The sequence below is a fragment of the Deefgea salmonis genome, from assembly GCF_020531905.1.
Taxonomy (GTDB): Bacteria; Pseudomonadota; Gammaproteobacteria; order Burkholderiales; family Chitinibacteraceae; genus Deefgea; species Deefgea salmonis.
Genome location: NZ_JAJAWG010000016.1, coordinates 1 through 44,288 on the forward strand (window position 1 = coordinate 1; position 44,288 = coordinate 44,288).

At 50.2% G+C, this 44,288-nt stretch carries 39 protein-coding genes; 21 read left to right on the plus strand and 18 right to left on the minus strand.

Annotated features, from left to right (window positions below; translation table 11 throughout):
- Positions 1 to 1,664: retention module-containing protein (locus tag LG219_RS14660; RefSeq protein ID WP_226765195.1), on the minus strand; the 1,664-nt coding region annotated here is incomplete at its 3' end.
- 283 nt (positions 1,665 to 1,947) lie between these two features.
- On the opposite strand from LG219_RS14660, the gene LG219_RS14665 reads away from it, so the two are divergent.
- The 3 genes from LG219_RS14665 to LG219_RS14675 are packed head-to-tail and all read left to right on the plus strand — an operon-like array spanning position 1,948 to position 5,310.
- Positions 1,948 to 2,577 carry a helix-turn-helix transcriptional regulator gene (locus tag LG219_RS14665; RefSeq protein ID WP_226765196.1) on the plus strand — a complete coding sequence of 210 codons (630 nt, stop codon included), beginning with the start codon at positions 1,948 to 1,950 and terminating at the stop codon, positions 2,575 to 2,577.
- A gap of 1 nt (position 2,578) precedes the next feature.
- Positions 2,579 to 3,322 (plus strand): transglutaminase-like cysteine peptidase, encoded by a 744-nt coding sequence (locus LG219_RS14670; protein ID WP_226765197.1) that lies wholly within the window; start codon positions 2,579 to 2,581, stop codon positions 3,320 to 3,322.
- Between the two features lie 29 nt (positions 3,323 to 3,351).
- A complete protein-coding gene (locus LG219_RS14675; protein ID WP_226765198.1) occupies positions 3,352 to 5,310 on the plus strand; it encodes an EAL domain-containing protein in 1,959 nt (652 codons plus the stop codon).
- Between the two features lie 136 nt (positions 5,311 to 5,446).
- Here the strand turns inward: LG219_RS14675 and LG219_RS14680 are convergent, their stop codons facing one another.
- The 4 genes from LG219_RS14680 to LG219_RS14695 are packed head-to-tail and all read right to left on the minus strand — an operon-like array spanning position 5,447 to position 7,919.
- Positions 5,447 to 5,950: a TPM domain-containing protein gene (locus LG219_RS14680; RefSeq protein WP_226765199.1), complete on the minus strand. Its 504-nt coding sequence runs from the start codon at positions 5,948 to 5,950 to the stop codon at positions 5,447 to 5,449.
- Complete coding sequence (locus LG219_RS14685; RefSeq protein ID WP_226765200.1) at positions 5,950 to 6,843, minus strand: TPM domain-containing protein; 894 nt, start codon at positions 6,841 to 6,843, stop codon at positions 5,950 to 5,952. The genes LG219_RS14680 and LG219_RS14685 overlap by 1 nt, the downstream gene beginning before the upstream one ends.
- Complete coding sequence (locus LG219_RS14690) at positions 6,843 to 7,436, minus strand: LemA family protein (RefSeq protein WP_226765201.1); 594 nt, start codon at positions 7,434 to 7,436, stop codon at positions 6,843 to 6,845. Before LG219_RS14690 ends, LG219_RS14685 begins: the two co-directional genes overlap by 1 nt.
- A gap of 18 nt (positions 7,437 to 7,454) precedes the next feature.
- The gene (locus LG219_RS14695; protein ID WP_226765202.1) at positions 7,455 to 7,919 is read right to left on the minus strand and encodes a NanQ anomerase/TabA/YiaL family protein; all 465 of its coding nucleotides are present in this window, start codon (positions 7,917 to 7,919) and stop codon (positions 7,455 to 7,457) included.
- 115 nt (positions 7,920 to 8,034) lie between these two features.
- On the opposite strand from LG219_RS14695, the gene LG219_RS14700 reads away from it, so the two are divergent.
- A complete protein-coding gene (locus LG219_RS14700; protein WP_226765203.1) occupies positions 8,035 to 8,463 on the plus strand; it encodes a hypothetical protein in 429 nt (142 codons plus the stop codon).
- A 71-nt stretch (positions 8,464 to 8,534) separates the two neighbouring features.
- Here the strand turns inward: LG219_RS14700 and LG219_RS14705 are convergent, their stop codons facing one another.
- On the minus strand, positions 8,535 to 11,354 hold the full coding sequence (locus LG219_RS14705; RefSeq protein WP_226765204.1) for a valine--tRNA ligase: 2,820 nt from the start codon (positions 11,352 to 11,354) through the stop codon (positions 8,535 to 8,537).
- Positions 11,355 to 11,635: 281 nt separating this feature from the next.
- Between LG219_RS14705 and LG219_RS14715 the strand changes: the two genes are divergently transcribed.
- Entirely contained in the window at positions 11,636 to 14,482 is a 2,847-nt protein-coding gene (locus LG219_RS14715; RefSeq protein ID WP_284691704.1) for a glycosyl hydrolase family 18 protein, read from the plus strand.
- Positions 14,483 to 14,624: 142 nt separating this feature from the next.
- Here LG219_RS14715 and LG219_RS14720 read toward each other — a convergent pair whose 3' ends face one another.
- Entirely contained in the window at positions 14,625 to 15,125 is a 501-nt protein-coding gene (locus LG219_RS14720; protein WP_226765205.1) for an HPP family protein, read from the minus strand.
- Between the two features lie 108 nt (positions 15,126 to 15,233).
- Here LG219_RS14720 and LG219_RS14725 point away from each other — a divergent pair, with 108 nt between their 5' ends.
- Complete coding sequence (locus LG219_RS14725) at positions 15,234 to 15,782, plus strand: TetR/AcrR family transcriptional regulator (RefSeq protein ID WP_226765206.1); 549 nt, start codon at positions 15,234 to 15,236, stop codon at positions 15,780 to 15,782.
- 160 nt (positions 15,783 to 15,942) lie between these two features.
- Here the strand turns inward: LG219_RS14725 and LG219_RS14730 are convergent, their stop codons facing one another.
- The 4 genes from LG219_RS14730 to LG219_RS14745 form a co-directional block, all read right to left on the minus strand.
- Positions 15,943 to 16,575, minus strand: a complete 633-nt coding sequence (locus LG219_RS14730) for a LysE family translocator (protein WP_226765207.1) — start codon at positions 16,573 to 16,575, stop codon at positions 15,943 to 15,945.
- A gap of 155 nt (positions 16,576 to 16,730) precedes the next feature.
- Positions 16,731 to 17,750 (minus strand): hypothetical protein, encoded by a 1,020-nt coding sequence (locus tag LG219_RS14735; RefSeq protein WP_226765208.1) that lies wholly within the window; start codon positions 17,748 to 17,750, stop codon positions 16,731 to 16,733.
- A complete protein-coding gene (locus tag LG219_RS14740) occupies positions 17,722 to 18,177 on the minus strand; it encodes a DNA polymerase III subunit chi (protein WP_226765209.1) in 456 nt (151 codons plus the stop codon). Before LG219_RS14740 ends, LG219_RS14735 begins: the two co-directional genes overlap by 29 nt.
- A 45-nt stretch (positions 18,178 to 18,222) precedes the next feature.
- Complete coding sequence (locus tag LG219_RS14745; protein WP_226765210.1) at positions 18,223 to 19,692, minus strand: leucyl aminopeptidase; 1,470 nt, start codon at positions 19,690 to 19,692, stop codon at positions 18,223 to 18,225.
- Positions 19,693 to 19,803: 111 nt separating this feature from the next.
- Here LG219_RS14745 and lptF point away from each other — a divergent pair, with 111 nt between their 5' ends.
- The 5 genes from lptF to LG219_RS14770 all read left to right on the plus strand — a co-directional run bounded on the left by lptF (position 19,804) and on the right by LG219_RS14770 (position 25,243).
- Positions 19,804 to 20,865 (plus strand): LPS export ABC transporter permease LptF, encoded by a 1,062-nt coding sequence (gene lptF / locus LG219_RS14750; RefSeq protein ID WP_226765211.1) that lies wholly within the window; start codon positions 19,804 to 19,806, stop codon positions 20,863 to 20,865.
- Positions 20,866 to 20,869: 4 nt separating this feature from the next.
- Positions 20,870 to 21,943 (plus strand): LPS export ABC transporter permease LptG, encoded by a 1,074-nt coding sequence (lptG, locus tag LG219_RS14755; protein WP_226765212.1) that lies wholly within the window; start codon positions 20,870 to 20,872, stop codon positions 21,941 to 21,943.
- 62 nt (positions 21,944 to 22,005) lie between these two features.
- The gene (gene galE, locus LG219_RS14760) at positions 22,006 to 23,019 is read left to right on the plus strand and encodes a UDP-glucose 4-epimerase GalE (RefSeq protein ID WP_226765213.1); all 1,014 of its coding nucleotides are present in this window, start codon (positions 22,006 to 22,008) and stop codon (positions 23,017 to 23,019) included.
- Positions 23,020 to 23,144: 125 nt separating this feature from the next.
- Positions 23,145 to 24,485, plus strand: coding sequence for a hypothetical protein (locus tag LG219_RS14765; RefSeq protein WP_226765214.1), 1,341 nt, complete (start codon positions 23,145 to 23,147; stop codon positions 24,483 to 24,485).
- Entirely contained in the window at positions 24,476 to 25,243 is a 768-nt protein-coding gene (locus LG219_RS14770; protein ID WP_226765215.1) for a type II secretion system protein, read from the plus strand. The genes LG219_RS14765 and LG219_RS14770 overlap by 10 nt, the downstream gene beginning before the upstream one ends.
- A gap of 8 nt (positions 25,244 to 25,251) precedes the next feature.
- On the opposite strand, the gene LG219_RS14775 is transcribed toward LG219_RS14770, so the two are convergent.
- The 5 genes from LG219_RS14775 to ispB form a co-directional block, all read right to left on the minus strand.
- Positions 25,252 to 26,124 carry an ABC transporter ATP-binding protein gene (locus LG219_RS14775; protein WP_226765216.1) on the minus strand — a complete coding sequence of 291 codons (873 nt, stop codon included), beginning with the start codon at positions 26,122 to 26,124 and terminating at the stop codon, positions 25,252 to 25,254.
- Positions 26,117 to 26,782 carry a molybdate ABC transporter permease subunit gene (modB, locus tag LG219_RS14780; protein WP_226765217.1) on the minus strand — a complete coding sequence of 222 codons (666 nt, stop codon included), beginning with the start codon at positions 26,780 to 26,782 and terminating at the stop codon, positions 26,117 to 26,119. The genes LG219_RS14775 and modB overlap by 8 nt, the downstream gene beginning before the upstream one ends.
- Complete coding sequence (locus LG219_RS14785) at positions 26,775 to 27,176, minus strand: TOBE domain-containing protein (RefSeq protein ID WP_226765218.1); 402 nt, start codon at positions 27,174 to 27,176, stop codon at positions 26,775 to 26,777. Before LG219_RS14785 ends, modB begins: the two co-directional genes overlap by 8 nt.
- Positions 27,173 to 27,925 (minus strand): molybdate ABC transporter substrate-binding protein, encoded by a 753-nt coding sequence (modA, locus tag LG219_RS14790; RefSeq protein ID WP_226765219.1) that lies wholly within the window; start codon positions 27,923 to 27,925, stop codon positions 27,173 to 27,175. Before modA ends, LG219_RS14785 begins: the two co-directional genes overlap by 4 nt.
- 135 nt (positions 27,926 to 28,060) lie before the next feature.
- Positions 28,061 to 29,023: an octaprenyl diphosphate synthase gene (ispB, locus tag LG219_RS14795; RefSeq protein ID WP_226765230.1), complete on the minus strand. Its 963-nt coding sequence runs from the start codon at positions 29,021 to 29,023 to the stop codon at positions 28,061 to 28,063.
- 403 nt (positions 29,024 to 29,426) lie between these two features.
- Here ispB and rplU point away from each other — a divergent pair, with 403 nt between their 5' ends.
- The 3 genes from rplU (at position 29,427) to obgE (ending at position 31,389) form a co-directional block, all read left to right on the plus strand.
- Positions 29,427 to 29,738 carry a 50S ribosomal protein L21 gene (gene rplU / locus LG219_RS14800; RefSeq protein ID WP_173533189.1) on the plus strand — a complete coding sequence of 104 codons (312 nt, stop codon included), beginning with the start codon at positions 29,427 to 29,429 and terminating at the stop codon, positions 29,736 to 29,738.
- 16 nt (positions 29,739 to 29,754) lie between these two features.
- Positions 29,755 to 30,036 (plus strand): 50S ribosomal protein L27, encoded by a 282-nt coding sequence (rpmA, locus tag LG219_RS14805; protein WP_173533190.1) that lies wholly within the window; start codon positions 29,755 to 29,757, stop codon positions 30,034 to 30,036.
- Between the two features lie 192 nt (positions 30,037 to 30,228).
- The gene (obgE, locus tag LG219_RS14810) at positions 30,229 to 31,389 is read left to right on the plus strand and encodes a GTPase ObgE (RefSeq protein ID WP_226765231.1); all 1,161 of its coding nucleotides are present in this window, start codon (positions 30,229 to 30,231) and stop codon (positions 31,387 to 31,389) included.
- A 141-nt stretch (positions 31,390 to 31,530) separates the two neighbouring features.
- Here obgE and LG219_RS14815 read toward each other — a convergent pair whose 3' ends face one another.
- Together LG219_RS14815 and LG219_RS14820 are read right to left on the minus strand one after the other, a co-directional pair.
- Positions 31,531 to 34,482, minus strand: coding sequence for a DEAD/DEAH box helicase family protein (locus LG219_RS14815; RefSeq protein WP_226765220.1), 2,952 nt, complete (start codon positions 34,480 to 34,482; stop codon positions 31,531 to 31,533).
- The gene (locus LG219_RS14820) at positions 34,479 to 36,593 is read right to left on the minus strand and encodes a site-specific DNA-methyltransferase (protein ID WP_226765221.1); all 2,115 of its coding nucleotides are present in this window, start codon (positions 36,591 to 36,593) and stop codon (positions 34,479 to 34,481) included. The genes LG219_RS14815 and LG219_RS14820 overlap by 4 nt, the downstream gene beginning before the upstream one ends.
- Before the next feature lie 109 nt (positions 36,594 to 36,702).
- On the opposite strand from LG219_RS14820, the gene LG219_RS14825 reads away from it, so the two are divergent.
- The 7 genes from LG219_RS14825 to LG219_RS14855 all read left to right on the plus strand — a co-directional run.
- Positions 36,703 to 37,095 (plus strand): hypothetical protein, encoded by a 393-nt coding sequence (locus LG219_RS14825; protein WP_226765222.1) that lies wholly within the window; start codon positions 36,703 to 36,705, stop codon positions 37,093 to 37,095.
- Between the two features lie 556 nt (positions 37,096 to 37,651).
- Positions 37,652 to 38,914, plus strand: coding sequence for a hypothetical protein (locus LG219_RS14830; protein ID WP_226765223.1), 1,263 nt, complete (start codon positions 37,652 to 37,654; stop codon positions 38,912 to 38,914).
- Positions 38,915 to 39,029: 115 nt separating this feature from the next.
- Positions 39,030 to 39,701, plus strand: a complete 672-nt coding sequence (locus LG219_RS14835; RefSeq protein ID WP_226765224.1) for a hypothetical protein — start codon at positions 39,030 to 39,032, stop codon at positions 39,699 to 39,701.
- Positions 39,688 to 39,945, plus strand: coding sequence for a hypothetical protein (locus LG219_RS14840; RefSeq protein WP_226765225.1), 258 nt, complete (start codon positions 39,688 to 39,690; stop codon positions 39,943 to 39,945). The genes LG219_RS14835 and LG219_RS14840 overlap by 14 nt, the downstream gene beginning before the upstream one ends.
- Positions 39,946 to 42,777 (plus strand): ATP-binding protein, encoded by a 2,832-nt coding sequence (locus tag LG219_RS14845; RefSeq protein ID WP_226765226.1) that lies wholly within the window; start codon positions 39,946 to 39,948, stop codon positions 42,775 to 42,777.
- 18 nt (positions 42,778 to 42,795) lie between these two features.
- Positions 42,796 to 43,959: a THUMP domain-containing class I SAM-dependent RNA methyltransferase gene (locus LG219_RS14850; protein WP_226765227.1), complete on the plus strand. Its 1,164-nt coding sequence runs from the start codon at positions 42,796 to 42,798 to the stop codon at positions 43,957 to 43,959.
- Positions 43,960 to 44,099: 140 nt separating this feature from the next.
- Positions 44,100 to 44,288, plus strand: a 189-nt coding sequence (locus tag LG219_RS14855) for a hypothetical protein (protein WP_226765228.1), incomplete at its 3' end; no start/stop codon positions are given.

Consider the following 44,288-nt stretch of genomic DNA (forward strand, 5'->3'; position numbering starts at 1 on the left):
CCATGATAATCAGCGGCAGGGGTAAAGACGATTTTGCCATCGACAATCGCCACAGTGCCATTCACCGCGTTTTGCACGCTGATGATGGTCAGCGTATCCCCATCGGGGTCGGTGTCATTGGCCAGTAGTAGCGCAGGGTTAATGGTGAGTGGCTGATCTTCTAGCGTGGTTAACGCGTCATCCGCTGCACCGCTGCTGTTGTCATCTTTGGGCGTTGGTGTGTCATTGACCGGCGTCACGCCGATATTCACTGTTGCGGTGGCGGTACCGCCGTGGCCATCGCTCACGGTGTAAGTAAAACTCGCGGGGCCGTTGTAATTGGGATTGGGCGTGAATACCACATTGCCATTCACTAATGCCACGGTGCCATTGACGGCATTTTGCACGCTGATAATCGTCAACGTATCACCATCGGGGTCGCTGTCATTGGCCAGTAGTAGCGCAGGGTTAATGGTGAGTGGCTGATCTTCTAGCGTGGTTAACGCGTCATCCGCCGCACCGCTGCTGTTGTCATCTTTGGGCGTTGGTGTGTCATTGACCGGCGTCACGCCGATATTGACGGTCGCAGTCGCGGTGCCACCGTGGCCATCGCTCACGGTGTAAGTAAAACTCGCGGGGCCGTTGTAATTGGGATTGGGCGTGAATACCACATTGCCATTCACTAATGCCACCGTGCCATTGACGGCATTTTGCACGCTGATAATCGTCAGCGTATCACCATCGGGGTCGGTGTCATTGGCCAGTAGTATCGCAGGGTTAATGGTAAGTGGCTGATCTTCTAGCGTGGTTAACGCATCGTCCGCCGCGCCGCTGCTGTTGTCATCTTTGGGCGTTGGCGTGTCATTGACCGGCGTCACGCCGATATTGACCGTTGCAGTGGCTGTGCCGCCGTGGCCATCGCTCACGGTGTAAGTAAAGCTCGCTGGCCCGTTGTAATTGGGATTGGGTGTGAATACCACATTGCCATTCACTAATGCCACGGTGCCATTGACGGCATTTTGCACGCTGATGATGGTGAGCGTATCGCCATCGGGGTCGCTGTCATTTTGCAATAAGCGGCTGCTTGGAATTTGTAAAACACTGTCTTCTGGAACAGTTAATCCATCATCAGCCGCATTTGAACCATTAATGCTTTGGCTTGTATCGTCTCGCGCCTGCGGAGCTCGATTGCCAATCACAGGATCAACATAGCTATTTTTGCCGTCAAGCAGAATGCCCTCAGTAGGAAATCCAGTTGGAATCAGTACCCGAGAGTGCGGGCCTTCGATCACCACAAAGCTATGGCCTGCATTTTCACCGCCAGCAGCGCCAGCAGCAGAAGCGGCTGCCACTTCAGTAGGATCGGCGCCTTGCTCGATTAAAGCTTGAATTTTCGCGGCATCATTGGCCGCGCTGACTGCGGGTTGATACAAGCTAGCGAGTAATTCGCTGGTAATGCTGAATGAATCAGAATGCCCCAAGCTAATTGGATTAGCCCCTGCAAATTGGAGTGCTATTGCGCCGGTAGCACCGGTTTGAATGGTGTCACCGGTATTGACCTTATCGCCAACTTGCAGCGTATGGATTTGCCCTGCGGCGGTGAGTACTTTGACTTCGCCCATCACCTGCGTCACGGTGCCTTGGCTGGCAATGGTATGAGTCGAGATATTTGCTTGCTTGGCCATGATGAGATTCTCGCTATAGGTAATGCGGCCTAATTGCTGTCATTGGTATTTCACAGGGCTTAGACCTAAACTATTGAAGAGGCTAAAGTCGATCAATGCTGCTCGGTACTCAAGTGCGATAATAAAAAGCGACAGCAGCTTTGATACCAAGCCATGATGCAATTGAGTTTTTGCGTCACGACTAACTCATGATCTTGATTCTATGGCCTTACAGTCACGATCGAATCGTCCTCAAGTACTAGGGTTAAACCCGTACTCTTGCCAATACTCAGCGGGATGAGTCATGTCTGAGACACATTGTGTCATTTCTAATCATGCTGAATTTCATGCGCTTTGGGCGCAGGTTTTGGCTGGCAAAGGACCGCTAACTCGGTACGCAGAGATGATGCCAGTGGCCGATCTTTTACTAAATCCACCACGCTCTTGTATTTTGGATATGCGGATTTTTTCGACCATGCCAGAACCACTGTCTTTGATGAATCTGGCTAAAGCGACATGTTTGCTATTGGCATTTGGTGAGTTATCCGTCGACGCCGAGCTGGCTTGGCTGGCTGTCGGCGTGAAGGCGTGCTGCACGCCTGATTTGCCGTTGGCACGCTTACAGGTGATTGTGGATGTTACCTCGCGCGATGGAATTTGGGTTTCAACTGGCGCATTGCCATTTTTATTAAAAGGACTGCAGCATTACACCGCGTCGCATTCAGTCAACGATACGAATAAAAATTTAAAGCAACTTACGCCTCAAGAACGAAAAATTGCCAATTTAGTGGCGCAAGGTCAGTCAAATAAACTCATTGCTCGTGAATTAAATATTTCAGATCGCACAGTAAAAACACATTTAAGTACGATATTTTCTAAATTAAATATTCCGGACCGAGTTCATTTGGCTTTATTTATGAATCGCCAGTTTTAATTTGTACTCATTTAGCATAAATACAATAGGTGTTTGTGTGCGGCAGATCAATAGATTATTTCTGGTTTTTGTTTGGCGGCAATGGCTGATTGTTGCGGTTTTACTATTTCCGCAAATTATTTTATTGCCTAATAGTCAAGGAGAAGATCCATTTCGACTCAGCACGCTGGTGCTAGATAAAGTCGAAAAAAAATATGGTGCAGCAAGTAAGCAAAGACTTGAGGCTTGGCAAGTATTGTTGTCGAGTGATAAAAATATCGATGATTTAAAAAAAATAAAATTAGTGAATGATTTTTTTAATCAACAAATTGTATTTGTCAGTGATGCCCAAAACTGGGGGGTAGAAGATTATTGGGCAACGCCGGTTGAAATGCTAGCCAAAGGGCGTGGTGATTGTGAAGACTTTGCGATTGCTAAGTATTTTTCTTTACTGGCTTTAGGGCTAGCAGAGAATAAACTCCGCATTACCTATGTACAAGCCAGTGGGTTTGGACCGAATAATTTAGCACATATGGTTTTAAGCTATTATCCTAAGCCGGCAGAAATGCCATTCATTCTAGATAATTTAATACCAGAAATTCGTCAAGCTGCTTTACGCACGGATTTAACGCCTGTTTATAGTTTTAATGGTCAAGGCTTATGGTTGGCTAAAGATCGAAGTAATGGCAATGCCAGCGCAAGAAAAAACAATATTGGTTTTTGGTCGAAATTAATGTCGCGTCGTGGTCATGAATTTGATGATTAAAATGATTTGCTGGTTTTAAGGAGAATGTGATGACACTGTTAAAACAGTTGATTCTAATGATTGTATTATTATTTAGCGTTTTATTCTGTGGTAGCATTTATTTAAGTGTTCAAAATTCACGCGATTTTTTGACTGCAGAATTAACCACAATTTCTCAAGATACAGCAACCTCATTGGGAATGCAGTTATCGCCTTTGATTTTAGATCCACAGCAGCAAGTTATCGTACAAAGTATGCTCGACGCGGTATTTGATAGTGGCTATTACCGAAAAATTCAAATTGTCGATGTGAATGGCATTGTTATTCTAGAAAGAGTCGCCCCTTTGCATATCAATCAGGTGCCCGATTGGTTTGTGCGATTATTTCCAATAGAAACGCCCAGCGGTGAGTCGTTGATGAGTCATGGTTGGCAGCAAGTAGGATCAATTCGAATTGCGGCTAATCCAGGGATTGCTTATTCCTCATTATGGGCAAATAGTGCGCATGCTTTTTATTGGTTTTTGGCCGCATTTATTTTGACATTAATCGCGGCAATTAGTCTTTTGCACGTGGTTTTACGGCCATTACGCGCGGTTGAAATGCAAGCCATGGCGATTTGTAATCGGGAATATCCAGCGCCAAGCCCATTGCCATGGACGTTAGATTTGCGTCGAGTGGTTGCGGCAATGAATCAAATGACGCAAAAGCTCAAAGAAATGTTTGTCGAGCAAATGGCCAGTATTGATCGATTGCGACAAGACGCCTATCTCGATCGGTTAACCGGTTTACCCAATCGGCGTTATTTTGATTTGCATTTTCGGCAGATCTTAGCCGCTGATGAAGCCTTGGCTTATCGTGCTTTATTGTTTTTAGAAGTGAGCCATTTAAATACACTGAATGAGCAACAAGGCTTTCAGTCGGTCGATGCATTATTGATGGCCGTGGCCGACATTTTAAAAACCAGTTTAGCCAATAACGCTGAAGACTCATTTATTGCGCGAATGAGTGGCAATACATTTGCTTGTTTAATTGCCGACGCCGAATCAGAGCAAGTGGCGCAAATTGCCAGCGATTTAATGCAGCAACTGACCATGCTCAACGAAAAAGGGATGACGCCGTATACGCAAATTGGCCATATTGGCGTAGTGATGTATCACGCGCAAACCGGTAGTGAATGGCTCTCAGAGGTGGATTTGGCTTTACGTACCGCCCAAGCGGCGGGGAGTAATGCGGTTTATTTGGATGAAGGCCAAGATAAACCGGCTTTGGTAACGCGTAATGCCACGCAATGGCGTGATTTGTTGCAAGCCACATTAAGCCAGCAAAATATTGAGCTCGATACGCAGCGGGTTAAAGCGCTCGATGGACAGAGTTTGCATCATGAGGTGTTTGCGCGAATTCGGGATATCGATGGTGAGTTGATCCCTGCCGCTTTATTTATACCGATGGCCAAGCGGCACGGTTTGTTGCCGCAGTTTGATCGTTTGGTGATTGAGCGCTGTTTAACGCAAATGGCCGCAACGCCGGCACCCACTCGGATGGCGATTAATTTATTTGGTATTTCTATCGCCGATCCTGAGTTTATGGCTTGGCTTACTGAACGCTTAAACGCCGCGCCGCATTTGGCGCAGCGGCTGTGTTTTGAACTGGCTGAGCAAGAAGCGATGAATCAATTGGCTGATGTAGCTGGCTTTATTGCCAAAATGACGCCATTGCAGGTGCAAGTTGGCTTAGATAATGTCGGTCGTGGCCTGAGCTCATTGGCATATTTAAACCGACTTAAAGTGCATTACCTCAAAATCGATGGCGCGTTTAGTCGGCACATTGATCGCGATCGAGATCACCAATTTTATATGGATGCGATGATTAAAATTGCTCATGGTTTGGATTTGTTGGTGATTGCCAAATCAGTCGAAACGGCGGTCGAGCAGACAACATTAGCCGCAATGCGAATCGATGGTATCCAAGGCTTTGCCGTTGAAGACGTCGTGAAGTGGAATGTTAATTGATGGGGTATCTATGTCTGGCCTATATTCAGTAAGCGATTTGTTGATATACCTGCTGAAATGTATCTATGGCAATGTCGGTTGCTGCTGCATCGTAGTCGAACGGCCTCAGCCAATGATGCCGGCTGAGGGTTTGGCTTTAAATCACAATCACGGGGTCATTACATAGCTCGTTAGGATTCTCGCTATCAACAGGCAACGGAAAGTGCTGCGCCAATAAGTCGCCCAATTGCTGGAGCGTTTGGCTTAAACCGGGTAGCACCTGATTGGCCGCCAGATCGCGCTCTAATTGCTGGCAAATGGCTTGCCACTGCGCGGGCGGTACTTTGTTGGCGATACCGCGATCAGCCACTAATTCCAGCTGGCGCTCAGCCAGTAACAGATACAGCACGATGCCGGTATTGCCCTCGGTATCCCAAACGCGCAGATCAGAAAACCAGTTCAGCGCACGCTCACGTGCGGTGGTGTTTTGCCAAATTAAACTCATCGGTAAGCGCGCTTCGATGACCAATCGAATCTCACCCCGATGCCCTTGCTCGGCAGTGGCGATCACTTGACCGAGTGTCGCTTGGCTCGCTGGATTAAAATACTGCAGAGCCCGATTGGGTTTTAAATGCTGCCAGAGGCGTTTTAATTTTTGCATTACCATCCTCCCGAGGCACCACCGCCTCCAAATCCACCGCCGCCGCCACGAAAACCGCCACCACCACCGCTGCTGCCACCAAATCCACCACCATACCCGCCGCCACCGCGCCCGCTTTGATGGCTTAAAACTAGGCCGATGAGTTCGATAAATAAACGGCTACTGACAATACTCAGTGTCAGTGCCATGCCCATGCCAAGCAGCAAAGCCTGCGCGATCGGGGTGCCGGTGCTGATGGCGGCAAAACCACTCACTGCCGCTACACCGCCACGCCCCAACCAGCGACCGCCGATTTGGCTCAAAATAAAACCAGCAAATAAAATCCCTGCCAGCGTGAATGGCTCTAAGCCAAGGATTTTAAAAGGCGCGGCAGCGTCCGGTGCCGTCGCTGCTGCTGGCGGCAGTGCTTCGCCGTCAATTACAGCGCTGATTTTGGCGACGCCAGCGTCGATACCGCCGACAAAATCACCTTGCCGGAACGCGGGCAAAATAAACTCACGAATAATTCGGCTACTCACCACATCCGGCAACGCACCTTCAAGACCTCGGCCGACTTCGATGCGCACTTTTTTATCGTCTTTGGCGACCAACAGCAGCACGCCATCATCCACACTTTTGCGGCCCAATTGCCATTGATCGACCACTTTAATCGCAAATTGCTCAATGCTGTCGTCGCCCGTACTTGGCACAATCAGCACTGCCAATTGGCTGCCTTTGCGCTGCTCTAAACTGGCTAACTGCTGATCTAGCGTTGCAGTTTGCTGGGCATTGAGCGTGTGCGTTAAATCGGTAACTCGGGAATTAAGCTGGGGTATTGCTATGCTAGCAGCGAATACAAAAGGGCATAGCAATATACCTAGGATATAGATCAATAATTGGCAGCGGCGCTGCATTATTTTTTCTCGCCACTAAAGTCCACCGTTGGCGCGCTTGAAATGGCTTTTTCGTTTTCAACGCTAAAGTTGGGCTTCACTTCAATACCAAACACTTTTGCGGTGAGGTTGTTCGGGAAGGTGCGCGCGGTGGTATTAAAGGCTTTCACGTCTTGGATATAGCGATTGCGCGCGACGGTAATTCGATTTTCGGTGCCTTCGAGTTGAGCCGATAAATCGCGGAAGTTTTCATTGGCTTTGAGGTCGGGATATTTTTCCGAAATTGCCATCAAACGCGACAATGCCGAGCCCATACCGGCTTGTGCTTCTTGAAAACGCTTGAGTGCGGCAGGGTCATTGGCTAATTCTGGGGTGACTTGGATGCTGCCCACTTTGGCGCGCGCCTCGGTGACACCAAGCAATACTTTTTCTTCATGCGCGGCATAGCCTTTCACCACATTGACTAAGTTGGGCACTAAATCGGCACGGCGCTGATATTGATTGAGCACTTCGGACCAAGCCGCTGCCACTGTTTCATCTTGGGCTTGCAATGCGTTATAGCCGCAACCGGTGAGTGACAAAGCCAATATCCCGCTAATGAATAATCGTTTCATACCGTGCTCCTAAAAAATTTAATTAAGGCAGTTTATATCAATTTTAATTACGACTTTCTTAATGCTTACCGGCGTGTTGAGCGCACGACATGGTTTATGCAATTCGCCGGGAAAAAAGATGGCATACATCCCCGCGCTTAACACTAGCCGTGATTCATTGTCTTGTGGGTGCACAAAGGCAATATCGCGTTCGACCAATTGATCGACACTCAGACTCAGCGCCCGATTGGGTGGTAAATAGCCAATCACTTCTTCACCTGCAACCAAGTATTGAATATCAATATAGCGTTGATGAAACTCAGGCATGCCGGTATCCCAAGGTTGGGTCATTGGCGTTTGCACAATGGCAATCATGCGCTCGCCATCGAGCGGATAGCGGCCAGCTGCCATGGTTGTAAAGTCGGTATGACGTAAATAATTGAGTGCAGTTTCGATGATGGCCGGTAAAGCGCCGTTGGAATGATTTAAATGGCCAAGTAGCATGGTGATGGAGTTCTATTTTGAAATAAACGTGTTTGTAATATTACAGTATCGTAATTATGTCGCTTGCCTTCTTATGACCCAAACTTGATGATCTTGCCCTTCAATTGAAGGGTCAATGATGAAACTCAAACTATGTTGTGCCTTGGTTTTGCTGTCGAGCACCGTGATTGCGGCCGATCCACGGATGCCAGAACAGATGTTACGTGGCAAAAATTCGCAGTATCAAGATGGTTTTCGCGATGGTTTTCGTGAGGCCGTGCGGATGATGAATGGCGGCGGTCATGGGAACAATGGCAATAAAAATCGTGAAATTCGCATTTCACGCGCAACGTATGGTGCATCGCGCGGCAGTTGTGATTTTACCCAGCGCTTGGCTCGCTCAGCCAATGGGCGCACGGCGTATGAATTTAAAGCCGGTAATCAGTGGTGTGGCGATCCGGCGGATGGTCGTAAAAAAACCGCGAAGATCGAATATTTTTGCCGTGGTGATTTGAAAAAAATCGAAGTCCGTGAAGGTCGTTCTGAAACCTTGCGCTGCCGATAATCTGCGCTCAATTGAGCGATGAATTAAAAAAGGCCACGCTTGCGAGTGGCCTTTGCTTTGCGATGGATGGTTTATTTCAATTTATCCACTTGCACATTTAAGCTGTGCAATTTGTCATGTAGCTCGATCACTTGCGCTTGGTCTTTGGCGACCAAATGCGCTGGCGCTTTCTCGGTGTAGCCGGGCTTTTCTAGCTTGGCGACGAGTTTTTCTAGCGCATCGCTGGTTTTGCCGATTTCTTTATTCAAGCGCGCAGTTTCGGCGGCTTTATCGATTTCGACTTTGAGCATCAAGCGCGTCGTCCCAGCAACGGCAACGGGTGCATCGCCTTCTGGTAACTTCGCAACGATATTCACTTCCGACAATTTCACCAATGGCAGCAAATACTTGGCGTATTTTTGCAGCTCGGGTCCGCCTTCAACAAACATCGGTACTTTTAGCGCTGGGCTCAGGCCCATTTCGCCGCGCAAATTCCGTGCGGCAAAGGCAATCGCTTTGAGCTCGGTAATCGCTGCCACGGCTTCGGGTTTGATTTTGCTTGCATCTGCAATCGGCCACGCTGCCATCATCAATGACTCGGTGTCTTTCTTGCCCGCGAGTGGTGCGACGGTTTGCCAGATTTCTTCCGAAATAAACGGCATGATCGGGTGAATCAAGCGCAAGATGGTTTCGAGTACGCGAATCAAAGTACGGCGCGCCGCACGTTGTTGTGGCTCGGTACCGTGCTGAGTTTGCACTTTCGCTAGCTCGATATACCAATCGCAGTATTCATTCCACGTGAATTCGTAGATCGCTTGCGCCGCCAAATCGAAACGGAAGGTATCGAGCGCGGTGGTCATGGTTTGCTCGGTTTCTTGCAGACGAGAAATAATCCATTCATCGGCAAAGCTGTATTCAAGCTCTGCACCACCTTGACTGTTTTCAAGCCCTAACCCGCAATCTTTGTCGACGACATTCATCATCACAAAGCGCGTCGCGTTCCAGATTTTGTTGCAGAAATTGCGATAACCATCGCAACGCTTCTGGTCAAAATTAATCGAGCGACCGAGTGACGCCAGTGACGCAAACGTAAAGCGCAGTGCATCCACACCATACGCTGGAATGCCTTCGGGGAATTCTTTGGCGGTTTTGGCGGCGACTTTTGGCGCGTTCTCTGGGCGACGTAATCCGGTGGTGCGCTTTTCTAGCAAGGGCTCTAGCGCAATACCGTCGATTAAATCCACCGGATCGAGCACGTTGCCTTCGGATTTGGACATTTTCTGTCCTTCCGCATCGCGCACCAAACCGTGGATGTACACGTGTTTGAATGGGACTTTGCCAGTGAAATGCTTGGTCATCATAATCATCCGGGCTACCCAGAAGAAAATAATGTCGTAGCCCGTCACCAGCACCGCAGAGGGTAAGAAGGCTTTCAAATCGGGTGTTTCCTCAGGCCAACCGTGGCTAGAGAATGGCACCAGCGCCGAGCTAAACCAAGTATCCAAAACGTCGTTGTCGCGTGTAACTGATTTACCGCCCGCTTTGGCAACGGCTTCCGCTTCGGTACGTGCCACATACACTTGGCCGTCTTCGTCGTACCAAGCTGGGATTTGATGACCCCACCAGAGTTGGCGAGAAATACACCAATCTTGGATGTTGTTGAGCCATGAATTGTAGGTATTCACCCAGTCATTGGGCACGAACTGCACTTCGCCGCTGTGCACCGCTTCAAGCGCTTTTTCGGTAATGCTGGTGCCATCAGCGGCAGGCTTGGTCATGGCCATAAACCACTGGTCGGTCAGCAATGGCTCGATCACCGTGCCTGTACGATCGCCACGCGGCACCATCAATTTGTGCGGTTTAGTGTCAAGCAACAGACCTTGCGCATCCAAATCAGCGAGCATCGCTTTACGCGCCTCAGCGGTCGTCATGCCGGCATATGCCGCTGGCAATTCAAGGCTACCGAGGCTGGCGCCTTCAAAGCTAAATACTTGCGCTTTGGCCAAAATCGTCGCTTGCAAGCTCATCACATTGATCAGCTGCGTGTTGTGACGTTTACCCACTTGGTAGTCGTTAAAGTCATGCGCTGGGGTGATTTTGACAAAACCGGTACCGAAAGCTTTATCAACGTATTCGTCAGCAATCACGGGGATTTGGCGGCCAGTGAGCGGCAACTCAACCATTTTGCCAACCAGATGCAAGAAGCGCTCGTCGTCCGGCGCAATCGCCACAGCCACGTCACCCAAGAGTGTTTCCGGGCGAGTTGTTGCGACAGTGATGAATTCGTCTGAACCAACAACCGGATATTTGATATGCCACATATGGCCGTTTTCTTCTTCGGAAATCACTTCCAAATCAGAAACAGCAGTGCCGAGTTTAGCGTCCCAGTTTGATAGGCGTTTACCGCGGTAAATCAAGCCTTCTTCAAACAGGCGCACAAAGGCTTCGACGACGGCGGTCGACATTTTGTCGTCCATCGTAAAGTATTCGCGGCTCCAATCGACTGACGAGCCCATGCGGCGCATTTGGCTGGTGATGGTGTCGCCCGATTCTTTTTTCCATTCCCATACTTTCTCGAGGAAAGCCGGGCGGCCAAGTTCGTGGCGGCTAATGCCTTGGGCATCGAGCTGGCGTTCGACAACGATTTGCGTGGCGATACCGGCATGGTCGGTACCGGGCAACCATAAAGTGTTGTCGCCGCGCATGCGGTGGTAACGCGTGAGGCCATCCATGATGGTCTGATTAAACGCGTGGCCCATATGCAGCGTGCCAGTGACATTAGGCGGTGGCAATTGGATGCAAAATGCCTCGCGAGCAAGGTCCATGCTCGGTTGGAAGTAGCCTTGGCTTTCCCAAAACGGGTACCAATGCGATTCAATATTCTGTGGCTCGAAGCTCTTGGCGAGTTCCATGGTGCGTGCTCAGTTAAAGCGAAACCGTAGATTATAAAGCTTGCTTGGCGCGAATGGGGAATGCCGCAAAAAAAACGCAGCGGCAATATTTTTTTTACCACTGCAAATCTTCGCGCTAATGACCAGCCAACATCCACAGCTCCGACAAAGTTGTATTGACTTGCTTGTTGTATCAATACCAATTTGTGCTTGCCGGTTTTGTCGTCAGTGATGAAGCGGACTATTCTCGGTGACACTAGGGATTACCCTAGTGTCAAAATATAAAAACGAGGATGAGAGAGATGATGAATCAACATCAAGGCTGGCGTTTACGCCTGTCGGTGGTTGCGCTGGGTTTGCTGCTCAGTAGTGGGGTTTTTGCTGCTGAATGGGCAGAAGGAACGACGTATACCGCTGGAACGCAGGTAAATTATGCCGGTAAGACCTATACCGCCCGCTCAACGCATACTGCGTATGTCGGCGCAGGCTGGAACCCGGCAGCAACGCCAACCCTATGGGAGGCCGTGAGCGCGAGCAGTACTGCCGCCCCAACGAGCACACCAACGCCAGTGGCTATCGCCACGCCAAAACCGGTCTCTAGCGCGACGCCAACGACTTCACCCATCACGACACCGACGCCCACCAGCGCGGCACCAGTGGGGAATTGTTTGGCGGTCTGGAATAGCGCCAGTACCTATAACGGCGGTCAGCGAGTGAGTTATAACGGTCGAAATTTTGAGGCCAAATGGTGGACACAAGGCAATACCCCATCGGCCAGCGATCAATGGGGCCCGTGGAAAGATTTAGGCGCTTGTGGGGTAACACCAACATCGTCACCCACAGCCACACCGACGATTACGCCGACAGTGACGCCAAGCGCCACACCGACGACCAGCCCAACAGCCACCCCAAGCGCGACGCCAACGACCACGCCGACAGCCACCCCAAGCGCGACGCCAACGACCACGCCGACAGCCACCCCAAGCGCGACGCCAACGACCACGCCGACAGCCACCCCAAGCGCGACGCCAACGACCACGCCGACAGCCACCCCAAGTACAACGCCAACGACCACGCCAACCGCCACACCAAGCAGCACACCAACGCCGCCGGTTGGGAATAACGACGCTTGCCGCCCTGAAGGCATGGCGGTGTCTGCGGTGGCCAATGTGCCGTATTGCTTGGTGTACGACACGGCTGGCCGTGAGCAACTTGCCAATGGTCTGCAACGCCGCAATATCGGCTACTTCACCAATTGGCGCACCGGCAAAGACGGCAAGCAACGCTATTTGGCCAGTGATATTCCGTGGAAAAATCTAACGCATATTAACTACGCCTTCGCGCACATCGATAGCAGTAATAAAATTTCGGTGAATGCCGAAGTGGCAGGCAATGAATCCACCGATATGACATGGCCGGGGGTTGTAGGCGCAGAGATGGATCCAAGCTTGGTGTTTAAAGGGCATTTCAATTTGCTCGCCAAATACAAAAAACAATATCCAAATATGCGCGTGCTGGTGTCGATTGGCGGTTGGGCAGAAACTGGCGGCTACTTTGGCGCAGATGGCAAACGTGTGTCGTCTGGTGGTTTTTATTCGATGACGACCAACGCCGATGGCTCAATCAATACTGCAGGGATTAATACCTTTGCCGATTCAGTGGTGGCGTTCCTGCGTCAATACCAATTTGACGGCGCCGATCTTGATTATGAATATCCAACCTCACTCAAAGACGCGGGCAATCCACTCGATTGGACGGCTTCTACGCCACGCCTAAAAGGCTTGCAAGCGAGCTACCGCGAATTGATGCGTGTATTGCGTGAAAAACTCAATGCTGCGTCTGTTGCAGATAATAAATACTATCAACTCAGCGCCGCCGTACCGGCTTCGGGTTATTTACTGCGCGGCATGGAAACCTTCCAAGCGGCCAAATACCTCGATTTCTTAAACGTGATGAGTTACGACTTACACGGCACTTGGAGCCCCTACGTTGGCCCGAATGCCGCCTTGTATGACGATGGTAAAGACGGCGAATTGGTGTTCTACAACATCTACAACGACCCGCAATACAAAGGCGTTGGTTATCTGAATACCGATTGGGCCTACCATTTTTATCGCGGCATGATGCCCGCAGGCCGTATCAATATGGGCGTGCCGTATTACACCCGTGGCTGGCGTGATGTGAAGGGCGGCGGTGCTGGCGGTTTGTGGGGCGATGCCACCACGCAAACTTGCCCACCGGGCTTGGTTGCACCGTGCGGCATTGGCGCGTATGGCATCGACAATATCTGGTTTGACGTCGATGCCAACGGTAAAGAACAAGCCGACGGTTCGAATCCAATGTGGCATGCCAAAAATCTAGAAAAAGGCATTGCCGGTGATTACCTCGCCCAGTTCAATATGTCTGCTGCCAATATCGTCGGTAAATACACAAGGTATTACGATCCAACGCTCGTGGCATCTTGGCTGTGGAACGATACCACCAAGGTATTTATCTCGACTGAAGATGAAGCAGCAATGCAAACCAAGGCCGACTGGATTATCAAAAACGGCATTGGCGGCGCGATGAACTGGGAATTGGCCGGCGATTATGATTGGGATGCCAATCAAGCCAATTTGAACGGCGGCAAAGGGCAGTACGTACCGGGTTCAAGCCTAACGCGTCTGTTGGCGGATAAATTCCGTAGCGCAGCGCCTTATGGCAATACCGTCGCGAGTAGCACCAATCCGGTGAGCGCCATTACGCCGACCGAAGTGATTGACGTGAGTGTGGAATTGAATAAATTCCCCATGGGCGACGATAATTTCCCGATCACGCCAACGCTGCATATCGTCAACAACACCGGTGTAGCGATTCCATCGGGTGGCAAAATCCGCTTCCAATATCCAGTTTCTGCACCGGATAATTTAAGCGGCGGCGCAATCACCGCAGTGGCATCGGGCCATACCGGCAATAATATCGGCGGCTTAAAAGGCGATTTTCACACCGTGGAAATGGCCTTGCCAGCTTTAGCCATTGGCGCAGCGAAAGATGTGAAAGTGACGTATGTCTTGCCCATTTCGGGCCCAAGCAATATCCAAATCACGCTCAAAGGCAAAACATTCGCCATCAAGCAAGAACAACCCAATAAACCAATTGGGAAGTTTTGATTCTGGTTTTTAGTTGTTAAGGTAGGGTATCTTGATCTGAGCTTTTATATTAAAGGCTTGGGGTAAGATACCCTTTAAATTGTGCGGCTTGTGTCTGGTTTTGATTTTGCTTCGCTCTGCTAGCACTACGGCATTTAGAAAATTAAAACCAATATCGCGGGTAACTACCGCGTTGCCTTAGGTTGTTCATTAAATATCCAACCCCGACAATGCTCAACGCACCAAGCAATACCGGCGTAATTAGAAAACCAAATCCCGGATGAGTTGCCATCACCAATAATGGATTTGCTCCTGCTGGGGCATGCACTGTTCGGGTGATTTGCATGAGGGCTAAAGCCAAACCAACGGCCAGCGCTTCTGACCACCAAAAATCGCCTACTGCATACAGCATGGTTAAGCCGACAAGAGTGGTTATCAAATGGCCGCCGATCACGCTGCGTGGCTGAGCTAACGGCGAATCAGGTAATCCAAAAACTAAAACACAGCTCGCACCAAATGGCGCCATCAGCCAAGAAAATCCAGAAATTTTTGATAACCACGCGGTGATGCCAATGGCTAAAACAGCCCCTAGCAGGGAAATCAATACAAATTGAATAGATGGCACTGGCGGTGCATTTGATTTCAGGCAAAATTTAAAAGCCATGATCGAATTCCAATTTGAGGTAGATGATTAGCTAGGATACTGATCGGTGTACAATCAAGTCAACAGATCGGTGTACTTGTTGTTAATCTTCATATTAAAATGACCGCTATGAATACATCTGACCAAATTGTTAACGCAGCACTGAACGAGTTCTACCAGCATGGTTTTCACGCAACGGGGGTTGATCAGCTCAGCCGTGTTGCTGGTGTAACCAAGCGGACCTTGTATCGTTATTTTCCGAGCAAAGACCACTTAATTGAGGCGGCATTAAACTTGCGCGATACGCAGTTTTTTGAACGCATGCAGGCTTTTGTTGAGACCGCAGAGGCTGTTGATCGACCACAAGCATATGTGGCTTTTTTGGCGAATTGGGGCAATGAAGACAATTTTTGTGGGTGCGCATTTATTAATGCGGCCGCTGAATTTGCTGAACATAGCGCTAGCCCGCATGTTTTGTCCAAAGCGCATAAATTGCGCGTCTTGAATTACCTTGAAGTGATTTGTGCTCAAGCTGGCGCAATGGATCCAGCAACAATGGCAATGCAATTGTTTTTAATTGGTGAGGGATTGATTGTTGCAATGCAGACCATGGGGGCTTCTGCACCATTGGCTGAGGCTGCATTAAAATCAGTCGCGCAAATATTCAGGGTATCGTAATACCGAATTTGATTGCGCAAAGTGAAGTTGCTGGTAGTTAGGCTGGCTATTTTAATGATTGGTTTGAAGTTGCTCTTAAAGGGTATCTTGTTCGAGGCTTTTTAATTAAAGGCTTAGCGTAAGATACCCTTTATATTTAGTGGCGCAAAGCTGTTGAATTTCAATGTCTTGATTCATAAGCCATTCTAAAAGCCAATCCGGCCAAAACAGTACCCATTATCCAGCGCTGCACGACGATCCACAGCGGGCGTCCGGATAGGAAGCTCGCGAGAGTACCGGCCATCATGGCGATCAGTGCATTGACAATGAGGCTGACCGAAATTTGAATACTGCCAAGCATCAAGGACTGAATGAGAACACTACCATGCTCTGGCGAAATAAATTGTGGGAGCAAGGATAGATACATGATGGCTATTTTGGGATTGGCGATGTTGGTGATAAAGCCCATAACAAAAAGTTTTTTCGGTGTATCCACGGGGAGTTCGCGTACAGAAAAAGCAGAACGGCCACCCGGTTTGATCGCTTGCCAAGCAAGATAGAGTAGGTATAAAGCCCCGCCGAATCGAAGAACGTCGTATGCATAGGGCACTGCAAAGACAAGTGCAGTAATGCCGAATGCAGCGCAGAGCATATAGAAGACAAAGCCTAAAGCAATACCACCTAAAGATATGAATCCTGCGCGCCGACCTTGGCAAATAGAGCGAGATATCAGATAGATCATGTTTGGCCCTGGGGTTAAAACCATGCCCAATGCAAGAAGACCGAACATTAATAAATTTGAGACGTCTGGCATCGCTTATCCCTTGTTAATCAATAATGCTTAAGCGAACAGGTATGGATCCTATGCGATCTGATTCACTTAGAAAAGTCCACGGTGAATGCGAGTTGTATTGCATTAAATTCATGCACAATCACTCAAATTAATCGACTGATTGTACTTGGCCAGACTTAAATTTCATCGCGGATCAGCCCTTGGCTGATTAATTCTTGTTTGACTAATTCATTAATTCTTGGCGCGAGGCGGGTTTCTAGTTCTTGGCTGATGTCGCTGGTGAGTTCGCGCAGCGTGTCGCCGTAAAATTGCGCCATGAGTTTAGAGAAATGCTGCCGAGCGAGTTGTTCAACTTCACTGGCGATGTCGACGGCCAGTTGTGCGCCGACGATGGCGGTGAGATCGGCAATGGCCGCTTCGCTGAGTGTGTTTGCACTGGGCGACTCGAGTGAGGTGCTGAGTGATGGCGGATCGTTATCGACGTCGTCTTCCCAAACTAGCGTGCTGGCCACTAGTCGTGTGGGCTGGCGGCTGGTGCTGGCCTCAATGGCTAGCGGTGTTGCTGGCTCGGATGTGGCTTGGGCAGGGGGGATGATCCGTTCTGCAGCAGCTGGTTCGGCGTTGACTTGGTGATGGGGGTCGATTGGGGTGGAGAAGTCGATGATTAAATCATCGGCCACACATTCAAACGGTGTGGCAACGGGCTCGGCGACCGGTTTGCGGGCTGGTATTAACGGAATTTCGTCTTCGATGGCGGCCAGATCTAAGCGTGGCAGATTAAAAAAAATCGGGTCGCTCATGCTCGCTGGTACTGGCCCGCTGATGGCTATTGCGGGTTTTTCGTGGCTGACGAGGGGGGGAGGGGGGGTAAATTGCAGTTCGCTATCGGGAGCAGATAGCGTAGAGAACATTAAAATCGGAATGCCACGATTTTGAATTGGCTCACTAACGGCTTTGCTGGCGGATTCGTCGTTCAGGCTGCGCTCGATATGTTCGATTTTTTGCAGTAGTTCTGCTTGGCTAATGACGTCGGTGAGCACCGGTATGTCGGCTAATTTGGGCGCGAGATCGGTGAGAACGGGAATTTCATCCAGAGTTTTTCCCGCAGGGCTACGATGGCGCGCCATGAGGGCGTCCATTTTATTAAATAAAGGGCTTACCGTGTCTTCATTGAGCGGTAGATTCTGTTCGGCCACGGTTGAGTAGCTCCTGCATGTCGGTTGCATTGGGGGTAAAGCCTTGCGTTTTATACGCGGCCCAGCGGCTGCGTGCGGCAGCTTTGAGGGCTTCGTCGCTGTCGACAATTTCGATTAATCGCTCAAACTCGCTAAAGCGGGGGGCTACACGTTCAGTCCAGTTAAATAGCAGGCTGCGCGGTGTGATTAATTCAACGCGGTGATCAATAATAATCGGCGTTTGATCGGCAAATTCGGCGTCGGCTTGGCAATGCGGTAAAAAGCCGGCCGGTGGGATTTCCCAAAGCAGGCGATCCAGTACGCTGGTTGCTGCTTCTGAGCCGGTTAAGATGAACATGCGATGGCCTTGCAGCAGGGCTTTACCAACTAATTGGCATAGCACGGATTCTCGGTTATTCACATTAAAATAAAATGAAATTTCAGTCATGCTGTTTTGCGCCGTGCTGAAAAACAACACGGCGCGACACTCCTGTTAGCTTTGTTGTGCGCGTAGATATTCAACGAGTAAGGGTACCGGGCGGCCAGTAGCGCCTTTGGCTGCGCCTGATTTCCACGCGGTGCCGGCAATGTCCAGATGCGCCCAATGATATTTTTTGGTAAAGCGCGATAAGAACGCTGCTGCCGTGATCGAGCCAGCTGGACGGCCACCAATATTGGCCATATCGGCAAAATTGGATTTCAATTGCTCTTGGTATTCGTCAAACAATGGCATTTGCCAGGCTTTGTCATCCGATTGGCGTGAAGCGCTGAGTAAATCAGCAGCCAATTGCTCGTTATTGGCATATAGCCCTGTCGTGGTGTGGCCCAGAGCAATAATGCAAGCGCCGGTCAGTGTGGCAATATCAATCACGGCGGCCGGTTCAAAGCGCTCAACATAGGTGAGGGCGTCGCATAAAATTAAACGGCCTTCGGCATCGGTATTGAGGATTTCAATGGTTTGTCCGCTCATGCTGGTGACAATATCACCGGGCTTGACGGCGTTGCCATTGGGCATGTTTTCACACGCTGGAATCACGCCGACTAAATTGATTTTGAGGTCGAGCTCGGCAACGGCACGGAACACGCCGAGCACGGTGGCGGCGCCGCACATATCGTATTTCATTTCGTCCATGCCTTCGCCAGGCTTGAGTGAAATACCACCAGAATCAAAAGTAATCCCTTTGCCGACTAACACTGTTGGTGCGACTTTTTTATCGGCATTGCGGTATTCCATCACAATAAATTGTGGTGGCACGATTGAGCCTTTGGCAACCGAGAGGAAAGAGCCCATTTTGAGTGCTTCGAGTTCGGGTTGCTCTAACACATGGCAAGAGAAATCATAGGTGTGGGCTAAATGTTGTGCGGTGGCGGCCAAGTAGCTTGGCGTACACACATTCGGGGGTAAGTTGCCCAAGTCCCGAGTGAGATTCATGCCGTGGCCAATACCTAGGCCATACACTAAACCGGCTTCGATGGGCTCGATGTCGGTTTTTTTTGGTGCGACCAAGCTCACGATTTCGAGTGTGGCCGCGGGGGCTGGCTCAGATTTAAACTGCTCAAAACGATAGGCTTCCAGCATTAACGCTTGGACTAATTCTTGGGCGAGGATTTCGTTGTCTTGTTTTTTAAACTGCGCTAATGACAGCGCTAAGCAAACGGTTTTGTTTTTGCTGGCCAACAAGGCCTTGGCAATGGCGCGGCTGGCATCACGAACCGCTTTGATATTGGGTTCTTTACCCAGTTGTACTAATAACACACGCTTATAGCCCAAACTGACAGGTAGGCCGAGTAAAACCGTGCTGCCGACTTTGGCGGCTAATTCGCCATCTTGGATCGCCGTGGTGAATAAATGGCCGCAGCTAATATCCAGCTCTTTGGCAAAGCTGGGTAATTTTTCGCCTAGAACGGGTAATACGACGCAATCTGCATGCTCGGGGGCAGGGGAAACTATGGTAAATTCCACGGGGGACTCCTTATTGGGTCTTGCGCTAATAGACATTGAGCAAATCTTGCTCGAGTTCGCTGATTATTCACTGACCCTCGGGCCAAGTCAAAAGACAGATTAAAATACGCCATGCTGTTTCGAAAAACACTTATTCATGAAATGACCTGGGTGGCATTTGGGCTATTCGTGGTTTTATTGGTCATTGTCATGACCTCGCAAGTCGTTCGTTTGCTTGGAGAAGCCGCGGTTGGCGCATTAGCGTCGTCGGCTGTTTGGGCGGTGATGGGCTTTGCTGCGATTCGTTATTTCCCGATTTTATTTTCTTTAATGCTGTTTATCGCCATTTTGACGGTGCTCACCCGATTGTGGAAAGACCACGAAATGGTGGTGTGGTTTGCGGCTGGACGCTCGATTCGCAGCTTTATTTTACCGGTCATGCAAATGGGCGTGCCGGTGGTGATTTTAATCGCCTTGCTAGCTCTGTATGTCTCGCCGTGGGCGCAGCTTAAAGGACGAGAATATCGCGATGCCAGTTTAAAAAACGAAGAAGTCTCACAAGTGTCTCCGGGGATTTTTCGTGAATCACGCGGTGCTGACCGGGTGTATTTTATTGAAAACTTCTCCGGTGATCGTAATGAGGGCGAAAACGTCTTTGTGCAAATTCGCCAAGACGGCAAAATCTCCACTGTGCTGGCCGAGCAAGGCGGGATGTTTGTAGATGAGATGGGCGATCGTTGGATGTGGCTCAAAGACGCTACCGCTTATAAAGCCCCCGGCGGCTCGCCAGAATACGATATTTTAACCTTCAAAGAAGGTCGCGTTCGTGTTGAAGACCCGTCGCCAGTGGTGGTGAATCCAGCGACTTCGGCGATGAGTACCGCCAAATTATGGGGCAGTGATTCGCGGGAATATCAGGCCGAGTTGGCTTGGCGAATGGCGTTGCCGATTCAGGCCTTTTTATTGATGTTGGCCGCGATTCCGTTAGCGTTTTCTAATCCTCGTGGTGGCCGCGGCTTTCATTTGGTGATTGCCGCTTTATTGGCATTTGGTTATTACAATGGCATTAATGTGATGCAAGCTTGGATTGCAGTGGGCAAAATTTCACCACAAATCGGGATGTGGCCTTTGCATGGTTTGGTGGCTTTACTGACCATCGGTTTATTCTGGTGGCGCAGCCGCGTTCGAGGTTAAGGTCATGAGTCGATTAGGTCGTTATATATTTGGCGCTGTGTTTGGCTATGTGCTAATTACGCTGGTGGTGTTAACTGGTATTTTTATCTTTTTTGACATGATTGGCGAGCTGCGCGACGTGGGCAAAGAAGGCTATATGCTCAAAGATGCCTTGATCTATGTCCTACTCACGTTGCCCAGTCGTTTGTATCAATTGCTGCCCGTTGCGGTGTTAATTGGCAGTATCTTTGCACTGTCTGGCATGGCCGATACCTCGCAAATTACCGTAATGCGGACCGCTGGGGTGTCGATTCTGCGCCTGTGCGCTTGGTTGATTGTGTGTGGTGCCAGCTATGCGGTACTGACTTATCTATTGGGCGAATATCTGGCGCCGATCAGTTCTGAGGCCGCCAAGCGCTATCAAATTGAGGCCAAGCAATCGGTGTTGCTGGGCAAATTTCAGTCGGGTGTCTGGGTCAAAGATGAAAAGCAAATCATCAATGTTTCGGTAATGAATCCAGATATGACGCTGGAAAATGTGCGGATTTATCAGCTGGGTGACGGCGCAAAGCTCGCTTATATCCTGGACGCCAATAAAGCCAAATACCAAAAAGATGGCAGCTGGCAACTCACGGATGTGCAGCGTACTGATTTCTCCGAGCCGAAAGTGCAAGTGACCCCCATCAAAGAGCAGGTTTGGCAAAGCTCGGTTAATCCCGATATGTTGGCGGTGTTAATGGTCAAGCCGCAAGAAATGTCAGTCGACGCGCTCAATACCTATATTCGCCATCTGGAAAACAATAAACAAAGTACCCAGCGCTATAAATTAGCCTTTTGGGGCAAATTGTTTTATCCCCTAGCCTGCTTATCGATGATGCTGATTGCACTGCCGTTTGCGTTGGCACAACGTCGGGCGGGGAATGTCGGCGTTAAAATTTTCCTCGGGATTTTATTGGGAGTGAGCTTTAACTTTGGTAGCCAGTTGGTGACTTATGTTGGCGAGCTGTATAACTTGCCAGCGGTACTGGCTGCTGGATTTCCTACGCTGGTGTTATTGAGCATGGCCATGTTTTTCTTGTGGCGGCAAGAGCGTAGCTAATTGCTGGCGCAGCCTGTGTTCTTTTGCTGATCAAATTGAGTTTAAATATTTAGGAAATATCGATGTATATCTTGCTAACCGGCGGTGCGGGCTATATCGGCTCACATACCTATATTGAATTGGTCAAAGCAGGTTTTAAACCGGTCATTTTAGATAATTTTAATAACGCCAAACCTGAAGTGCTTGAGCGCTTGCAAACTATTACTGGCCAAGCCATTGAATGGGTTAAAGCCGATGTGCGTGATCGCGCAGCCCTCGATGCCGTTTTTGCGCGCTGGTCTTTTAGCGCGGTGGTGCATTTTGCCGGTTGGAAAGCCGTGGGTGAATCGGTCGCCAAACCGCTGGCGTATTACGACAATAATGTTGTTGGCACTTTGCGTTTACTCGATGCGATGAAGGCCGCGAATGTTAAAAACCTGGTGTTTTCATCCAGCGCAACAGTCTACGGCGACCCTCATGCGGTGCCGATTTTAGAAGATTTCCCGCTGTCGGCGACCAATCCGTATGGCCGCAGCAAATTGATGGTGGAAGACATCTTGCGCGATTTACGCGTTGCCGAGCCAGAATGGAATATCGCCTTGCTGCGTTATTTTAATCCGGTTGGCGCGCATGAATCGGGCTTGATTGGTGAAGATCCACAAGGGATTCCGAATAATCTGATGCCATTTGTGGCGCAAGTTGCAGTGGGAAAACGCGCGCAATTGTCAGTATTTGGTGGCGACTATGCCACGCCAGATGGCACCGGGGTGCGAGATTATATTCACGTGGTGGATCTAGCGATTGGCCATGTGAAAGCGCTACAAAAACTCGAAACCCAACCGGGCAATATCACGGTGAGTTTAGGCACTGGCGTTGGTTATTCGGTACTCGATATGGTGAAAGCGTTTGAGCTGGCCAGTGGTAATTCGGTGCCTTATGCGATTGTTGAGCGCCGCGCGGGCGATATTGCCACCTGTTATGCCGATCCGAGTAAAGCATTGGCTGAACTGGGCTGGCGCGCAGAAAAAACCTTGCAAGACATGTGTAATGATAGCTGGCGCTGGCAAAGCCAAAATCCAAATGGCTTTCCTGATTAAGTCATAGAGGGTATAGCCCGCTAGGCCGCATCTACAAAAACCTACACCCCAATACCCATTGGGGTGTTTTTTTATGCCGCGTATTCTATGGTTTAAGCTTGCTAAAATAAACAGGCGAGCCGCCCATGTATTGTCAGAAAAAAAACCATAAGCAAGCTGGCGCAGCGCTGCTGGTGCTGATGCTGCTCATGGTTTTGGTGATGGCTTCAACCCTTGTGGCGCAAATGCGTTATCGACCTGATGAGCGCCGTGACAACAGTCGTTTCGCCATTGCCACCGCCCGACAAGTGCTGCTGGCGTGGTCATTGAGCCGCGACGGCACATCAGGCGGGCGCGCTTTGAGCCCAGCAGAATTACCTTGTCCGGCCGCAGTTGGCGCCAGTGGCGCGCTAGAGGGCGTGTCGATTGCTAATTGTGATGGCAGCAATGCCGCCAACCGCATTGGCTTATTGCCGTGGAAAACACTGGGCATCTCTAAGCTGCTAGATGGCGATGGCCAGCCATTGTGGTATGTCGTTGATTTGGCTTTTGCCGTGCGTTCCAGCGCCACCCAAGCTCGGCGCGTGAATAGCGATAGTTTTGCCAATTTGTCGCTCTATGCTGCTGACGGCGTCACGCAGCACAGTGATAATGGTCAAGCGCCAGCGGCGCTGATTTTTGCTGCGGGTGCCCCGCTAAATGATCAAGTGCGCGCTGCGCCGTGGGCGGTGAATCAATATTTGGAAGGCAGTCAGGGACAAAATAATGCGACCTTGGGTGGGCCTTATATTGCTGCGGATTGGAGTGAGACGTTTAATGATCAAGTTGGCGTGATTACTGGACGAGAATTGATTGATCGCACCACGCATCGATTGACGCTCGAGGCGGCGGCCCAATTAAAGCGCTATTGGCAGGCGTATCAAATTGCTGTGCCGAGTTTACCCGTATCAACGCCCGCGCCTTATCCTTATCCCGCCAATCTGCTGGCCGATGCCAGTTGCCGCAGTAATAAACCCGATACCACGTCTTTGTCTTGCGCTAGCCAAGCAAATTTATGCGCTGGCATTTTGCCCCGCGCCAGCGATAGTTGGACTGGGCAAGGGGTGTTCCCGCTAGCCGCAAGCAATGGTTTGGCGCAGTGGTTTTTACAAAATATTTGGCATCGGGCGGTGTTTTATGCGGTTAAGCAAGGTGATAGTTGCGCGGCCCCTTTTGTGCTCGATGGCGTGGTCGATGCCAGCATCGAGGCGATTTTGATTGTCCCGGGCGCGAGCCGAGTGCCTCGCGCGAATAATTTAGCGCCTAGCCCGAATTTGGCCGCCAATGCCAGCTCTGATTTAGCGCTGTATTTGGACGATAGCCAAAATCAAACGCATTGGCTCAACCCGCTAGACAGGCAGTACGTCAGCCCGTCATGCAGTAGTAATGATGTGCTGTATCTCTGCCGCTTAGGCGTCTGTAGCGCAAGGAAAAAATCATGCTCATGAGGCATAACAAGGCGGGGTTTTCGCTGCTGGAGATGGCGATTGTTTTGCTGATTATCGGTATTTTGATGGCTGCTGGTTTGGGAGCGCTCAATGTACAAATCAGCCAACGCCGTTGGAACGAAACACAGCAGATGTTGCGCGCCGCCAATGAGGCGCTGATTGGTTTTGCGTTAAGCAATAATCGTTTGCCCTGCCCAGCGGATCCGACCTTGGCCAATACTGCGGCCAATGCCGGCAAAGAAGCGCGTAATGGCGCAGGGGCTAATGCCTATCGCTGCAGCTTGGTGTTTGGTGATTTGCCATGGCAAGACTTGGGTTTGCCTGAATTGGATGCGTGGGGTGGCCGTTTGCAATATCAGTTGACAACGTCGACCACGGGCGGAGCTGGCAGTAGTTATGCCAATGATTTGGCCGGCCGAGACGATGCCGGTACGCCCAATTGTGGCAGCTCGGCGATGAAGCCGTGTTTTACTTTGGCTACACCGGGGAAGATCGCCGTCTATTCCGCCAGTCGCCGTGATGGGCTGGCGGTGAGCGCGATTAAACGCATTGATGATGCGGCCGCGGTGGTTTTTTCCGGCGGCCCCAATGGGGTAGGGAGCAGCGCCGATGAGCTAGAAAACCGCGATGCCATCGCCGATGGATCGACGCCGCGCTTTGTACAAGATACGCCTGACGCCGAATTTGATGATTTACTCACGTGGTTACCCACGACAATTTTGTATTACCGCTTAGTCAGTGCCGAGCGTTTACCCTAGGCGCACCATCAATACACTGCGCTCACGCAAGCATTGGCCGCCGAGACCGTGAGTGAAATCGATTGCCCAACGCGGTAGCGAGCGGCTTCTTCGGGGCTAACTAAGGTGGCCACGGTTTCGTTACCACACGCCACGGTGAGTAAGGCCGCTACGCCGGCCGATTCAATTGCGAGTAAAGTCCCCATCAGTTGTAAACGGCCACTGGCTCTTTGCGGCAGCAACACGGCCGCAGGCGTGCCATCGGCAAACATTTGGCCATTTTCCAGTTGAATCACGCGGCTGGCTAAACGAAAAATCTCGCCCAAATCATGGCTAACCACCAGCAGTATTGCGCCCGATTGCGCCTGCCAATTAAGTAAATGCTGCTGCAATTCATCCCGCAGGCTGCGATCCAGCGCTGACAGCGCTTCGTCGAGTAAGAGAATTTTTGGCTCGGCCGCCAAGGATCTGGCCAGCGCCACGCGCTGCTGTTGGCCACCAGAGAGTTGTTCGGGTTTACGTGAGGCCAATTGCTGCAAACCCATTTGCTCGATCAGTTGATCAATTTGCGCATCGTTGCGTTGTTGCTGAGCGTAAGCCAATTGTGCGCGCACGGTGAGATTGGGAAACAGCGCGTAGTCTTGAAACACCATGCCAACGTGGCGATGCCGAGTCGCAACGCGCGTTTTACCGTCAAACCAGCATTGATCGCCGTAGCGAATTTCACCTTGCTGCGGCGTGTTTAATCCGGCGATCAATCGCAATAGCGTTGATTTGCCAGCGCCAGATGGCCCGGAAATCGCGGTAATGCTACCGGCTTGAATATGCGTTTTGATTTGCAATAATCGGGCGCCATGCGCCGATTGCATTGGGGTTTGGATATCCAGATAGAGGTTATGCATGGCGGGTTTTTCCGCTGATTAAGCGCAGCGCCATCAGCACCACAAAAGAAAAGCCCACCAGCACTGCGGCGTATAAATGCGCGGCGCTGTAATTAAGGGTTTCAACTTCGTGATATAGCGCAATGGACGCCACTTGCGTTTGTCCTGGGATATTGCCGCCAATCATTAACACCACGCCAAATTCCCCCACCGTATGTGCAAAAGTTAATATCAGCGCACTGATGAGGCCGACTCGGCAATTGGGCAAAATAACGCGAAATAAGATATTGCTTTCGCTTTTGCCTAGCGTGCGTGCGGCATCGAGTAGGGTGGGCGAGAGCTGCCGAAAAGCACTGGTCAGCGGTAACACCATAAATGGCAAGCTAAACAGCATCGAGCCAATGACTAAACCAGCATAAGAAAACGCCAAATGCACATTAAAATGAGCGACCAACCAACCGCCGACGCTGCTGCTCGGGCTAAACAGCAGCAAGAGATAAAAGCCCAGCACCGTTGGCGGTAGCACCAAGGGCAGGCTAGTGATGACTTCAACTATATAACGTATACGGCTCTGGCCCATAGCCAACCAGTACGCCAGAGGAATACCCACGATGGTGAGTAAAATCGTCGTATGCGTCGCCAATTGCAGCGTGAGCAATAAGGGTTGCGGATCAAGCACGGCTCACCTGCATGGCATTGGATTTAACTAACCATTCAACGCTTTGACCGCAGTGCAAACCCAGCGACTCACACGATGAGCGGGTAATTAAAGCATGCAAGGTCTGCTCACCAAAACGCAGCGTAATCCGACTTAACAGTGGGCTGTTTGCAATGTGCTCGATTTGGGCGTGAAAGCGATTGCGTAGGCTAATTTGGCCATGTAAATCCACAGCAAGTGCGACGTCGTTTTCTGCAAAAGCCAGCTCTACAGCCTGACCGATTTGCCATTGGGCAACATCGTCTTGAATGCCGAGCAGCATGGCGCTGAAGCGGTATTGCAAATAATCGGCAGCAATAAACGCCATGCCGCCATCAATATCAATTTGAGCTAAGGCTGCAGGCAGTCGATTCATGGTTGTGGCACCAAGTAACCGTAGCGCAGCAAAATTTGCTGGGCGCTCGGGCTGTGTAAATAACGCATAAAGGCTTTGGCTGCGGCATTGTCTTTGCCGTAGCGCGTTTGCACTGCGCCTTGGGCGATGGTTTGATGCGCGGATTGTGGAATCTCGATCCAAGCACCACTTTGGCGTTGATCGGGGTTGCTGACAATAGATTTGGCACTAAAACCGGCTTGCGCCGCGCCAGTGGCAATAAACTGGCTGGCTTGAGCAATGCTTTCGCCATACACCAGCTTGCTTTTGAGTACCGGAAATTGCGGTAGGGCGCTTAAAATTCGCAGCGCTTCTCGGCCATAAGGGGCGCTTTCGGGTTGGGCAATGGCAATTTTTTGTACTGCATTCGATTGCAACCAAGCTTGCCAATCTTTAGGCATCGTCGCTTGCTGAGTCCAGAGCACTAACACCCCATTGGCGTAATGCACCAGTGGCGCGATGGCCGCGCCTTGATTGAGTAATGTTTGTGGGTATTTCAGGTCGGCCGACATCAAAACATCAAACGGCGCGCCATGGCTAATTTGGGCAAATAATTTGCCTGAAGCGCCAAAACTAGTTTGAAACTGATGGCCGGTTTTTTGGGAAAAGTCTTTACTCAGCGCTTGCGTCACGGCTTGTAAATTGGCCGCGGCAGCCAGACGAAACGTATCTGCAGCACTGATGCTGGGCCAAAGCGCCAGACAACAGAGCGATAAAAACCAGTGTTTCATGTCAAAGCACCCCAAGAAAAGAGTAAAGACTATAAGTCGATTCTTGACGGCTGCCCATACCTCGATGGGGTTCAGGCGTAAAAAAGCCTAAGGCGCACCTTAGGCTGATACCCAGCATGACAACATGAATTAACATTAGCTATTTCGATCAATCGCCAAGCTTGCCAGCGCGTGCAGCGCTTGCGTAAATGGGTTGTCCGGTAAGCTGGCCAAACACGCTTTGGCGCGTTCAGCTTCTTGCTCGGCAGTGTGGCGCGCGTATTCCAGCGCGCCGGTTTGCTGAACTGCCGCTAATACCGCGTCAAAGTTTTCACGCTTGGCATTTTCGAGTGCATCTTTGACAACCGCTGCCGCGTCGGGTTCGCCATGCTTCATCACATAAATCAGTGGCAAAGTGGGCTTGCCTTCCGCGAGGTCATCGCCCAGTGATTTGCCGATTTCTTCTTGTTGGCCTGAATAATCGAGCACGTCGTCAATAATTTGAAACGCCGTACCTAAATGCATGCCGTATCGGGCGATGGCGTCTTCAATCTCAGGCTCGCTGTGATTTAAGATCGCACCCAAACGCGCCGCAGCTTCAAATAGCTTGGCCGTTTTGTAGCGGATGACTTTGAGATAATCTTCTTCATCAACATCGGTGTTGCCGATGTTCATTAATTGCAACACTTCGCCTTCGGCAATGATATTGGTTGCGTCTGACAGCACTTCCATCACGCGCATCGAGCCGCAGCCAACCATCATTTGGAAAGCGCGACTGTAGAGAAAATCACCCACCAGAACTGAAGCGGCGTTACCAAACAAAGCATTGGCCGTATCGCGGCCACGGCGCAGGCTTGATTCATCGACCACATCATCGTGCAGCAGTGTCGCGGTATGAATAAATTCGATCACCGCAGCGAGTTCATGGTGTTTATTGCCTTGATAGCCCAGCGCTTGCGCTGCGAGGAGCACAATCATTGGACGCAGGCGTTTACCACCTGAAGCAACAATATATTCGGCCACTTGGCGGACCAAAACGACTTCTGAATATAAACGCTCACGAATGACGCTATCTACTGAGGCCATATCGGCATCAACTACCGATTTAACAAACTTCATCGACACGCTGGGTTCACCCTAGAAATTAAGCCGCGTTGCAAAGGAGTGCACGCCGCCATTAAAAATAATCCGGCGATTTTAGCAGAAAAGCCATCATCCCGCCGCCTTGCTCACGGCAGGATGCGAGCACCGCTATTTTAGCTTGCTCAAATAGGGCAAAAATCCAGGGCGGCACACCGTCATTTGGGGCGAAATGATTTTAGATTGCATGGATTGGCTTTGGATGTGTACCTTGATTTCAAGGTGGATTGACGCTTGTGGCGCAATTTGTGGGCGTAATCGGCTGTGAATCAATAAGTCATTGACTCAATTGAAAAACGTTTGTAGAATGCCCGATTCCCAATTTGGGAAGGCACGCTAGCGTTTGTGCAGCGTGTTGGGCCAAACTCCCTAGGAGCTTGTTATGTATGCAGTCGTAAAAACCGGTGGCAAGCAGTATAAAGTTGTCGTCGGCCAAAAATTAAACATAGAACAGATTACTGCAGACGTTGACAGCCAGATCGTACTCGAAGAAGTATTGATGGTTGCAGACGGCGAAGCAGTGAAGATCGGTACCCCTGTGGTGGCCGGTGCTTCCATCAAAGCAACTGTGGTTTCTCATGGTCGTGGCGAAAAGGTTACCATCTTCAAGATGCGTCGCCGTAAGCACTACATGCGTCGTGCTGGTCATCGCCAGAACTACACCGAAATCCGTATCGACGCTATCGTCGCTTAATTAAGGAGCTTAAACAATGGCACATAAGAAAGCTGGTGGTAGTTCACGTAACGGTCGTGATTCTGAATCAAAACGCCTTGGTATCAAAGTATACGGCGGCGAGTTGATCCCTGCAGGTTCAATCATTGTTCGTCAACGTGGTACTGAATTCCACGCAGGTGACAATGTAGGTATGGGTAAAGATCATACTTTATTCGCTAAGTGCGATGGTTATGTTCAGTACGCAGTGAAGGGCGCTTTGAAACGCCGCACTGTAACTGTATTGCCATACGTTGGCGAAGAAGAAGCTGCTGCTTAATTAGCGGCTTCTTTGGTCGGTTTGAAAGCCCTGTCTCTGTGATAGGGCTTTTTTTGTTTTATAAATACGATACGGATTTAAGTCTAAGCGGTTTGCCAGATAAAGTTGTGATGTATATAGCTCTATGCGTCAAGCCACTTCGCTTGCAGTGCAATACCCCAGAGCCTGCGCCGAGATCGGTAGGAGAAAATGATGAAATTTATTGATGAAGCTCGAATTGAAGCCATTGGTGGTAAGGGTGGCAATGGTTCGGCCAGTATGCGCCGAGAAAAATTCGTTCCCCGTGGCGGCCCTGATGGTGGCGACGGTGGTAAAGGCGGTACGGTGTGGGCGATTGCCGACGAAGACATCAACACGCTGGTCGATTACCGCTTCCAAAAGAAATACAAAGCTCGCGATGGCGACAATGGTCGCGGTGCGGATTGTTACGGTAAAGGCGGCGACGATATCGAATTGCGCATGCCAATCGGCACCATGATTACCGACGCTGAAACTGGTGAAGTCGTCGCCGACTTGACCAGTAATGGCGTGCGGATTGCGATTGCTAAAGGCGGTACCGGTGGCTTTGGTAACTTGCATTTTAAATCGTCGATTAACCGCGCACCACGCCAAACAACACCGGGTTTTGAAGGCGAGCGCCGTGATTTGCGTTTGGAATTGAAAGTCTTGGCCGATGTGGGTCTGCTGGGTATGCCGAATGCGGGTAAATCAACCTTTATTCGTGCCGTGTCGGCCGCCAAGCCGAAAGTGGCCGACTATCCATTTACGACCTTGTACCCGAATTTGGGCGTGGTTCGTATCGATGAAAACCGCAGCTTCGTGATTGCAGATGTGCCAGGTTTGATCGAAGGTGCCAGTGATGGCGCGGGTCTTGGTCATCGCTTTTTAAAGCATTTGCAACGCACTGGGATTTTGTTGCACTTGGTTGATTTGGCGCCGTTTGATGCCGATACCGATCCAGTGGCCGAAGCCAAAGCCATTGTCGAAGAATTGCGTAAATACGATGAAGATTTGCATCAAAAACCGCGTTGGTTGGTGCTCAATAAAGTCGACATGATTCCAGAAGACGAACGTGAAGAACGCGTTGCGGCCTTTTTGGAAGCCTACGGCTGGGATGCGGGCGTACAAAATCCGTATGCTGATTTTGAACCGCTAAAACCACGCTTATTTGTGATTGCGGGTTTGACCGGCGAAGGTTGCCGCGATTTGACTTACGCGATTATGGATTATCTGGAAGCGGCGAAAAAAGTCGCCCGTGAAGTCGCCGCAGTAGAAGCCGATCGTGTTGCTGCTGAAAAAGCCGCCTTGCTGGCGGCACGTGCCGCAGCGCTAGAAGCGGGTGATGTGAAGTAATTACGGAGAAGCGAAACGCATTCCGACGTATGCAGAAGTAAAAGAGCCCCGATTAAATGATCGGGGCTCTTTTATATTTGAAGATATAAGTATTTGGACATAGCTATTTGTTATTAATCGCTGTATCCAGATACCCTGTTGTTAATTTAAATCTAAACTCGTTTGCGTCAAGCTATTAAGTTGTGGTCGCGCCTTGGCAAAGGCGAGTAACTCATCCAGATGTGCGCCTTTGTCCCGCCAGTCGTAACACGCCGTCTCGCCCAATAAAACGTAATGCCAGCTGCGTTCCTGCCGCTCGCTGCTTGGCAAACCATTGATGCGCTCGCACCACGCTACTGCGGCTTTGAGTTTGCGCTGCACGTTCGGGTGATTGACTTGCTGCTGCGCTTTGGTTTCGACCAGATAAATCGCATCGCTCGTCCGAATCAAAAAATCCGGTGAGTAAAACGCGGGCAAACCGTCTTCTTTCACATAACGCAGTCGAACAAAATGATGCCGCGTTTCGCTGATTTTACTAAACGCCTCGATATGGCTATCCGCTTGTGCCCATTCAATCAGCATTTTCTCCAGCCCGCCTTTGTTGGCCGGAAAGGGGAGTCGTTCGTAAATGCTTTTCGTTACCGGCAAGGAATACGCTTCGCGCATCATGAGCTTTTCAACTTCCGACAAATAGCGATGTTTGACTTCGCAGGCATCGTCAGAGGTTTGCTGTTCGCCCTCAATCAAGGCCAGCGCGAATTGCTGGCAAATATGATCGAGTACAGGCGTAAGCAGTAATAGTCGCCAGTTTTCATTTTCTAGCGGCGCGAACGGCTCAGCAAATAACTGGTTTTCGATGTAATCCTCCAGCCAACTCGCCAATTCAGCGGTATGTACTTGCAGATAGGGATTCGCCAGATGGCTGGCGATTTTATTGCCCTTGGGTAAGGGCTGGCTCAGTGCTTGGCTAATCCGCCGAGTCAGGCGTGATAATAAATCGTTATAACCCGCCACCTGCATCACCGCGCCGTCAACGCGATAATCACCAAATAGCGTGTGGCTTTGTAAATCTTGCGAGGTAAACAGATCGCCCTTGCCTATCATTGCCGCCAATTCACTACGGGATAAAGCCGCAAATGGCAATAGTTTGCTAATCTCCGGTGCGTGGTGAGCCAGCCATTCTTCGGCTTCGCGCAGGATAAACGGAATCGCAAAATCGTATTTTGCAAAATCGGTGCTTAGCCCAACCGAAATCATATCGCCGACGCCACTGCCACCGTCATTCGTACCGTCGTCAACGCCGACCAAACCTTCCTTCATCAGCTCATCGTAAAAACTCTGGAAAGCGGGGTGCTCAACAATCGATAAAATATCAATCAGGCTGCCGGGTTCTTTGCCCGCATGAATCAGCTCACGATTTTCGCGTTTGATGTCGCCATATTCAGCGTCACGCCACATCAGGCGTAAGCCACGACCGATGGTTTGCTCCAATAAAATCTGCGCTTGGCTGGCGCGTAGCGGCACGATGACACAGATGTTGTTGACGTCGAAACCTTCGCGCAACATCAGTACGCTAACAATCACCCGAGGATTTTGATGGTTGTCGACATTGAATAGCCGTTCACGCACCGGAGCCCAATCTTTCTCGCCGAGTTCGGCTTTTTTGCCTGAATCGACGGTCATCACTTCATCGTCCCCGAGTCCTTCCTGCTGCAAAAACAGAGAGACTAAAGGCGAAACGGAGGTGTCTTCGCAAACAACCAGCATTTTTGGATGGCGATTCGGATCAATTTTGGCGAAATCAGCTTCAAGTTTTTTGAGTTTTTGCAATCCAGCCCGCAGCATCACGCGCTGGCCTTCGCCCAAAGTGGGATTGCCGTCGTCATCGCGCTCGGCTTTAAATTCCAGCGGTAGCGCAGCGACTTCCTTGCGCCTATCCAGCACCAACGATTTAACCAAGCCTTGCTTCATCGCCGTTTTTAGGTCGAAATCGACGATGATGTGCGGGAAATAGACTTTCTTTTTGTTCTTGCCGCTGCCCACGTCGTTGTATGGTGTTGCCGAGAAATCAAGCTGTACAAAGGAGATGCCTTTGGGTTCGGCGATTTTAGTCAGACTTTTTTGCCATTCAACTTCCGTGGCCTCGCCTTCTTTTTTAAAGTCGTGGATGTGGTGGGCTTCGTCGTTAAACACCATTAGCTCAGGCAAGCCCGCCAGAAAATCCAGCACATCGCCGCGCGCATAACGGCGGTCGAGCACATCCAAGCTATTGCCCGTCGCTCTGCCCGGTGTTAGCGGCAAGAGTTGCGCGATGAGGTCTTGCGGATTAGCCAGCGATTCGGCACTGACCATTTCATCTGGTGATATTTCATCATCACTGCCATTCAGCAAATGCCAATTGGTAATCGCAATCATCCCGTTGCCGGTGGCTTTGAGGCCAATTTCAGCTTTGTTGCACACATTGCCACGTACAAAAGCAAACACCGCATCACGATCAAGCTCAGGAATAAATAGCTCGGCATAACGGCTAATGTCCGAGCTAGAGAAATCCCGAACGCCTGCGCTTTCCTTGCCTAAAAACGCATCGAGCAAACGCTCGTAAACAATCAGCCCCGGTGCAACGACCAAAAATTGCCGCGTAAAGCGCGCATCAATCAGCCCTTCGGCCAGTAATGCTGATTTATTCAAAACTTGCCACACCATCAGTGTTTGCAGCACCCAGGTTTTACCCGTGCCCGTCGCCATTTTCAGGCAATATTTGGGATGATTGTGCTTGGCTTGTGCGACTTCGCTTAGCCGTGTTCCAGTCAGTAAAGCATCGGGAGCGACTGCTTGATATAGGGCGAGCAAATCCGGCGCTTGCAGCACTTCATGTGCGACGATGGTATTTAAAATCGCCTGCTTTTGCCCCGGATGAAAATTGAAACTGCGGCTGGCGCATTGCTCTGCGCCAAACCACCAATTCAAAAGTAATCGTGTTGTGGGCGTGACCAATTCGAGAATATCGGCGATGCCATCTTCAAGGCCAACGCAAAGCAGATTGGTTTTGGCTGTGAGCGCTGTCGCGAGTGCCAGTTGATCGTTACTGGATGGATTGGGCTGAAGGGCGCTCATGCTGTCACCGCCACATCGAGTGAAACTTCGGCTTCAAAACCAAATACATCCACCGCGCGAACGCAGACTCGGCGCGCGCCGGTTTTGGCGGGAACGGTTAGCACTGCTTGCGTAATGACGCGTAGCGGGTCGCCGTCGTTATCGGTATTGCCGCGATAATCCTGCCACACCGAGCGAAACATTTTGCCGTCGTAATCAGGGTCAACCGCCCAGTATTCGATTAAAGCTAGCGGCTCGGCATTCATTACCGCTTGTAGTTTGCTACGGTTGGCTTCGTCCAGATTGATCGCATCGGGTGACAATAAAACGTAATTGGCGAGCGTAATGGTGATCGTTTCTTGCACGGTGGCTCCCTCTCCCCCTTGCGGGAGAGGGTTGGGGTGAGGGGGCGATTCCACGCGAACCCTTTTTACTGGCGCGATTTTCAGGTATTGCAAACTGGCAAAGCGCACGCTGCCACGCAGTTTTTCCAAGCCGCCTTTTTTCTTGAGTCGGTCGAGCAGGTCGGGAGGAATGACGAGGACTTCTAGTGCAACATCATTCAGTGCGTTAATGCTTTCGGCAATCGCGGGGTCAAAATTCCAGCCCAGTACGACGACTTTATCCCAGCCACCCATCAAGCCATCACGCAGCGCGATGGCTTTTTTCAGCGTGGCAAGGCCAGTGAGTTTATTCGGTGAATCGGCCAGAACCAGTGTTTTTACGCCATTCGCGATGACTCGACCCAAAGCACGTGTTGGATTTTCCTCAATCGGCAACGGCAGAGCGCCATACAGCGACAATACAATCTGCGCCAGATCACCAATGCGAAAATCGCGCCCCAGACTTTGTTTGGCCGCCTCGACCTGATAATCGCCAATCGCCTGATACAGAAAAGGCTGGGCGTTTTGGTCGATTAGCCGCTTGCGCATAATCATGCACGCCGGTTTGCCCAAGTCGGAGGTCACCCAGCGCCGACCGAGGCGTTCAGCGACGGCTGCCGTCGTGCCCGAGCCGCCGAAGAAGTCAGCAACTAGGCCGCCTTCGGGGCAGGAAGCTTTGATAATGCGTTCAAGCAGTTTTTCTGGTTTTTGGGTAGCATAGTCAAGTAGTTCAGCCCCTGTTTTTGCTGGTAGCAGATCCACCCAAACGGACTGCACTCGTCTGCCTTGTTCAACGTACTCATCCATATATTGCTTGAGATACGGAGTTCCGGTGTTTGAGTAATAAATCCGGCTATTTGCTTCAAGTTCGTCAATTTTCTCTTGCGAGTAGCTCCAGTGCCTACCTTTAGGTGGTGCAATTTGTCGTCCTTGGAAGGCACGAGAGGGGCCAGAGCCTGGTGCAGTAATTGGCCCCGCGAAAAAGCGCTTTCCATTGAAATCGTCGATTTGATTGAATCTTGTATTCAGGTGTTCATTCGAATGAGGGACATAAACGGGCTCAAAAATATGGGATTCACCTTTGCGATAAAGCATCACGACATCATGGACAATTCCGAATCGCCCTGCATCGTTGTGTGCACCTGTTCGTTGCCAAATGATTTCATTAAGGAAATTATCCTTCCCAAACACCTCATCCATCACCAGTTTCACGTAATGCCCGACGTGCCAATCCAGATGCACATAAATCGAGCCGGTGTCGGACAGTAATTCGCGCATCAACACCAAGCGTGGCGTAATCATCGCTAAATATGATGCCGTTCCGTCGCTCCACGTATCGGAATAAGCGAATTGTTCGATGACGGTTGGCCGCTGTTCCAGCTCGACGCCCGGTAGAGTGACTTTGGTGCGGTAATCGGCTTTGGAGTCAAACGGCGGGTCGATGTAAATCAGATCAACTTTGCCGCGCAAGCTGGCATTGTCGGTATCCCCAGCCAGCAGTGCGGCCATTGCCAGCAGGTTATCGCCGTAGATTAAGCGGTTGTGCCAGTCACTTTCGCTGGCTTGAGCATCTTGCCGACTAGCATTGCTAATCCAGTCGCTGGCCTTGCTGTCTTTGGCTGGTAGTACCCATTCGCGGTTTTGTAGTGCGATGCGGTTTCGGTTTTCTAAACTTTCTAGTATTTTTTCGGCGACTTTGCGGCCATTAGCGACAATTTCGGGGAGTTGTTCGAGCAGAGATTTGGCCATAACGTTGTCAATTTGGACTTTAATTAATTTTGTAACCAATAGTCTAACTGAGTGCGTAACTAAATTACCAGTAACGTAACCAGTTAAGTGCTGGCGTTATGGTTTTTGCATGAAAAATGTTAAAACTGAATTTGCTGAACGTTTGCAGATGGCAATGCTTGCTGCGGGCTACGACCCCAAGCCAGCCGTGTTGGAGCGTGAGTTTAATCAGCGCTATTACGGAAAACCGATGACCTTGCACGGTGTTCGCCGTTGGCTGCTGGGGCAGGTCACTCCCCCTAATGACAAAATTGCAGTGCTGGCTGAGTGGTTGAAGATCCCGCCGCACGAGCTAAGTTTTGGTGCTGAACTGCCCAAACAAATCGAGCAACGTCGAAAAGAATGGGAGGTTAGTATTAGCTATCAAGAACGTGAAGTATTTGAAGCATTTTTGAACTTGCCAGCTGAACAGAAGAAAATCGTACGTGAAGTGATTTTGGCGTTTAAGCGTTCTTTGCGTTAACCCTTGGGTGCGAATAGCTCTACGTATTCGTGCATGAAATTGTTATGAGCGCAGTATGCGGCAATGGATTTCGCGATGCTATTTCGGAGTAATTGGTGCTAATGCATATATGGCTCGCATAGTTTTGAATCATCACAATTAAAAATTGAAGATTATTGGTATGCGTTTTAAATGTGCGCATATAAATTTTATGGCAAGGCGTCGAAGTAGCAAACAATACATCTAGTACGACAAGTTGAAGCAATGACGCAGGAAGACTTTTGCTGAATTTTTTACCTCTGAAATTAATATGCTCTTTCTGATTATTTTATAATGAATTTGTAAAGATATTTGCTTTGAGATTATTAATGCTGAGCTAGAAGGCAATACCTTGTTAAATTTATTGCCCAATCTAATTATTAGTAAGGCTTAGTTTTGTAGCTAATTGTTGATGTTCGAATTTTTAAGCGTAATAGTTGGATGGGGTGTTGATTTTACCTGCCGCCATCAGTCGAAAAGGATTGTCTTTCCCGTCATTTAGCATTAGCCTTGCCCCTCCCTGATTTCTGTCATCCTCATGCAAGACGAAAACGAACTCTCTCAATTTTTTGCCAATGGCTTCGCGCCTGCTGATTTGCCGTCGATGGCAAGTTTATTGCGCGCGCGGCATTATCTTGATGCTTTTATTACGCTATTTCGTGGCGGCGAAGACGAAGTTTTAGTGCGCCTACTGATTCTGCGTGAAATTGGTGCGCGCGCCGATGCACCGCGTTGGTCGCCGCAAGATTTGCAAATGCATTTTTCCTATCTCAATCCAATCAAGCTCGATACGGTGCTCAAGCGCTTGCGCGAGAACGGCTTATTGATTTGGGATGTGGACGAGCAGCTCTATGCGATGAGCGAATCGGGCCGCGTTGCGCTGGCGGCGCTCGGCACGGTGGTGCAATTTGCCGATGGCGACGCTGAACTGGGTTATTTAACCTCGCAAGTTGCCGCTGGGCAATCGCTTGGTCAAGTCTCAAACGAAGTGCTGCTTAATTTATTGGCGCGTTTGAATGAGCTTTATACCGACTTTGAAGCGGCACTCGAGTCGCAATCTGAGTTTCAAATCCGCGCTGCGCGGGAAAAACTCGAAAAAGTCTGGCAATGGGTCGAAAAAGGCACCGATGTGATTCGCACGGTGCTGACTGACGACACGACCGATCCTCGGGTGTATCAAATCGCCCAATCGATTGCATTGGCGCAAGCCAGAATGCTGCGACTGACTTCGGTGTTTCATCGTCGTTTGTCCGAGTTGGCGTCGCAGCGGGTGCATTTGGGACAGTCCGGTTTATCAACCACCAATGTCGCCGATTGGTTGCGCCAGCAAAAGCAAGAAAAACTCGCTGATTTAGGTCGAGATTTGGTGTTATTTCATCCTGAGCCGGCTTTTGTGGTTTCTGATGTGTTGCTCGACGTGACCGAGTTTGAAATTATCGAACGCGAACGACCGACGCATGTCATCAGCGAAATGCCGCAAGGCGCAGCGGCACAAGAGGTCGGTGCCGTTGAAGCTGAGCGTTTATTGGCTGCCGAAGCATTGTTTGACGAGTTGAGTCGTTTGGTGGCGCAAGGTATGGGTGGCGACTTGCCGACCGCCGTGCTGGCACCAACGTATAAAGAAACCGCTTATCGTTTGTCGTTATTGTCGTTATTGGGTGACGCTGAAGCTGCGCTAGAGAAAAGCGTCGTCGCCGATATCGTCAAGTTGCCATTGCGACTCGAAATCAGCGGTGAATTGTATGAGCCCGATCACCCGGAAGTGGCCAGCATTAGCGCTGGGCGACTGATGTCACAGTGATGATCACGGTAATGAACAGGCAAAATCTTTCACCACCGCAGCACAGAGACACAGAAGAAAGCTGGCTCTCTGCGCCTTTGTGCCGCTGTGGTTAATAAGAATTCTTAGGTTAAATATGGATCAAGCCCTGAATATTTTAGTCGCTCGCCTGTTGGCGCAGCGTTTTGTATTGCGCAAAGACCCGCTGGCTCGGCGCGCGTTGATTGATGAAATGTTTCGTGAGTCGCTCGAGCATCGTTTGGCCGATTGTGGTCTGCAATTGCTAGAAAATCCCTACGCCGAACACATTGCCGTGGCTTTGCAGCCGCAAATGGAAGAATGGGTGTTTGGTGAGGGCGACGCGTGGTTATCCAATAATATGGGCTTGCCGCGTGATGGGATTGCACTGTTAGTCGTGGTGTGGGCGCTGATTATTTTGCCAAAACGTGAGCGGCAAATTGCCCGCGTTGCCATTGGCTCTGAAGATCAAAGCGATATGTTTGGCGCAGAAAAACCGATCGAGCACGGCGAAGGCGTCGCGCAAGGCATTTCAGAAGACGCGCTGTACGCTGACTTTGGCAAAGTGCTCGGCGGCAAAATGCGGTTTGCCACCAATTTGGGGCAACTGACTAAATTAGGCTTTATCAATCGCCGCAATCGGATGATTTATGAAGGCCCGCTGCTGGATCTGATGATTGACTACGCCAAACTCGCCCCGCGCATTATCAACGGCGCGCTCGCTGATATTTTGAAATTGACCGGCACGCAGATTGCCGACGATGTGGAGGGCACACATGTTTCAGATTAAAACTTTAGTTGCGCCACTTTGTTACCCCGCCAAAAACCTTAAAAATCCGACGCAGAGTCGCAGAGTCGCAGAGGAAAAACGAGGCGATTTTGCCCGTTTTGATGCTAAGTCCATATCGGAACGCATTGTTTTTGGCTTTTCTTCGCACCTCTGCGCCTCTGCGTTGAGAAATTTTTGCTGTGACACAGTGGAAGCTGGGCGGCATTGGGGTCTCGGGAAAAAAATTGTGGTGGAGATGCGCTAAATGTTCCAGATTAAAACTTTAGAAATGGTGCACTGGGATTTCTGGCAAAGAATTTCAGTGCCGCTCGATGCACAGATTGTGACTGTTGTCGGGCCAAATGGTTCGGGTAAGACCACTTTGCTTGACGCGCTACGCACCATGCTGGCGCTGAAATGCTCAGGGCGGCGCGATTACAAGCGTTATGTGCGTAATAACAAAGAAAACATCGCGTGGTTGCGTGCCGTGGTGAGTAATCCGCGCCGCAGCGGTGGTGGGTTTTTTCCGTATTTGTTTTTCCCGCTGGCCAGTGAAACGGTGACGCTGTTTTGCCGGATTAAAAAGCAAGGTGGGGATTGGGTGCGGCAGTATGCGATTGCCGAAGGGGATGCGCAGCTTGATGGTACGACCGAAAATCATTTGCAATGGCTCGGTGTGGGCGATTATCGCCGCCGCTTGGAGCAAGCTGGTTTAACCCCAGCGATTGCCGAGGTATTGGCCTTGGAGCAAGGTGATACCGACAAGCTATGCGAATACTCCCCTAAAACACTGCTCGATTTGGTGTTTCAGGTGTTTGGCGACAAAGAAGTCTTGGATCATTACAGCGAAGCCAAGCTGCGTCTGCGTGAGGCGGAGGGCGAGCTGGATAAAATGAACCAGCAGTTGTCGCAATTGGGCTTAGATGTCGAGCGTTTTCGGATGCGCGCCAGTAGCTATTTGGAATGGTGCTCTTTGGGGACTGATACCCAGCGCTTAGAAAAAGAGGTGATTCCCGCGCTGCAAGTGGCTGAGGCCAACGAGAATTTGCGGCATTACTTGATGCAATTTAAGCAAAACCGTCGCAGTTTTTGGCATCGTCGTGGTGATTTGGCGCAGCTAGAAAAGCAGCTGGCGGTGGCGCGCTTAGCGGCGCAGCAAACGTTGCAGGGCGAGTCGCAAAGCAAGGCCGATTACGATCTGCAGTTTCAGGCATTCCAAGCAGTACGGGATGCGGCGCGCGATACTGAAAAACTGATTAAAGAAGGCGAGCGCCTGCGTGAGTTGGCCGAGCGTGAGCACGGCGCGGATGCCGTGGGGCTGAATGACCGTTTGGGTGAGCTAAAGCAGCAAGAGGGCGACCTTAAAATTTGGCTGAAAAATGCCAAAGAAGAACGCCAGCAATTATCCGAAGCGCAATTTGCCTTGCAAGCGGGTAAAGCGCCATCACCTGAATTTGTGCGCCAAATGCGCTCCAGCCTTGATGCCGCAGGGATTCCTCATCAATTGCTGACCGAAATTTGCGAAGTGAAAGACAATACTTGGCAAGATGCGGTTGAGGCGTTGCTCGCGCCATCCAAGCATTTGATCTTGTTGCAGCGCGAATCGGATAAGCAGCGCGCATGGGAAGTGGGCGAGCGCCTGCGTTATCGCAGCTTTATTGTGTCTGAGCGCGAGCCTGCGCCAAGAGCAACCTTGGGCTCGATTTTAGAAATTCTCGACTTTAAAGCGCCGGTGCCAGCTTGGTTGGCGCGGCAATTGAATGGTATTCAGCGGGTTAAATCGGTTGAAGCCGGTGCACGCATTAATGGCGATTGGATTACCCGTGAGGGGTATCTGCGTGAACGCCGTGGTGCACGCTTTATCGGGGTAGATACCCGTGATTATGCTTTTGGTGAAGCCGCACGTCATTCTCGCTTGGCCGATATCGCCTTGCGTTTAAAAGCGCTGAACGAAGAAATTTTAAATAAAGAAGCTGATCTCAATAGCCTGATGCGCGACATTGCGACAATTACCCAGCAATTAATGGGCATGCAGGCGGTAGTTCAGCTGGCGAGTCGTCAGGCCGAATTGGCGGCAGCTGCCGCGCGTTATCCAGAAGAGCAAGCGGCAGTGCAACGTTTGGGCGCTGAACTCGCGGCAGCGCAAGCGGCGCTGGAGTCTTCTCGCGAAGGTCGTGCGGATTTACGTTTGGGCGCACAAAAAATCGAGATTGAGCGCGATCAGTTGCAGCGTGCCATTGATGAAATGCAAGCGCAGTTGCAGCGTCAACGCAATGAAATCAGCCGACAATTGACGTCGATTCGTACTTTGCGCGAGCAAGTGCCATCGGTTTGGCTGATGCCTGCCACGTTGCGCCAATTGAAGGAAGACTACAATAGCGTTGCTGAAGTGCGGCATATGATGGTGCGACAAACTGAGCAGTTAAGCCAAGCGCATTGGGAAAAAGACGAAACCATCGTGCAGCGCCGCGATAAATTGGTGAATGATTACCAAGCGCTCGAAGGTGAGTCGCTGGGTCATCGCCAAGAAGTCGATCGCACTGCTCAGCTGACCGATGAAGCGCGTGCCGCATATATTAATAAATTGCGCGCGACAGTTCGCGCCTATGGCCGCAATGTGAAAGGCTTGGGCGAGCTGGCCGGGATTGATGTTGAACTCGATATGCCGCATTTGGAAAACGATGATGTGGTGCTGGCGCAAGCGGGCTTAACGGCAAGATTCAATTTTGACCAAAAAGGCATGATGGGCTTGAACGACGGCGAAGCATCGGGCGGTCAGCAGGTGATGAAATCATTGATCTTGTTGATTGGCTTAATGATGGATGAAAGCAATCCATCGGGCTTTGTATTTATCGACGAGCCGTTCGCGCATTTGGATATTTTCAATATTGATCGCGTTGGTGCGTTCCTAAAAGCGACCAATGCGCAGTATTTGATTACTACGCCGCTTACACATAATACCAATGTGTATGGGCCGTCTGAATTGACGCTGACAACGCGTAAAAAACGCCCCGGCGAGACTTGGGCGCCGCTGATTATGCAAACGCGTCGCCGCACCGAAGTGCTGGATGCGAGTACACTTGCAATAACGACTTAATTTTTAAAGAAGAAACTTGTGCTACAAATTTTTGATTTTTTTGCCCCCTGTCCACGTGGACTTGAGGTTGTATTAGAAAAAGAGCTCGAAGTACTGGCGGCGAAGAACATTCACGTCACCGATGGCGGCGTGGCTTTTTCTGGTCCGTGGACTTTGATGTACAAAGCCAATCTGCATTCGCGCGTTGCGAGTCGGATTTTATGGAAATTGGTTGAAAAACCTTACCGTTCGGAAGACGATATTTTCCGCTTGGCGCGAGATACTGAATGGGCGGATATTTTTGCCGTAGAAAACACCATTAAAGTGAGTGTGACTGCAGTGCGCTCGCCGGTACGCAGTACCAATTTTGTCGCGTTGAAAGTGAAAGACGGTATTTGCGATCGTTTCCGCCTTAAATGCGGTAATCGTCCTAGCGTGGATACTGAAGCACCGGATATGCGGATTAATGTGTATCTATCAGAGAAAAACGTCACGCTGTATTTAGATACATCCGGTGAGCCACTGTTTAAACGCGGTTACCGCGTTGAAACCGGCGAAGCGCCATTGCGTGAAAATCTAGCTGCGGGGATTTTGTCCTTAAGCGGCTGGACGCCGGATCAAGCGTTTTACGATCCGATGTGTGGTTCGGGTACGTTCCTTGTTGAAGCGGCGATGATTGCGCGTCGTGTCGCGCCAGGTATGGATCGACAATTTGCATTCCAAAAAATGCGCATGTACGACAAATCCTTCTGGCAAAACATTTTGACTGAAGCCAAAGCACAAGAACTCAGTGTTGCGCCCAATGTCATTATGGGTAGTGATGTATCGAGTACCGTATTGGTTCATGCCAAAGCCAATATTGAAGCGGCGGGCATGCAAGACAGTATTCAGTTGAAGCAATTGAATGTATTAGATGCAAAACCACCAGCAGAGTCGGGCGTGTGGATTTGTAATCCACCCTATGGCGCACGGATGGATGAGAAAGAGCATTTGGCTAGTTTGTATCCACAGTGGGCAACACTATTGAAGCAACGCTTTGCCGGCTGGGATACTTATTTTCTCACTGCCGACTTAGATATACCTAAACATATGCGTTTGAAGGCGTCAAAACGCACGGTATTGTTTAATGGCCCACTGGAATGCCGCCTGTTTGAGTACAAAATGATTGCTGGCGGCAATCGGGATAAGCCAAAAGAAGAATAAACAGTACGTTTTAACTGTTTTTAAGTGATTTTAAAGCAAGGGCGCGATAGCGCCCTTGTTTGTTTCTGTCGTTTGCTGCATTTTTGAATTAAATCCATTTTCATATAAATCAACTACTTATCTACCTTGTTGCGTTTTCTTTGCAACAAGGTGTTGACGTGATCGCAGGGCTGCCGTATATTTCGGCCTCTCTGCTGCTGACACAGCAAACGAAACACCGGTTTCTAGGTTGTTTTGTGTGTCCTAAGCCACTGATCTTTAACAAAATACAGCCGATGAGTGTGAGTGCTTGGTTTGCCAGTCAAACAAGTGCTTACACTCTCAAAATG

What these genes read in the sequence shown, in the direction of transcription:
- LG219_RS14765 (WP_226765214.1), top strand. Translation starts at nt 23,145, where the DNA reads ATGTATTGTCAGAAAAAAAACCATAAGCAAGCTGGCGCAGCGCTGCTG.
- rpmA (WP_173533190.1), top strand. Translation starts at nt 29,755, where the DNA reads ATGGCACATAAGAAAGCTGGTGGTAGTTCACGTAACGGTCGTGATTCT.
- LG219_RS14715 (WP_284691704.1), top strand. Translation starts at nt 11,636, where the DNA reads ATGATGAATCAACATCAAGGCTGGCGTTTACGCCTGTCGGTGGTTGCG.
- LG219_RS14675 (WP_226765198.1), top strand. Translation starts at nt 3,352, where the DNA reads ATGACACTGTTAAAACAGTTGATTCTAATGATTGTATTATTATTTAGC.
- LG219_RS14825 (WP_226765222.1), top strand. Translation starts at nt 36,703, where the DNA reads ATGAAAAATGTTAAAACTGAATTTGCTGAACGTTTGCAGATGGCAATG.
- LG219_RS14820 (WP_226765221.1), bottom strand. Translation starts at nt 36,593, where the DNA reads ATGGCCAAATCTCTGCTCGAACAACTCCCCGAAATTGTCGCTAATGGC.
- rplU (WP_173533189.1), top strand. Translation starts at nt 29,427, where the DNA reads ATGTATGCAGTCGTAAAAACCGGTGGCAAGCAGTATAAAGTTGTCGTC.
- LG219_RS14775 (WP_226765216.1), bottom strand. Translation starts at nt 26,124, where the DNA reads ATGCATAACCTCTATCTGGATATCCAAACCCCAATGCAATCGGCGCAT.
- LG219_RS14690 (WP_226765201.1), bottom strand. Translation starts at nt 7,436, where the DNA reads ATGAAACGATTATTCATTAGCGGGATATTGGCTTTGTCACTCACCGGT.
- LG219_RS14835 (WP_226765224.1), top strand. Translation starts at nt 39,030, where the DNA reads ATGGATCAAGCCCTGAATATTTTAGTCGCTCGCCTGTTGGCGCAGCGT.
- LG219_RS14770 (WP_226765215.1), top strand. Translation starts at nt 24,476, where the DNA reads ATGCTCATGAGGCATAACAAGGCGGGGTTTTCGCTGCTGGAGATGGCG.
- LG219_RS14680 (WP_226765199.1), bottom strand. Translation starts at nt 5,950, where the DNA reads ATGCAAAAATTAAAACGCCTCTGGCAGCATTTAAAACCCAATCGGGCT.
- LG219_RS14720 (WP_226765205.1), bottom strand. Translation starts at nt 15,125, where the DNA reads ATGGCTTTTAAATTTTGCCTGAAATCAAATGCACCGCCAGTGCCATCT.
- LG219_RS14740 (WP_226765209.1), bottom strand. Translation starts at nt 18,177, where the DNA reads ATGACTGAAATTTCATTTTATTTTAATGTGAATAACCGAGAATCCGTG.
- LG219_RS14830 (WP_226765223.1), top strand. Translation starts at nt 37,652, where the DNA reads ATGCAAGACGAAAACGAACTCTCTCAATTTTTTGCCAATGGCTTCGCG.
- modA (WP_226765219.1), bottom strand. Translation starts at nt 27,925, where the DNA reads ATGAAACACTGGTTTTTATCGCTCTGTTGTCTGGCGCTTTGGCCCAGC.
- LG219_RS14785 (WP_226765218.1), bottom strand. Translation starts at nt 27,176, where the DNA reads ATGAATCGACTGCCTGCAGCCTTAGCTCAAATTGATATTGATGGCGGC.
- LG219_RS14725 (WP_226765206.1), top strand. Translation starts at nt 15,234, where the DNA reads ATGAATACATCTGACCAAATTGTTAACGCAGCACTGAACGAGTTCTAC.
- galE (WP_226765213.1), top strand. Translation starts at nt 22,006, where the DNA reads ATGTATATCTTGCTAACCGGCGGTGCGGGCTATATCGGCTCACATACC.
- LG219_RS14685 (WP_226765200.1), bottom strand. Translation starts at nt 6,843, where the DNA reads ATGCAGCGCCGCTGCCAATTATTGATCTATATCCTAGGTATATTGCTA.
- ispB (WP_226765230.1), bottom strand. Translation starts at nt 29,023, where the DNA reads ATGAAGTTTGTTAAATCGGTAGTTGATGCCGATATGGCCTCAGTAGAT.
- LG219_RS14840 (WP_226765225.1), top strand. Translation starts at nt 39,688, where the DNA reads ATGTTTCAGATTAAAACTTTAGTTGCGCCACTTTGTTACCCCGCCAAA.
- lptG (WP_226765212.1), top strand. Translation starts at nt 20,870, where the DNA reads ATGAGTCGATTAGGTCGTTATATATTTGGCGCTGTGTTTGGCTATGTG.
- LG219_RS14815 (WP_226765220.1), bottom strand. Translation starts at nt 34,482, where the DNA reads ATGAGCGCCCTTCAGCCCAATCCATCCAGTAACGATCAACTGGCACTC.
- LG219_RS14730 (WP_226765207.1), bottom strand. Translation starts at nt 16,575, where the DNA reads ATGCCAGACGTCTCAAATTTATTAATGTTCGGTCTTCTTGCATTGGGC.
- LG219_RS14705 (WP_226765204.1), bottom strand. Translation starts at nt 11,354, where the DNA reads ATGGAACTCGCCAAGAGCTTCGAGCCACAGAATATTGAATCGCATTGG.
- LG219_RS14845 (WP_226765226.1), top strand. Translation starts at nt 39,946, where the DNA reads ATGTTCCAGATTAAAACTTTAGAAATGGTGCACTGGGATTTCTGGCAA.
- lptF (WP_226765211.1), top strand. Translation starts at nt 19,804, where the DNA reads ATGCTGTTTCGAAAAACACTTATTCATGAAATGACCTGGGTGGCATTT.
- LG219_RS14695 (WP_226765202.1), bottom strand. Translation starts at nt 7,919, where the DNA reads ATGCTACTTGGCCATTTAAATCATTCCAACGGCGCTTTACCGGCCATC.
- obgE (WP_226765231.1), top strand. Translation starts at nt 30,229, where the DNA reads ATGAAATTTATTGATGAAGCTCGAATTGAAGCCATTGGTGGTAAGGGT.
- LG219_RS14665 (WP_226765196.1), top strand. Translation starts at nt 1,948, where the DNA reads ATGTCTGAGACACATTGTGTCATTTCTAATCATGCTGAATTTCATGCG.
- LG219_RS14700 (WP_226765203.1), top strand. Translation starts at nt 8,035, where the DNA reads ATGATGAAACTCAAACTATGTTGTGCCTTGGTTTTGCTGTCGAGCACC.